The 57671-nt window shown below is 44.8% G+C and carries 46 protein-coding genes and 2 pseudogenes (1 of these 48 running past the window's edge); 27 read left to right on the top strand and 21 right to left on the bottom strand.

What is annotated here, in order from left to right; all coding sequences use genetic code 11:
* The 3 genes from sat to AAFP11_RS09435 form a co-directional block, all read left to right on the top strand.
* Positions 1–500, top strand: partial view of a sulfate adenylyltransferase gene (gene sat / locus AAFP11_RS09445; protein WP_341736818.1) — the end only. 682 nt of this gene lie to the left of the window's left edge; only the last 500 of its 1182 coding nucleotides appear in the window; its start codon lies off the left edge, out of view; it ends in the stop codon at positions 498–500.
* Between the two features lie 83 nt (positions 501–583).
* Positions 584–2755, top strand: coding sequence for a caspase family protein (locus AAFP11_RS09440; protein ID WP_341736817.1), 2172 nt, complete (start codon positions 584–586; stop codon positions 2753–2755).
* Between the two features lie 195 nt (positions 2756–2950).
* Positions 2951–4222: an FAD-dependent hydroxylase gene (locus AAFP11_RS09435; protein WP_341736816.1), complete on the top strand. Its 1272-nt coding sequence runs from the start codon at positions 2951–2953 to the stop codon at positions 4220–4222.
* Positions 4223–4558: 336 nt separating this feature from the next.
* On the opposite strand, the gene AAFP11_RS09430 is transcribed toward AAFP11_RS09435, so the two are convergent.
* Together AAFP11_RS09430 and AAFP11_RS09425 are read right to left on the bottom strand one after the other, a co-directional pair.
* The gene (locus AAFP11_RS09430; protein WP_341736815.1) at positions 4559–4714 is read right to left on the bottom strand and encodes a hypothetical protein; all 156 of its coding nucleotides are present in this window, start codon (positions 4712–4714) and stop codon (positions 4559–4561) included.
* 470 nt (positions 4715–5184) lie between these two features.
* Positions 5185–5973, bottom strand: a complete 789-nt coding sequence (locus AAFP11_RS09425; protein WP_341736814.1) for an SDR family oxidoreductase — start codon at positions 5971–5973, stop codon at positions 5185–5187.
* A 96-nt stretch (positions 5974–6069) separates the two neighbouring features.
* Between AAFP11_RS09425 and AAFP11_RS09420 the strand changes: the two genes are divergently transcribed.
* Positions 6070–7410 carry a hypothetical protein gene (locus AAFP11_RS09420; RefSeq protein ID WP_341736813.1) on the top strand — a complete coding sequence of 447 codons (1341 nt, stop codon included), beginning with the start codon at positions 6070–6072 and terminating at the stop codon, positions 7408–7410.
* A gap of 269 nt (positions 7411–7679) precedes the next feature.
* Positions 7680–8516: a dienelactone hydrolase family protein gene (locus AAFP11_RS09415; RefSeq protein WP_341736812.1), complete on the top strand. Its 837-nt coding sequence runs from the start codon at positions 7680–7682 to the stop codon at positions 8514–8516.
* 67 nt (positions 8517–8583) lie between these two features.
* On the opposite strand, the gene AAFP11_RS09410 is transcribed toward AAFP11_RS09415, so the two are convergent.
* Complete coding sequence (locus AAFP11_RS09410) at positions 8584–9789, bottom strand: glycosyltransferase family 87 protein (protein ID WP_341736811.1); 1206 nt, start codon at positions 9787–9789, stop codon at positions 8584–8586.
* Positions 9790–10071: 282 nt separating this feature from the next.
* Between AAFP11_RS09410 and AAFP11_RS09405 the strand changes: the two genes are divergently transcribed.
* Complete coding sequence (locus tag AAFP11_RS09405; RefSeq protein ID WP_340525592.1) at positions 10072–10554, top strand: flavin reductase family protein; 483 nt, start codon at positions 10072–10074, stop codon at positions 10552–10554.
* Between the two features lie 137 nt (positions 10555–10691).
* Here AAFP11_RS09405 and AAFP11_RS09400 read toward each other — a convergent pair whose 3' ends face one another.
* Positions 10692–11207 (bottom strand): peptidase C15, encoded by a 516-nt coding sequence (locus AAFP11_RS09400; RefSeq protein ID WP_341736810.1) that lies wholly within the window; start codon positions 11205–11207, stop codon positions 10692–10694.
* Between the two features lie 50 nt (positions 11208–11257).
* Between AAFP11_RS09400 and hisH the strand changes: the two genes are divergently transcribed.
* On the top strand, positions 11258–11890 hold the full coding sequence (gene hisH, locus AAFP11_RS09395) for an imidazole glycerol phosphate synthase subunit HisH (protein WP_341736809.1): 633 nt from the start codon (positions 11258–11260) through the stop codon (positions 11888–11890).
* A gap of 72 nt (positions 11891–11962) precedes the next feature.
* On the opposite strand, the gene glgX is transcribed toward hisH, so the two are convergent.
* Both glgX and AAFP11_RS09385 read right to left on the bottom strand, forming a co-directional pair.
* Positions 11963–14179 carry a glycogen debranching protein GlgX gene (gene glgX, locus AAFP11_RS09390; RefSeq protein ID WP_341736808.1) on the bottom strand — a complete coding sequence of 739 codons (2217 nt, stop codon included), beginning with the start codon at positions 14177–14179 and terminating at the stop codon, positions 11963–11965.
* Positions 14076–14291 (bottom strand): annotated as a pseudogene (locus AAFP11_RS09385) (hypothetical protein); the annotation flags it as partial. The pseudogene AAFP11_RS09385 and the gene glgX, both read right to left, overlap by 104 nt.
* A gap of 385 nt (positions 14292–14676) precedes the next feature.
* Between AAFP11_RS09385 and rsmD the strand changes: the two are divergent.
* The 4 genes from rsmD (at position 14677) to hpsO (ending at position 19251) form a co-directional block, all read left to right on the top strand.
* A complete protein-coding gene (gene rsmD, locus AAFP11_RS09380; protein WP_341736807.1) occupies positions 14677–15219 on the top strand; it encodes a 16S rRNA (guanine(966)-N(2))-methyltransferase RsmD in 543 nt (180 codons plus the stop codon).
* A gap of 256 nt (positions 15220–15475) precedes the next feature.
* Positions 15476–16939 (top strand): phosphoglucosamine mutase, encoded by a 1464-nt coding sequence (gene glmM / locus AAFP11_RS09375; protein ID WP_341736867.1) that lies wholly within the window; start codon positions 15476–15478, stop codon positions 16937–16939.
* Positions 16940–17066: 127 nt separating this feature from the next.
* Positions 17067–18041, top strand: a complete 975-nt coding sequence (gene hpsN, locus AAFP11_RS09370) for a hormogonium polysaccharide biosynthesis glycosyltransferase HpsN (protein ID WP_341736806.1) — start codon at positions 17067–17069, stop codon at positions 18039–18041.
* 31 nt (positions 18042–18072) lie between these two features.
* Positions 18073–19251 carry a hormogonium polysaccharide biosynthesis glycosyltransferase HpsO gene (hpsO, locus tag AAFP11_RS09365; RefSeq protein ID WP_341736805.1) on the top strand — a complete coding sequence of 393 codons (1179 nt, stop codon included), beginning with the start codon at positions 18073–18075 and terminating at the stop codon, positions 19249–19251.
* 28 nt (positions 19252–19279) lie between these two features.
* Here the strand turns inward: hpsO and AAFP11_RS09360 are convergent, their stop codons facing one another.
* The 9 genes and pseudogenes from AAFP11_RS09360 to AAFP11_RS09320 form a co-directional block, all read right to left on the bottom strand.
* The gene (locus AAFP11_RS09360; RefSeq protein WP_341736804.1) at positions 19280–22927 is read right to left on the bottom strand and encodes a PAS domain S-box protein; all 3648 of its coding nucleotides are present in this window, start codon (positions 22925–22927) and stop codon (positions 19280–19282) included.
* A 397-nt stretch (positions 22928–23324) separates the two neighbouring features.
* Positions 23325–25370 carry an ABC transporter ATP-binding protein gene (locus tag AAFP11_RS09355; RefSeq protein ID WP_341736803.1) on the bottom strand — a complete coding sequence of 682 codons (2046 nt, stop codon included), beginning with the start codon at positions 25368–25370 and terminating at the stop codon, positions 23325–23327.
* A 129-nt stretch (positions 25371–25499) separates the two neighbouring features.
* Positions 25500–25706, bottom strand: coding sequence for a hypothetical protein (locus AAFP11_RS09350; protein ID WP_341736802.1), 207 nt, complete (start codon positions 25704–25706; stop codon positions 25500–25502).
* Positions 25707–25873: 167 nt separating this feature from the next.
* Positions 25874–26500: pseudogene (locus AAFP11_RS09345) on the bottom strand (DUF3574 domain-containing protein); the annotation flags it as partial.
* A 102-nt stretch (positions 26501–26602) separates the two neighbouring features.
* Entirely contained in the window at positions 26603–27466 is an 864-nt protein-coding gene (locus AAFP11_RS09340) for a carbohydrate ABC transporter permease (RefSeq protein ID WP_341736801.1), read from the bottom strand.
* A 3-nt stretch (positions 27467–27469) separates the two neighbouring features.
* On the bottom strand, positions 27470–28378 hold the full coding sequence (locus AAFP11_RS09335; RefSeq protein WP_341736800.1) for a sugar ABC transporter permease: 909 nt from the start codon (positions 28376–28378) through the stop codon (positions 27470–27472).
* A 165-nt stretch (positions 28379–28543) separates the two neighbouring features.
* A complete protein-coding gene (locus tag AAFP11_RS09330; protein ID WP_341736799.1) occupies positions 28544–29857 on the bottom strand; it encodes an ABC transporter substrate-binding protein in 1314 nt (437 codons plus the stop codon).
* A 484-nt stretch (positions 29858–30341) separates the two neighbouring features.
* A complete protein-coding gene (locus AAFP11_RS09325) occupies positions 30342–31751 on the bottom strand; it encodes a DUF4912 domain-containing protein (RefSeq protein ID WP_341736798.1) in 1410 nt (469 codons plus the stop codon).
* A 156-nt stretch (positions 31752–31907) separates the two neighbouring features.
* Positions 31908–32114: a hypothetical protein gene (locus AAFP11_RS09320; protein WP_341736797.1), complete on the bottom strand. Its 207-nt coding sequence runs from the start codon at positions 32112–32114 to the stop codon at positions 31908–31910.
* A 351-nt stretch (positions 32115–32465) separates the two neighbouring features.
* Here AAFP11_RS09320 and AAFP11_RS09315 point away from each other — a divergent pair, with 351 nt between their 5' ends.
* The 5 genes from AAFP11_RS09315 to AAFP11_RS09295 all read left to right on the top strand — a co-directional run bounded on the left by AAFP11_RS09315 (position 32466) and on the right by AAFP11_RS09295 (position 37899).
* Positions 32466–32702 carry a hypothetical protein gene (locus AAFP11_RS09315; protein ID WP_341736796.1) on the top strand — a complete coding sequence of 79 codons (237 nt, stop codon included), beginning with the start codon at positions 32466–32468 and terminating at the stop codon, positions 32700–32702.
* The gene (locus tag AAFP11_RS09310; RefSeq protein WP_341736795.1) at positions 32692–32904 is read left to right on the top strand and encodes a hypothetical protein; all 213 of its coding nucleotides are present in this window, start codon (positions 32692–32694) and stop codon (positions 32902–32904) included. The genes AAFP11_RS09315 and AAFP11_RS09310 overlap by 11 nt, the downstream gene beginning before the upstream one ends.
* Entirely contained in the window at positions 32894–33271 is a 378-nt protein-coding gene (locus AAFP11_RS09305) for a hypothetical protein (protein WP_341736794.1), read from the top strand. The genes AAFP11_RS09310 and AAFP11_RS09305 overlap by 11 nt, the downstream gene beginning before the upstream one ends.
* Before the next feature lie 228 nt (positions 33272–33499).
* Positions 33500–33997, top strand: coding sequence for a hypothetical protein (locus AAFP11_RS09300; protein ID WP_341736793.1), 498 nt, complete (start codon positions 33500–33502; stop codon positions 33995–33997).
* Positions 33998–34029: 32 nt separating this feature from the next.
* Positions 34030–37899 (top strand): cytochrome D1 domain-containing protein, encoded by a 3870-nt coding sequence (locus AAFP11_RS09295; RefSeq protein ID WP_341736792.1) that lies wholly within the window; start codon positions 34030–34032, stop codon positions 37897–37899.
* Positions 37900–37990: 91 nt separating this feature from the next.
* Here AAFP11_RS09295 and AAFP11_RS09290 read toward each other — a convergent pair whose 3' ends face one another.
* Positions 37991–39064 carry a hypothetical protein gene (locus AAFP11_RS09290; protein ID WP_341736791.1) on the bottom strand — a complete coding sequence of 358 codons (1074 nt, stop codon included), beginning with the start codon at positions 39062–39064 and terminating at the stop codon, positions 37991–37993.
* Positions 39065–39082: 18 nt separating this feature from the next.
* Positions 39083–40294: a DUF4367 domain-containing protein gene (locus AAFP11_RS09285; protein ID WP_341736790.1), complete on the bottom strand. Its 1212-nt coding sequence runs from the start codon at positions 40292–40294 to the stop codon at positions 39083–39085.
* 152 nt (positions 40295–40446) lie between these two features.
* On the opposite strand from AAFP11_RS09285, the gene AAFP11_RS09280 reads away from it, so the two are divergent.
* The 3 genes from AAFP11_RS09280 (at position 40447) to cysS (ending at position 42913) form a co-directional block, all read left to right on the top strand.
* Positions 40447–40593 (top strand): element excision factor XisH family protein, encoded by a 147-nt coding sequence (locus tag AAFP11_RS09280; RefSeq protein ID WP_341736789.1) that lies wholly within the window; start codon positions 40447–40449, stop codon positions 40591–40593.
* Between the two features lie 7 nt (positions 40594–40600).
* Positions 40601–40942, top strand: coding sequence for a XisI protein (locus tag AAFP11_RS09275; protein ID WP_341736788.1), 342 nt, complete (start codon positions 40601–40603; stop codon positions 40940–40942).
* A 387-nt stretch (positions 40943–41329) separates the two neighbouring features.
* Positions 41330–42913 carry a cysteine--tRNA ligase gene (cysS, locus tag AAFP11_RS09270; protein WP_341736787.1) on the top strand — a complete coding sequence of 528 codons (1584 nt, stop codon included), beginning with the start codon at positions 41330–41332 and terminating at the stop codon, positions 42911–42913.
* 9 nt (positions 42914–42922) lie between these two features.
* Here cysS and AAFP11_RS09265 read toward each other — a convergent pair whose 3' ends face one another.
* From AAFP11_RS09265 to AAFP11_RS09255, 3 genes are read right to left on the bottom strand one after another with little or no spacing between them, the layout of a single operon-like run.
* On the bottom strand, positions 42923–43255 hold the full coding sequence (locus tag AAFP11_RS09265; protein WP_341736786.1) for a DUF5615 family PIN-like protein: 333 nt from the start codon (positions 43253–43255) through the stop codon (positions 42923–42925).
* 11 nt (positions 43256–43266) lie between these two features.
* Positions 43267–43497, bottom strand: a complete 231-nt coding sequence (locus tag AAFP11_RS09260; protein WP_341736785.1) for a DUF433 domain-containing protein — start codon at positions 43495–43497, stop codon at positions 43267–43269.
* Between the two features lie 34 nt (positions 43498–43531).
* Positions 43532–44491 (bottom strand): alpha/beta fold hydrolase, encoded by a 960-nt coding sequence (locus AAFP11_RS09255; protein ID WP_341736784.1) that lies wholly within the window; start codon positions 44489–44491, stop codon positions 43532–43534.
* A 126-nt stretch (positions 44492–44617) separates the two neighbouring features.
* Here AAFP11_RS09255 and AAFP11_RS09250 point away from each other — a divergent pair, with 126 nt between their 5' ends.
* The 6 genes from AAFP11_RS09250 (at position 44618) to AAFP11_RS09225 (ending at position 55353) form a co-directional block, all read left to right on the top strand.
* Positions 44618–45730, top strand: a complete 1113-nt coding sequence (locus AAFP11_RS09250) for an AI-2E family transporter (RefSeq protein WP_341736783.1) — start codon at positions 44618–44620, stop codon at positions 45728–45730.
* Between the two features lie 201 nt (positions 45731–45931).
* A complete protein-coding gene (locus tag AAFP11_RS09245; protein ID WP_341736782.1) occupies positions 45932–48427 on the top strand; it encodes an MASE1 domain-containing protein in 2496 nt (831 codons plus the stop codon).
* Between the two features lie 83 nt (positions 48428–48510).
* The gene (locus AAFP11_RS09240; RefSeq protein WP_341736781.1) at positions 48511–52218 is read left to right on the top strand and encodes a response regulator; all 3708 of its coding nucleotides are present in this window, start codon (positions 48511–48513) and stop codon (positions 52216–52218) included.
* Positions 52211–52585 (top strand): response regulator, encoded by a 375-nt coding sequence (locus AAFP11_RS09235; RefSeq protein WP_341736780.1) that lies wholly within the window; start codon positions 52211–52213, stop codon positions 52583–52585. The genes AAFP11_RS09240 and AAFP11_RS09235 overlap by 8 nt, the downstream gene beginning before the upstream one ends.
* Positions 52582–53640 carry an adenylate/guanylate cyclase domain-containing protein gene (locus AAFP11_RS09230; protein ID WP_341736779.1) on the top strand — a complete coding sequence of 353 codons (1059 nt, stop codon included), beginning with the start codon at positions 52582–52584 and terminating at the stop codon, positions 53638–53640. The genes AAFP11_RS09235 and AAFP11_RS09230 overlap by 4 nt, the downstream gene beginning before the upstream one ends.
* A 231-nt stretch (positions 53641–53871) precedes the next feature.
* On the top strand, positions 53872–55353 hold the full coding sequence (locus AAFP11_RS09225; protein WP_341736778.1) for a hypothetical protein: 1482 nt from the start codon (positions 53872–53874) through the stop codon (positions 55351–55353).
* Positions 55354–55433: 80 nt separating this feature from the next.
* Here the strand turns inward: AAFP11_RS09225 and AAFP11_RS09220 are convergent, their stop codons facing one another.
* Complete coding sequence (locus AAFP11_RS09220; RefSeq protein ID WP_340520374.1) at positions 55434–55679, bottom strand: hypothetical protein; 246 nt, start codon at positions 55677–55679, stop codon at positions 55434–55436.
* Positions 55680–55744: 65 nt separating this feature from the next.
* On the opposite strand from AAFP11_RS09220, the gene AAFP11_RS09215 reads away from it, so the two are divergent.
* Together AAFP11_RS09215 and AAFP11_RS09210 are read left to right on the top strand one after the other, a co-directional pair.
* Complete coding sequence (locus AAFP11_RS09215) at positions 55745–57127, top strand: transposase (RefSeq protein ID WP_341736777.1); 1383 nt, start codon at positions 55745–55747, stop codon at positions 57125–57127.
* 85 nt (positions 57128–57212) lie between these two features.
* Positions 57213–57671 (top strand): Ycf51 family protein (locus AAFP11_RS09210; RefSeq protein WP_341736776.1); only part of this gene is annotated, 459 nt, incomplete at its 3' end.

The following is a 57671-nucleotide window of genomic DNA, read 5'->3' as shown; positions in this document are numbered from 1 at the left end:
GGACGACTAAGGGCGATGATATTCCGGCGGATGTGCGGATGCGTTGCTACGAGATTCTGCTAGAAAAATACTATCCGCACGATCGCGTAATTTTAGCAATCAATCCGGCGGCGATGCGCTACGCCGGACCACGGGAAGCAATTTTTCACGCTTTGATTCGCAAAAACTATGGTTGTACTCACTTTATCGTGGGGCGCGATCATGCGGGCGTGGGCGATTACTATGGTACCTACGATGCTCAACACATTTTTGAGGAATTTGAGCCTGGAGAATTGGGAATTGTGCCGATGAAATTCGAGCACGCTTTCTATTGCAAAGTGACGGAACAAATGGCGACCACGAAAACCAGTCCTAGCACTCCCGAACAGCGGGTACATTTGTCGGGAACGAAAGTGCGGGAAATGTTGCGGGCTGGAAAATTACCACCACCCCAGTTTTCTCGGCCAGAAGTTGCTGCGGAATTGGCAAAGGCGATGAATATTTTCAGCTATGAAATTTAAATCTTAAACCTTGTTGTTGGCGACACTTAGTCTTCGGCAGAGGAGTGAGAATATTGTAAGAGCACGACGATGGGGAATCATTAATGGGACTCAAGCGGCGGGAATTTTTGCAGCAAGCAGGCTGGGTGTTAGCAGCGCTGGGTATCAGCGAGGCTGGATGGGAACGGTTGGGCGATCGCTACTACCAGGCCCTAGCCCAGCCGACAGCCCGCAAATTGGCATTGTTAGTGGGCGTTGACAAATATCCAGGGTCGGCGCTGCACGGCTGTGTTACCGATGTGGAATTGCAGCGGGAATTACTGGTATATCGGTTTGGGTTTGGGCCATCAGACATTCTGACTTTGACTGACTCTCAAGCTACCAGGGAAAATATCGAGACGGCTTTTGTCAGTCACTTGACTCAACAAGCTAAACCCGGAGACGTGGTGGTTTTTCACTTCAGTGGCTGCGGTAGCCGAGTCAGTTTGGGGGAGTCACCGACGGTAATCCAAAACAGTTTGGTGCCGGTAGATGATGTTGTGCCTGCTTTGGGAAACCGGGCGGTGAACGATATGTTAGAGGAAACATTGCTGCTGTTGATGCGATCGCTCCCAACAGAAAGTGCGATCGCCATTCTCGACACCAGCTACAGCTATCCGGGTGTAAATCCCACCGGCAACTTCCGGATTCGTTCCCGCCCCCGCCCCATAGTGGCGAGTCCAAGCATGGGCGAATTAGACTTACTCGATCGACTTAAATTAGTCAACAATCTCACTTCTAGCGGAGGCACCACACTCACCGCCGCCGCCCCTGGTCAACTCTCCGCCGAAATTCAGTGGAACGGGTTTACAGCCGGTTTATTTACTTACGCCCTCACCCAAACTTTGTGGTGGACAACTCCCGCCAGCAGCCTGCAAGTCAGTTTTAGCCGCGCCGCGGCCCAAGTCGAGCAAATCAGTGGCTTAACCCAGGAACCGCAAATTCGCCAGGACGATGCAAAAGCACCTGCGGGGATGCTTGCAACAGCAATGTTAAATACCCCTACTGCTGACGGGGCAGTGTCTGCGGTAGAAGAGGGTAGCAAAACTGTCCAATTGTGGCTGGCCGGGTTGCCCCCAGAAATTTTAGAGTCCTGTGGCGCTTCTGTATTCAGCCCCGTTTCCTCAGAGGGCGCGAGGCTGTTACTGCTGCGACGTAACGGTCTTTCTGCTAAAGCCCAAGTCTTACAAGCGCCCATCTCAAACCAGGTGCAACTGACTGCGGGCGAATTAGTCAGAGAAGAAATTCGGGTTCTGCCCCGAAACATCAGTTTAACTGTAGCTTTGGACTCTGGTTTAGAACGCATCGAGCGGGTGGACGCTACCAGCGCCTTTGCGACTGTGCCCCAAGTCTCGGCGGTAGCGGGAGACCAACCAGCGGACTATCGGTTTGGCAGAGTCCCAGAAACCACTGTAGCTCAAACTCCTGGGGTCTATGAGCCTGGTTTGTATCAAGGTCGTTACGGTTTGTTTTCTGTGGGTGAAACGCTGGTTCCGCATACTGAGGGTGATGGGGGAGAGGCCGTGAAAGTTGCGGTACAGCGATTGACTCCGCAGTTGAAAACCCTGTTGGCGATCAAGTTGCTGCGCCTGACAGTGAATGAGGGGTCTTCGCGTCTGAAGGTGCGGGCGATGCTATCAACTCTCGCGCCTCAAGCCATGACTGTGGCCGGGCGATCGCCTGTGCGAGGTGTCAGTGACGATGCACTATCATCGCTGAGGGGGGAAAGTGAGAAATCTGAAAGCTTAGGTATATTAAGTGTGAATTATGGGAGCCGGATTCAGTATCGATTGTATAACAATGGCGATCGCCCAGTTTACTTTATGGTATTTGGCTCGGATAGTTCAAGACGGCTGCTAGTATTCAATTCTGATGGGGAAACCAATGTGCCAAGACCGGTGCAGGCGATCGCCCCTGGTGCAAATTTGAGTGTACCCCAGGCAGGGGCGATCGGGTGGGAAGTATCTAGGGCGATCGGGCTTGCGGAAACCTTAATTATATTTAGTGAGAGTCCCTTCGATCGCACTTTGACCGCGTTGCAAGGAGGAATGCAGCAAGCCAGGGATGCCTCGCCAATTCGAGTGTTGTTAAATCCTTTAAATGTGGCCAGGGCTGTCTTGGAAGATTTGCACGCGGCCAGCATGGCTGGGGTGCAGCAGGTGGGGATATCCACCGATGATATAGCTTTGGATGTGAATGTGTGGGCAACTCTGAGTTTTGTTTATCGGGTAGTTTAATGATTGCTGTTGATGCCATCAATTCATGGCCATTCCCATGACTCTTCCTCTGCCTCCCTTTCTCAAGGCCGCCTAATTGCCCCAAACCGCAATAATTCTTTACAATTAAAAATAGCATAACGGTTCTCAAGGGTTTGGGCCTTAAGTTGACACCAATGCCCAATGCCCTTTAACTTAAAAAACATCCCTTAAAAAATGGCTGTAAACCAACTTTCTGCAACCCCATCCCCCCTCCAAACAGCGGAATTAGACTATGATATCGCCATCGTCGGAGGTGGCATAGTCGGTGCAACCTTAGCCTGCGCCCTCAAAGATTCCGGCTTAAAAATCGCCATCATCGAAACCCAAATCCCCGCAGCAGCAGCAGCCAAAAAACAAGCTTACGCAGTCACCTTGCTGTCAGGAATGATCTTAGAAGGCATGGGCGTGTGGGAGAAAATATTGCCGCAAATCACCACCTTCGAGCAAATTAGCCTCTGCGACGGCGACTATCCCGGAATTGTAGAATTCCACCGCCCAGACTTGGGAAATACAGGCAAATTACCCGTACCAAAAGCCGCTTTAGGCTATGTGGGCGAGCACCGAGTCATGCTGTCAGCTTTGCAGGAATCCTTGGCAAAAAATCCGAATTTCAGTTGGGTTTGTCCGGCGGAAGTATTGCAAGTAAAATATTTAACTAATTGCGCTGAAATTGAACTCAAACAAAACGGTGAAACTCGGACAATTCGCACCAAATTATTAGTTGCTGCTGACGGTTCGCGATCGCGCATTCGGACATCCGCCAACATCGGCACTCGCGGCTGGAAATACTGGCAATCCTGCGTTGCTATTACTATTAAAGCAGAAAAACCGCACAACGATATCGCCTTTGAGCGCTTTTGGCCCAGTGGCCCGATGGGAGTCTTACCATTACCAGGGAACCGTTGTCAAGTAGTTTGGACTGCACCCCATGGGGAGGCGAAAGCTTTGCAACAAATGGATGAAACAGAGTTTTTAGCTTTGTTGAAACAGCGCACGGGCGGAGTTTTGGGAAATTTGGAATTGGAGAGCGATCGCTTTTTGTTTCCGGTACAGTTAATGCAGAGCGATCGCTACGTATTGCCCAGATTAGCATTAATTGGCGATGCGGCGCACTGTTGCCATCCTGTGGGCGGCCAGGGACTAAATATGGGCATTCGAGATGCAGGGGCGATCGCCCAAATCTTGCAACAAGCCCACCAAAAAGGCGAAGACATCGGCGATTTGCGAGTATTGAAAAGGTATCACAACTGGCGCAAACAAGAAAATTTAATCGTGTTAGGATTTACCGATTTCTTAGATAGGTTATTTTCTAATACTTGGCTGCCAATTGTGGCATTTCGCCGCTTCGGATTGTGGTGTTTGCGAACAATTCCCCCAGTTAGGTTTTTAGCATTGCGCTTAATGACGGGCTTAATGGGGCGGCCGCCGGAATTATCGCAAAACTAAAATAAACCGGGTTTTTACGATTTTTTCCGACACTAACGAAATATTCTCAAAAAAACCCGGTTTCTGGGCACTGACTAACTTGTAGTAAAATTGGTTTGCAGGTTGTTTCACCCTCTAGAATCGATCGGTTTGTCCTCAAGCCCGCCGGGGATTTAAATCCCCGTCGAGAGAGCGCAAGTCGGTTGAAACCGACTGAATAAAATCATGAGAATTTTGATTAAAAAATAGATGCTTCAGTCCTCTTTTAGAGGACTTACGCTCTCTCGACGGGGGTTTTCAACCCCCGGCGGACTCGTGGGTGAGCGTGGAAATTGTGGCGCGGATAATAGCATTGAATTATTGCAGATTTAGCAACGATCGATCGCCATTGTGGGAAAATTGAAAAAACGGTCGATCGCACTTTTGCACAATCTCAGAAACCGGGTTTTTCCCCATCTCTTCACCTGTCACCAAATATGCTCGCAAAAACCCGGTTTCTGGCCACTCGCGCACAATCTTTAGAAACCGGGTTTTTTCCCATCTCTTCGCCTGTTACCAAATATGCTCGCAAAAACCCGGTTTCTTTGGGCTAGTTTGTTTGTCCGCGAGTTCAACAGGGGTTGAAACCCCTGTCTCATAGCTAAAGTCGGTTGAAACCGACTGAATAATGCTACAAAATACTCGCATATTTGTTGATTTCATCTGTTTTTCAGTCCTCTTTTAGAGCATCCCACGGGCGTCGCACGCCCGTTATGAATTAAAGAAACTCTCTCCCCCTCCCCCACTCTCCCCCTCTCTTGAGATGAGAGTTTTAAACTAGGATTTGGGATGAGTTTCTGAGGAGGACTTTCGCTCTCTCGACGGGGGTTGAAAACCCCCGGCGGACTGGTGGGATAGCGTCGGGGATTTTGGCGTCGGAAATTTTGGCGGCCTGAATGTGCGATCGCACTTGATCCAGTTAGATATCTCCAAAATATCCGCGATTATTCCCCTTTGCGCCCAAACAGCTTTGCTACCGACTTTACTAACAGTTCTCGTGGCATGAATCTGGGCATATTTACGATGATTTGATTCGGAACTCCCCCTGTCACAACGTTAGACTCATTCTTGTCTAAGGCTTTCAAAGCATCTCGCACTACTTCCTCGGCTGATACCAGTTTTTGCCCGCTGCTAGATGCTAGTGATTTTGGGAATTCAGCTACTGCAAAAAAGTCCGATTCTGTCGGTCCTGGACAAAGGCACAATACTCGTATTCCTAAATCTTTGTTTTCCGCCCACAGTGATTCAGTGAAACTCAGAACAAAGGCTTTGGTTGCTGCGTAAATTGATAGGTATGGCATCGGTTGAAATGCTGCTATTGATGCTACATTGATGATACTTCCTGATTTTTTTTGACGCATTTGCTGCAAAAATAAGTGCGAAAGCTCAACTAATGCTAGAATATTTAGTTGCACCATGGCTAGTTGTTTGTCAAGGGGGCGATCGGCAAAAACACCGTAATCTCCAAAACCCGCATTGTTGACTAACAAATCTACGGTCAAATCTGTTTGATTGACGGCCTCAAATACTTTGGTTCCAGCACCAGGTTCCGTCAAATCTTGCACGATTACTTCGGCTCGAATATGGAATTTTTCTTGGAGTGTAGCAGCGAGTTGGTGCAATTTGTCTGCGGAACGAGCCACTAAAATTAGATTGTGCTGGTCTTGGGCTAATTCGGTGGCAAAAGCTGCACCAATTCCGCTAGAAGCTCCGGTGATTAAAGCAGTTGGCATGAAATTATGTCTGATATTTGATGGGGAATTTATATATTTTAACAATTATTTTGAGTGGCCACCTGTAAAATACTTAAAAGGGAATAGGTGAGTTTTATGGCGCGTCTTACCGATCGAGCTTTTGAAATTTTAAAGTCAGAAGTTGACAAATGTGCAGCGGCTGACGCTATAGCTGGCAATGTCTACAGGAGTATGGTAATCAAGCAGTTGGAGAAAATGCGATCGGAAAATGGCAGTTTCGCATCCATAGAAGAAATCCGCGCTACTTTCAAAAATGAATTTCCCAACTTCAGCGAAAAAGCACTCAAAGCCGCCGTCAAAGCCAACAAGCCGCCCGGATTGTTTGGCAAAATTATCTGGGTGGGGGTTTTTTTGGGTGCGGGGGCGGGGATAATTTGGCTAGCAAACCTGCCTGTGCCCATCATTCGCAAGCCTATAGCAGATAAATTGCCCATATTGTTAATGCCGAGTTTTAGCAGCATGGATTACAATTATCGGCAGGCGATCGCCCTCGTGGAACAATCGGATCAATTGGTAAATAAGGCAACTGCTGTGGCTGATTTCGACTTGGGCGACACCAAAGCAAAACAAGCGCAAAAACACCTCGATGCCTTGCCGGTTTGGTTTTTAGGTTATTATCCAGAAACCTACTGCTCTTTTTTTGGCTGTACTTGGCGCTTTAGTGTTGATGAATTTCAAGCAGCCCGCAAAAGTATCGGGCGTATGGAAGCCCAGATTTTCCAACAAAAAAATGCTTTTACTCAGCTTGGGGAAGTGGAACAAAACCTGAATACGGCAAAACAGCAGTACCAGCAAGCCAAAAATGCGGCAGATAGACAAAAAGCTAGCATAAATTGGCAAAGTGCGATCGACCAACTCAATCAAATTCCCGCAGAAACCCTAGCCGGAGAAACTGCTAGGAAAAAACTGCAAGCAGCAGAGAGAGATTTTCAAGCAATGGGCGGTGTGGCTACCGGTTCAGTGCGCGCGGACAACTTAATCGAAGCAGCCAAAGAATTTGCCTTTAGTGCCGCCTCCGCATCGCAGAAACCGCCACATTCAGCCGAAACTTGGCAAAAAATAGCTGATTTGTGGCAACAATCTATTGAACGACTCAGCCAAATTCCCTTTGATAATCCGGGCTATCTTGATGCTCAAACAAAACTAGCTGAATATCAAAATAATTTAGGCACTACACAGATTCGACTTCAAGCTGAAAAAGAGTCAGTGGAAGCTTTAAATCAGGCTAAAAGCTTGTTTGCTAAGTTCCAAACTAACCTAAATTCTATTAATCAAAATCCTGGTTACGCCCTGGGTTACTTGCAGGAAATTATCAACACTTTAGAATCTGTAAAACCGGGAACGACTGTTTATCCAGAAGCCCAAAAATGGCTGCAATCAGCTCGCAAAAAACAGAAAGAATGGCAACAAAAATAAAGCTGGGGAATATTGACTTTTTTCAGAAATGGGATTAGAGTCAGCATATGTATTTTTGTTGAGAGATTGGGGCAACCACGGGGGGATTGCCCCTACAAAGAATGATATCGTTTCCGGCTGCATCGGAATGATTTAACCTTACTAGAACGCAGAGAACACAGAGGGAGAGAAGAGAGATGAATACAGGACGATGTTACCGGATTTGATATGAAACAGCCCTGGGGGCAGGGGGGGTTGCCCGACTCCCGATGTCCTATTACCTATTACCAATGAAAGACTTAACTCGTAGACAATTTATCGCTGTCACTGCCTTAAGCGCCGGATTTGCCCTAGCAGTTCATCCTATTGCAGCCGCAACTATTACCACTGATACTAACGGTTTAGTAGCAGGTGAAGTCAAGATTCCTGTCAAAGATGGACAAATTCCAGCCTACAGAGCAATGCCTGCTAATGGTAGCAATTTTCCCGTGGTAATCGTGATTCAGGAAATATTCGGAGTTCATGCTCATATTCAAGACATTTGTCGCCGTTTTGCTAAATTAGGTTATTTAGCGATCGCCCCAGAAATGTTTGCCCGTCAAGGTGATGTTTCTAAAATGACCGACATTCAAGAAATCATCAGCAAAGTAGTTTCTAAAGTCCCCGATGCTCAAGTTATGTCGGATTTGGATGCTACGGTAGATTGGGTACAAAAGTCAGGAAAAGGCAATATTAATAAGTTGGGAATTACAGGATTTTGCTGGGGAGGCAGAATAGTGTGGCTATACGCCGCCCACAACCCCAAAGTTAAAGCAGGAGTGGCTTGGTACGGGCGTGTGGTTGGCGATGCTACGGCTTTGACTCCAAAACAGCCGATCGACATTGCACCAACTTTGAAAGTGCCAGTATTGGGGCTTTACGGTGCCAAAGACGAGTCAATTCCCACCGATACAGTGGAGAAAATGCGCCAAGTTCTCAAAACAGGCAGTAGCGGTTCAGAAATTGTGATTTATCCCAATACACCCCACGGATTTAACGCCGACTATCGCCCCACTTACCGCGAAAAAGAAGCTAAGGATGGTTGGAAGCGGCTGCAAGATTGGTTTAAGAAGTCGGGGGCTGCATAAGAGTTTTTAGTAGTGAGTTGTGAGTGGCAGTTTAAAATTATCTTCGTCCCTCCCAACTCACTCCAAATCAAGCAATTTCTGGCTGAAACCTTTGATGGGATTTAGCTTTGATGCTGAAGAACAAAACACTAATCAAAAGTATCAAAACCACAATCGTTCTCCAGTGAACTAAAAAAGGCAGACCCGCAGCCAAAAATATTCGTCTCGGAAAAAACAGCAGAAATACTAGACCTATCATGCCGAGATAAGCTTTTTGATTGCCGTAGCAATACAGCCACAGAGATGTTAGTATTGGGAGCAAACCAACGTAATCGTAAACATGAGTATATCCTAAAAATGTAAACGATATACCCATCAGTACAGCAAAAATATCTTCTGTGTTGATTCTATTGCGGAATACCCACAACAAAGCAGTTAAAATCAACCCCAAAATTTTGATTCCTGGTAGATTCCAGCCAAAAAAAGCCAACAGACTTTCCATGCCGACTTTATCTTGAAACCCCGGCTTATTGAAAGTTACAACTAGGTAACTATCTTGAATTCCTTGATGCCATGCTTCCAGGGTGCCAATGGGCCCGCCGTAGAATACCAAGGGATAAGCACTCATAATTACCACGGTTGCCAGGGATACAGCTAATATTTTCCATTGGCGTTCTAACAAAAACCAAAAACCGAGCAATAAGCAGATTTGTGGCTTAAAGCTAGCTAAACCCAAACAGATCCCCGCTAATACATATTTTTGTCTTTGGCTGAAAAACCAAGCACCCATTGTAGCAGCAAAAGATATCAAAGAAGTTTGACCCATCCACACCACATGAGTGGTGAATGGGTTGCCAATAATGATGGCTGCCATTACCCAACGGCCGAGTTGATGTCCACGATGATTTGGGGATCTATTTATCGTCTCCAGTGTCATCACCACGATAGCTGCGATCGAGATCAAGTTGAGTCCTACCCAGACGAACTTGGCAACTGAGTAATCAAAAAGACCTACAAACAGACAAAATATTGCGGCTTGAGGAGGATAAAAGAAACCGCCATCCTCAAAGCCAGGAATTTCCTTGATTCCGGCTACACTTTTATTCAAAAGATCGAGCTTGTAGGGATTCAAACCCATCAACCAAGCACGTCCAGCAGCGTAAATGGTGGCACCGTCAAAATTGAGCGGGCTGTTGATATCTCTGCCAATCCCTATTATCCCAAAACAAATTAGAGATAATAGGCTTAATCCGACTATACCTAAACCAAAGTTCCGCTTAAATGATTCTGTCATCAGCATATCTCCGAATTGGTTTAAAGTTTGAAGATGGAAAAAAAGCTACAAATTTTAACTCGATAATCTTGCAATTAAGTATATACTTACATTCATCTACTATGCAAATTAATGAAAGTTAATCAAATAAATAGGGATGTAGCAGAAAATTTTGTATCAAAAAAAGCAATATTGGCAGTCTCAGCATTCGTGTCGCTTCGATCGCCCTTGAGACAGTTGGTTTGTTGGGTCTCCAAAAGTTAAACTTGGCGGTGTAGAGTTATCGATCGAACAGGTAAGCCCGTGCTAGACGAACAAGCGAAAAAGACCATCCTCCGCAAAATCCCTCATGGACTATACATCTGCGGTGTCAAAGACGGTGAAGAAGTCAACGGCTTCACCGCTAGCTGGGTGATGCAATCTTCCTTTACTCCTCCGTTAGTGGTGAACTGCGTCAAGCAAGACTCCAAATCCCACGCCATGATTAAAGCTAGCGGTGTCTTTGCTTTGAGTTTCCTCGAAGCAGGACAAAAAGAGTTAGCCCAAAAATTCTTTAAGCCCCAGCGCCGGGTAGGCAATAAATTTGAGGATGTAGAATTTTATGCCGGGGCTGAAACTGGTTGTCCGATTATTTCGGATTCTCTGGGTTATCTTGAGTGCAAGGTTGTGGGCGCTGTGGAACACGGCGATCATACGGTGTATGTGGGTGAAGTTGTGGCTGCGGGGGTTCACCGGGAGGGCGAACCGTTGCTGCTAGAAAGCACTGGCTGGAATTACGGCGGCTAGAAATTTGACAATTGGCAATTGACAATTGCCAGTTGTCAGTTGTTAGTTGTTAGTTGTTAGTTGTTAGTTGTTAGTTGTTAGTTGTTAGTTGTTATTTGTCAGTTGTTAGTTGTTAGTTGTTAGTTGGTTGTTTAGGGTCATTTGTCAGTTGTGAGGCGAGTTAAAATTAATGAAAAATCGGCGACAATTTTGTCGGTATTCTTTACTGTTAATATTGGGATGTGCACGAAAACACATTTGGTGCTGATTTGAGAATCAGCCAGGTGTTTTAATACTGCATAATAAAGGGCTTCACAAACAAATTTTCCGGCATTATGACTAATTTTGACTGTGGGTAAATCAGCTATTAAATAGTCTAGATTGACTGTTGTTTTGAGAATATTTTGGTCGCAGCAAGCGCAGGATTCTAGGGTTAATGTTTGGGAACTTTCTGCCATGCCACAGCAGACGATTAGATCTGGTTGGAGTTGGTTGATTTTGGCGATCGCCAAATTGGGCGCTTCCTGGAAATCTACTGGCAGTTTTCTCAAGAAACTCAGGGAGTAAGGCAAAGATTTAATCAGCGAAATTCTGCCTAATAAGTCGTCAGAAGAGTTGGATTTTTGATGAGGTTGCCAAGTGTCGAAGGATGTTAGCAAAATTTTGGTATTCATCAATAATTTTGGTAATATAGTTCCATTGATAATATAAGGCAAGTAAGTCAATGTCTGTCATTGCAGTAGTGGACTATGACATGGGCAATCTGCACTCGGTCTGTAAAGGCTTGGAAAATGTGGGTGCAGTGCCAAAAATTACGGACGATCCGGCTATGATTGACCAGGCTGATGCCGTAGTTTTACCGGGTGTGGGTTCCTTCGATCCGGCAATGCAGAATTTAAGAACCCGCGGATTGATAGAACCGATAATCAGTGCGATCGCATCGGGAAAACCTTTTTTAGGCATCTGTTTGGGTTTGCAAATCCTGTTTGAAAGTTCCGAAGAAGGTTTAGAACCGGGTTTGGGAGTGATTTCGGGAACTGTGCGACGGTTTAGTTCAGAGCCTGGGTTGACAATTCCGCACATGGGATGGAATCAATTGCAATTTGCTCAGGATTTGTCGCTGTGGCAAAATTTGCCTGCTGAACCTTGGGTTTATTTTGTGCATTCTTATTATGTCGATCCAGTCGATCCGAAAGTGCGATCGGCAATGGTGACTCACGGTAGTCAAAATGTGACGGCGGCGATCGCCAAAGATAATCTGATGGCTGTACAATTTCACCCGGAAAAGTCTTCGAGTACGGGATTGCAAATTTTGTCAAATTTTGTGATGCAGGTGAGGGAAAAAGTAGCTGCTTAAAGTCGATTAAAAACCCGGTTTCTTCAAGAAACCGGGTTTTTAGGAAAGCTGTACATTCTGAAGAATGGGAGTCTATAGTGACCGGGGGTGTCCATTTAGACATTTTAAAATCACTATCGATCGCGCTGTCACAGGAATATTTTTCCGCTTTGTATAAATGATCCCTTGAGATTCCACAAATTTCGGTTCGGCGGTGTCGAGAATGGCAATCCACTGCAAGCCCTGAAAGCGGGGAGGAATCACGAAATCGATCGCCTCCCAATAAGCATTGAAAAACAGCAAAAAACTATCATCAATAATCCGTTCGCCACGAGCATTTGGATAGGGAAGTTCTTCACCATTGAGGAAAATTCCGATCGCCTTGGCGTGCCCTACTTTCCACTGTTCATCAGTCATTTCCCCGCCGTCGGGGTTGAACCAGGTAATATCGCTAACTTGGGAACCGTGAATCGCACGTCCTTGGAACCACTTACGGCGACGAAATATGGGATGTTCGCGCCGCAAGCCGGTTAACTGGCGCGTAAATTCGAGCAAGTCAGCATTTTTGTGCTGCAATCCCCAATCCACCCAAGATATTTCGTTATCCTGACAATAGGCGTTGTTATTGCCGCCTTGACTTCGCCCCATTTCATCTCCAGCCACCAGCATGGGAACACCTTGAGACAACAGTAACGAAGTCAGGAAATTCCGCTGTTGGCGTTCTCGCAGCAACTGGACTTGGGGATCGTCGGTGTCGCCATCCCCAGCACAGGGGTCAAAACAGGGTGCAGATGCTCCTGCTTCTAGAGCTTGGGTGGCTGCAAATTCGATCGCCGTGCAGTTCCAGGCTCGATTGTAGTTTTCCCCATCCCGACTGTTTTCGCCATTGGCTTCGTTATGTTTCAGGTTGTAACTGACGAGATCCTTGAGCGTAAATCCATCGTGGGCGGTGATAAAGTTGATACTGGCATGGGGGCTTCGTCCGTTACTTTCGTAGAGGTCGGAACTCCCAGTAAAGCTATAAGCAAACTGAGACAGAGTTTCGTTGGTTCCCCGCCAAAAGTCCCGCATGGTATCGCGGTAGCGGCCGTTCCACTCGGACCACAGCAAGGGAAATTGACCAACTTGATAGCCACCTTCGCCGATATCCCAGGGTTCAGCGATTAACTTGACCTCGCACAAAACGGGGTCTTGGTGGATGATGTCAAAAAAGGCGGCAAAGGTATCGACGCGATCGGTTTCCCGCGCTAGAACCGTCGCCAAATCGAAGCGGAACCCATCGACGTGCATCTCCAACACCCAATAGCGCAAGCTGTCCATAATCAGCTTCAACACTTGGGGATGGCGGACATTCAGGGAGTTGCCACAGCCACTGTAATCCATATAGTAGCGGCGATCGCCTTCGACAAGGCGGTAGTAAGCGGCATTGTCAATGCCACGAAATGAGATGGTGGGGCCCATGTGGTTGCCCTCTCCCGTGTGGTTATACACCACATCGATAATCACCTCAATTCCAGCAGCGTGTAACGCTTTGACCATCTCCTTAAACTCATTCACCTGTTGACCGGTGTTGCCACTGGCGCTGTAGCCGGAGTAAGGCGCGAGATAGTTGATCGAATCGTAGCCCCAGTAGTTTCGCAATCCCTTGGCTTCGAGAAAGCCCGGACAGCCGATGAAGTGATGGACGGGGAGGAGTTCGACGGCGGTAATCCCCAAGGATTTGAGATGGTCGATGGCTGCGGGATGGGCGAGTCCGGCGTAGGTTCCCCGCAGGGCTTCAGGAATGTCGGGATGGAGTTTGGTAAAGCCTTTGACGTGCATCTCGTAGATGACTGTTTTGTGCCAAGGGAGTTGGGGGTGAGTGTCACCTTCCCAATCAAAGGATTCATCGATGACAACAGCTTTGGGGACTAAGTGAGAATCGTCTAAGGCAGTATAGGATAGGTCTTCCTTTTCGTCGTCCCAGTCATAGCCGAAGATTTCCCGTCCGTGAACCACGTCTCCTGCGATCGCTTTAGCGTAGGGGTCGATCAACAGTTTGGCAGGGTTGAAGCGATGTCCCGCTGAGGGGTTGTAGGGGCCGTGAACGCGAAACCCGTACAATTGACCGGGTTTGATGCCAGGAATGTAGCAGTGCCAGATGAAGTTGTAGACTTCAGTCAGTGGCAGTCGAGTTTCCCAACCTTGTTCATCGAACAAGCACAATTCAACCCCTGTGGCATTTTCTGAAAACAGGCCAAAATTTGTGCCTTCGCCATCCCATTTTGAACCCAAGGGATAGGGTTTTCCGGGCCAAAGTTTTAAATCCATAGAATCCAAATCGTAATCCTCTCATACCACAATTAGAGCAATCTTGAGATGTGTAGTTGGGCGCAACGGCTGCAACTGCCCGATCCCAGATTTGTGCGTAGTAGTCCAGCTCTAGATTGAATTTATACTTACGATCATATCACGGGCATTCTGTGTACCAACCTACCGACGTTTACCTCGATCGCTCAAGGGCACGACTGCATGAATCTCAGACTTGTGGCCAGTTCAGATGACACTGCCGAAATGTTTTGGGTGCGATCGAATCAATTGTGCCAACCAATCGGCCTGCAGGTTATCCAAAAATCTCTAGCCATATAATGCCATGAATTTATCCAGATTTTTCGCGGAGATTCTGGCTTAATGATTCTTATTTATTTCTAATAAAGGAGCCGAATATTGTTGACATTCAACGCTTATGTGCTATAATTAAACTTACATTCAAAATTCAGTTTTCCCCATCTAAAAAAACAGAATATACTTTAATATCGGAATTTTAAATGAGCTTGAGAATCTGTGGCAATCGCCAACTAAAAACCCTGCCCGGACTCGCAACTCGCCCCACACCAGCGCGAGTCAGAGAAGCTTTATTTAATATTTGGCAAGGGACGATCGCCGATTGCAGATGGCTTGATATTTGTACCGGTAGTGGCTCCATGGGTGCAGAAGCTTTGTGTCGCGGGGCTTTGAGTGTCACTGGGATTGAACAGTCGGCGAAAGCTTGTGCGATTATTCAGCAAAATTGGCAGCAAGTGGCAAAGTCATCCCAAGAATTTCACATCTTGCGGGGAAGTGCGACTGCGAAATTGGCGACTCTAGCCCGACAGCAGTTCGATCGCATTTACTTCGATCCGCCCTACGCCAGCAACTTGTACGAGCCTGTCTTGAATGCGATCGCCAGCCAAGAAATGTTAGCACCCCATGGTGAAATAGCGATCGAACACAGTCGCCAGCGCGAGGCTGTCCCCATTTCCGGCCTCGAAATTTGTCGCCAAAAATTCTACGGCAATACAGCCTTAACCTTCTACACTCACAGTTGTTGAGCCATGCCAATGGTGACTGTTAGTCCGGCGACACCGCCTCCTGCAACTAAACTGGTATCCTAGAACCGGCCGAGCAACCTGAAAGTTTAATTAGATGGCGTATATTCACAGATAATCAAACTTTTGTCAGGGTAGTCTTAAGTCTCAGGTTGCTGGAGCCATTCCAGAAATAAATCGACTTAACGCTGAAAAAAAAGACTTTCAGTTGTACCATAAACTGCAAAGTGTGAGTGTGAATATTCCTAAAGGAGTGAATATGGTTCAGACACCTTCGCGCCATCGCGGCAGCGAATTTCAGGCTGCTAACTCAGTACAGCCAGCCAAACGCCCAGAGACTATTTTGGTGGGAAACAACCTCCCCCTGCCAAATACCAAACTATTCGGCACAGACGGCATTCGTGGCAAAGTAGGAGAATTGCTGAATGCACCGCTAGCAATGCAAATTGGCTTCTGGGCAGGACAAGTTTTACGCCAAAATTCCCCCAACCAAGGCCCGGTGATTTTGGGCCAAGACAGCAGAAATTCCAGCGATATGCTGGCAATGGCACTGTCGGCGGGTTTGACAGCCGCTGGTTTAGAAGTCTGGAATTTGGGCCTGTGCCCTACTCCCTGCGTTGCCTATCTGGCAAGTGTTACCGAGTCCATGGGCGGAGTGATGATTTCCGCTTCCCACAATCCCCCAGAAGATAACGGTATTAAGTTTTTCGGTGCCAGTGGCACGAAGCTGTCTCAGCATTTGCAGGAACAAATCGAAGCGGGCATCCGAGGGGCCAAGGTTCCCATTGCTAGCTTGACTTCCGGCTATCACCACCACCGCCCAGAGTTAGTTAAAGATTATGCCACTTCCTTGGAAGGTTCACTGCAAGGAGTGAATTTGCGCGGAATGCGGATCGTGTTGGATTTGGCTTGGGGGGCCGCGGCGCGCTTGGGTGAGGCGGTGTTTGCGCAAATGGGGGCCGATGTTATCTGTTTACACAACTCTCCTGATGGCGATCGCATTAATGTTAACTGCGGTTCTACTCATCTCGACAGTTTGCAAGCTGCTGTTTTAGAGCACAATGCTGATTTGGGATTTGCTTTTGATGGCGATGCCGATCGAGTTTTGGGTGTTGACAACCAAGGTCGATCGATTGATGGCGATTACATTCTTTATCTGTGGGGCAAGAATTTGCGGCAGCGCGAACAATTGCCAGAAAATTTAATTATTTCTACTGTAATGGCTAACCTCGGCTTTGAGCGAGCTTGGGAAGAATTGGGGGGCAAATTAATTAGAACTGCGGTGGGAGATCAGCACGTTCATGCTGAAATGGAGCGCACCGGTGCGATGTTGGGCGGCGAACAGTCGGGACACATTCTTTGTCCTCATTACGGTATTGGCGGCGATGGTTTGTTAACTGCTTTGCATATGGCTTCCCTAGTGCGGGAGTCTGGGGAATCTTTGGCACAATTGGTGGATGGCAGCTTTGAAACTTATCCCCAATTGTTGCGAAATGTCCGTGTGGACGATCGGGAAAAACGCCTGAAATGGCAGGAATGCGAGGCTTTGCAAGGAGCGATCGCCCGTGCTAAAACTGCAATGGGAGAAGAAGGACGGGTGCTCGTCCGCGCTTCTGGCACTGAACCTTTGATCCGAGTCATGGTGGAAGCTTCCAGCGCAGAATTGGCTAATTTTTGGACTGAAAATTTAGTTTTAGCAGTTCAGAAATACCACACTATTTGATGAAAATTGGGCATGGGGAATAGGGCATGGGGAATTGGTAATTGCTAATAATGTTCCTCTTCCCAGTGTACTTTCCCCATTTCTGATTTACATCAAATCGGTTAAATGATTCATAAAAAAACTTAAAATGATCATTTCTGTTGCCATCCCCACCTACAACCGCGAGCAAAGCCTGCGAGAGACGCTGGCTGATTTGATGGGGCAAGATTATCACAGTTTTGAAGTCTTAGTAGTCGATCAAACTCCCATCCATGAATCGGAAACTCAAGTTTATTTAGAACAATTGGCTAATGCTGGTAGGATTCGCTGGTTTCGGGTAAATTGGGCTAATTTGCCTGGTGCTCGTAATTATGCGGTGCGGCGCGCCGTTGGAGATATTATTTTATTTATTGATGATGATGTACAGTTGCCGAAGGGTTTTTTGGCTGCTCATGCTAGTAACTATTTAGCCCAACCGGATATCGGATGTGTGGCGGGTAGGGTTTTTGACAGAATGAAATTGGGCGATTCTGGGGGCGATTTGGCGATCGAATATTTGCCACCAGAAGCGATGGATGCAGCGATTGGTTGGTATTTTATCGACTTGGTACATACTATACAACCACAGCAAGTGCTCTCGGCTAGAGGTTGCAATATGTCATTTCGCAGGGGGGTTTTTGCCGAGTGCGGTTTGAGCTTCGATGAACGGTTTGCAGGTAGTGCGGTGCGGGAAGAGTCGGATTTTTGCTTGAGATTGCGATCGACTGGTTTTAAAATTTGGTACGATCCCAATGCTTGTTTAGTTCATTTGGGAGAAGAAAGCGGCGGGTGTCACGACATAAGTACGCGATCGCTCGAATATCAAGTCACATTTTATCACAACCACTTCCTGATGGGATTGAAAAATTTAACAGTATTTCAATGCCTAAGATTTTTTGCCAAACTGTTTGACTGTCACGTTTTCGGCAATCCACCTTGCTATAAAAGTCGATCGCCCCTTAAAATCCTCAGCAGATTTGCATTTTACATTCTGGGTTTTCTCAGCGCTATCAACACGCTAATTCAGTCGATCGCCAGAGACGGACAAATCTACACCCATCAAGATAACATCAACGCTAAATAATTTTTATTCCCAATTCCCCAATTCCCAATAAATGAGAATCCTCGTTGCCAGCCACACCTATATTGTTGACATCAATCGGGCAAAATTCAAGATTTTAGCAAACCTTGAACCTGGCATTCAAGTAACAGTTATAGTACCTCAACGCTGGAAACCAGGAGGCGTACAAAATAAAACCATAGAAAGTGAATTTTATCAAGAAGGTTCATTTAAAGTAGTACCAATTTATAACTTTAGTCAAAACAATCAAGGCTTACTCACATTTGGCAAAGATTTAATTAAGGTTTTACAGGAATTTAAACCGCAGATTATCCAAGTCGAACAAGGTTCAAAATCCCTAGCCTATGCCCAGTTAATCTTACTAAATAATTTGCTCAATCTCAAAGCAAAAAATATCTTATTTACCTGGTGGAACTTATCCTATGAATTGAAATGGCCTATTTCCCTGTTAGAAAATTGCAATCTGCAAAACACCGATGGAATTATTGCCGGCAACCTAGACGGGGCTAAAATATTGCGCCAGCGGGGCTACACAGGTGCACTGCAAGTAATGCCACAACTAGGAGTAGATGAAACTTTTTTTTATCCCACTTCTAAAGATGCTGATTTATCGCGAAAATTAGGGATTCAACCTACAGATTTTGTTGTAGGCTATGTAGGGCGGTTTGTCGAAGAAAAAGGATTGTTAACGTTGGCGACAGCTTTAGCAGGCTTGAAAAAATACCCTTGGAAATGGCTGTTAGTAGGGCAAGGAAAATTGCGATCGCAAATTACCGAAAAATCTCTTGAATTGGGCATCAGCGACAAAATAATCTGGGTAGAAAGCGTTTCCCATGAAGCTGTACCCCCATACATTAACTTGATGGATTGTTTAGTATTGCCATCCCAAACCAGTTATAAATTCAAAACTTTAACAACAGTAGGTTGGAAAGAACAATTTGGCCATGTTTTAATCGAAGCCATGGCTTGTCAAGTTCCGGTAATCGGTTCCGACTGTGGCGAAATTCCCCACGTTATGGGAGATGCAGGCTTAGTATTTCCTGAAGGAAATGTTGAGAAATTGCAAGAGTGTTTGCATCAATTAATGGAGCAGCCGGAGTTGCTTGCAGATTTGGCTAAACGCGGTTACGATCGAGTCATTAATAGTTATACAAACAAAGCTTTAGCTCAACATTTATTAGATTTTTACCAAAAGTTAGTTACCTCAGATTAAAGAATAACTAACAACTAATAACCAATAACTAATGACTAACAATTGGAATTTTAATGATAAATTCAGTTCCTTTGCCGAGAGCGGAAATACAATTGATTTCACCTTGGTGTTTTTCCACAATAATTGAATGGGAAATCGCCAAACCCATCCCAGTCCCAGAACCGATCGCCTTTGTAGTATAGAATGGGTCAAATATCCGCTGCTTGACTCTATCTGTCATCCCTACACCGTTGTCAGCAATTGCGATCTCCACCAAATTACCTTCTACCTGTGTACAAATGTGGATGATTCCCGGATTTTGGCTCTGTTCTTCTACAGCATCGATCGCATTAGCTATTATATTCATAAACACCTGATTTAACAATCCGGCGTAGCAATCTACCAGCGGTAATTCTCCGTATTGTTTAATAACTTGAATTATAGGGCGATGGTACTCCCTACCCGCTACGCTAACGGGCTGAGCTTTCAGTCGGTGTTCCAAAATCATCAAAGTGCTGTCGATGCCTTCGTGCAGGTTGACACTTTTCATGTCAGATTCATCGAGACGAGAGAAATTCCGCAAGCTGCGCACAATATCCCGAATGCGAGTCGCTCCTACCTTCATCGAAGATAGCATTTTCGGCAAGTCTTCTAGCAAAAAATCTAGTTCTAAACTATCGATTTGATCCTGAATCGCTGGCGGTGGTTCAGGAAATTCCTCTCGATACATTTGCAGTAGTCTCATGAGATTTGTGGTGTATTCTTCTGTGTAGGTAAGATTGCCAAAAATAAAACTGATCGGGTTATTTATTTCGTGAGCAATGCCTGCTACCATTTGACCCAGACTTGACATTTTTTCGGCTTGAATGAGCTGAGTTTGAGCTTGCTGGAGTTTGTACAAAGCCCTTTCTATTTTAGTGGCTTGTTCTCGCGCAATTCGCGCTGAATCGAGACTTTGAGTGTAAAGTTCTGCTTGGTTAATCGCAATAGTTAATTGATTCCCGACTGCGACTAACAGTTCCACTTCCTCGTCACTCCAGCACCGCGTGATACCCGAAGTAGCGCAGCAAATTAGACCAATTCGACTCGAAGGTGTCTGAATCGGAATGTCTAACAGAGAATTGAATCCGATAGACAGGAAAAAATCCCGTTCTACCCCATCATTAACAGCCTCAAAATCGTCGATGCGAATAATTTCCAAATTGGCAATTAGTGCCGCGTGAGAACCTGTCATCGCAGTAGGATATAAACCTAACAGCGAGGGCAAATCAGGATTTTTGGCCTCGTATGTTACATTCCAAACAGGCTGTTCTGCGTCCGGCTGATACCAAATAAATAGACATCTATCGACTTGCAGCAAATCGCGAATCTGGTGTACTGTTGTTCCTAAAATAGTATCTAAATCCAGAGAAGCACGAATTTGACTCGCTAGTTGATTCACCAGTTTTTCCTGCTCAGCTAATTTGCGGAATCTCGCTTCTGACTCTTGCAATTTTCTTTGATATTCTTTTTGTTCCGTAACATCCAAACCCAAGCCAATCAACCCGATCGCACTGCCGGTGTCATCTTTTATTTTAGTTTTGATTATCTCTAAATGGTGTAATTCTCCATCAGCCAGTTGCAAAATTTCTTCACAATAAAATGAACAATCTTGACTCCATGCTTGCACATCAGATGCCATGCAGTTAGCCGATTCCTCTACTCCCAAAACTTCGGAATAGTGAGATGCAGCCAAAAATTTTGATTCAGGAATAGCCACATCTTCACAGAACGTTTTGTTAACTAACAACATCCGGCCGCTAGTATTCGTCATCCATACCCAGATGGGAGCATTATCAATAATTCCCCTCAAAGTTTGCTGTTGTTTCCCTAGAGCCACTTCGGTTTGTTTGCGTTTAATTCCCAGGGCGATGGTATCGGCTATGGATGGTAAAGCAATCTGCGTTGATTCCTTCAATTGTTGGCGACAAAACATCGCAATTACTCCTACTAATTGATTGTCAACAATCAGCGGATATCCGGCAAAAGCGACCAGTCCCTCTCGCGAAGCCCATTCTTTGTCCATGATATGGGGATGGGGATCTTCTAAAACAGCATTAGTCAGGTGGGGTTTTAGCTCTTGGGCTATTAAACCAATCTTAAATTCCCCCACAGGAATGCGACTGTGAGCGCCGTCTATGTGAGTATAAATCCCCCCACTTGCTTGTAGTTCCAATATATTGTCACCTGGATTTAAAGTCCAAATCCGAGCAAAAGCAGCATCCAAATGGTGCACAACTGCATCGCAGCACTTTTGCAAGGTTGCAGCCAAAGTGGGATTTTGAGTGAGAGCAATTCCTACCTCTGCTGTGAATACAGACAGTTTTAATTGTGCTTCTAAAGATTGTTCTGCTTTTTTGCGATCGCTAATATCGGTGCAACTACCGACAATGCGATAAATTTGCCCCGATTTGTCCCGCAGCGGAGTCAGGTTTGTCATCAAACACACTTCTTTACCCTCGAAATTAGCGATCGCTTCGTAGGAAATTGAACTCTGTTTTTGGAGACATTCTCTGAGTTTTGTCCGAAAAAACGTTCCTATAGCTGTTCCAAACAGTTCTTGTGGAGTTTTACCCCACGCTTCCTCGGTGCTGATTCCACCCAGTAACTCGGCTGCTGGATTTAATCCGACGTAGCGAAACTCTCCGTCTTCCCCGACATCTACTACGAAAATGATGTAGTCCACACCGTCGTAAATGCTACGCAAAAATTCTGCTTTCTGTCGTAGTTGTTCTTCTGCGGTTTTGCGATCGGTAATAGGGCGAGTAACTCCTAGGATACCAATTATATTTCCTTCTTGGTCTCGCCACGGACTTTTAGTTGCTAGATATGTCTCCAGGTTCCCGTGAATGTCTTCTACTACTTCTTCGACGGTTTCCTCAATACCAGATTGGATAACTCGTCGGTCTATCTCTAAAAGTTTAGTAACTATTTTTTCGGAAAATAAATCAGTATCTTTTTTGCCTAGAATCTCTGTTTTTGACTTGCCAAAAAAAGCAGCAGTTTTCGAGTTAATCGAGACATACTCACCCTGAGTATCCTTGACAAAAATCAAGTCTTCCGTCCTGTCAAGTATACTTTCTAAAATAGAATTTCCTAGGGATTGGCATCCGGTAATGTCACGACCGACAGCATAGATTAATTCCTCTTCTCTAACAGAATTAATAGTCCAGGATATCGACTTATAAGAACCATCTTTGCATCTATAGCGGTTTTCCAATTTCTGAGAACTATTACTATCAGCTAGACTAGCAATTTTTTGACAAGTAATTTTTAGTTCTTTTGGATGTACAAACTCAATGAATTCTTTAGCTAAAAGTTCTGATTCGGAATAGCCTAGTAAGTTGGTCGTTGTGGCATTAACGAGTTTAAAATAACCGTCGAAACCAATCACGCATAGCATATCTAACGAAAAGTTAAACAAGCGATTTTTGGCATTTATTTCGTTGAATACGCGCTTTTCTTGGAGATTCTCTGTAGGAGTTAGTCCCCCTGAATCCGCCGAAAAGAACATCTTAGCTGCGGCGGACACTGCTAAAAAATGAATTGCTAGTTTACTTTGATAGAAGTTATGCAGGTTGGCTGTTATGCTAAACAATTTTGATAATAATTGTAGAATTATCCCCATTGAAAATAAACTAGGAATGCTATTTTTCATACTATTCCTCTAAATTTAGGTTAGTTATTGTGGATTGATAAACGTTTAAATCTAGATCTAAAATTACAATTCGGCAATTACCTGTTATTTATTATCTCCACCCAAGGAGTACCTCATGTTACTGACAAAAGCTATCTATCAAAATTTAATTCCTTTTTTATAATGGCACTAACTCTAGGAGATCTGCATTAGACATTTGGCGTAATATTGGCGTAATGTTGGCCTAATTCTTGTAATCAGTGGGATTGAATTAGATTGAATTAATGCTATTCACAAAAAATGAAGAAAAAATGAAGGTGTGGTTATGATTTATGAAGAAACAATGAAGAAGGACAATCTCAGGCTTTTATATATTAAGACTTGTCACAAATCTGCTGTGCAACTCCCATGTTATAAATCAGGGGTTTTGAGAATCATCGGTTGACGAGAAAGAGGAAGAAGCAGTAGCAGACAAAGCAGCCTTGCGCCCTAATTGCTGTTCCCGAATTCGCTCCAAATTTCCCGTCGGAATAGCAGCAATCAGTTGGCGGGTGTAAGCTTGCTGCGGCTGGCGGTAAATGCGCTCTGCTGTGCCAATTTCTTCGATTTTACCCTTGTTCATGACGATCGCCCGATCGCTCATAAACTTTACAACACTTAAATCATGAGAAATAAAAATATAAGTTAATCCAAACTCTGTCTGTAACTCCTTCAATAAATTTAAAACTTGGGCTTGTACCGAAACATCCAAGGCCGAAACCGACTCATCACAAATAATAAATTTAGGATTTAAAGCCAAAGCCCTAGCAATACAAATACGCTGGCGTTGACCCCCAGAAAACTCGTGGGGATAGCGCCCCATGAAATTAGGATTCAAACCAACTCTCTCTAATAAATAAGCGGCGCGATCGCGCTGTTCCTGCTGATTTTTACCAACGCTATGAATCACCATCGGTTCCATCACCGCCGCCCCAACATTCAGCCGCGGATCGAGAGAACTAAAAGGGTCTTGAAAAATAATTTGCAAATCCCTGCGCAACCAGCGCAACTTGCGGGCATACTCTTTCTGTATCCGATAATTAGCCATCCATCGCCATTGAGAAATATTGTAAGCAGGAGGCGTAATTTCTTGACCTTCAAAAAAAACTTGACCGCTAGAAATCGGAATTAATTGTAACAAAGCTCTAGCCAAAGTAGATTTTCCACAACCAGATTCGCCTACTAAACCCAAAGTTTCCCCTGGATAAACCTCAAAAGAAATATCATTCACCGCCATAAACAAGCGCTTAGTTTCCCCAAATATACCAGGCACGGGGAAACCCACTTTCAAGTTATTTACAGTCAATAAAGGAGCGCTAAGATTAGGTAGCCGTGGTGCTTTTCCCGTGGCAAAAGCGGACAATCCGCCGCTGCTATCACCATCTAAATCGATATTTTTTTCCACAATTACTAACTCACCGCTAGCGTTAGTGGTGACATCCATAAAATCCGAAACTGTGGGTAAACGGCGCAATTGCTTTTCCAGAGTTGGGCGACAAGCTAATAGACCTTTTGTGTAAGGATGTTGGGGATTGCTAAAAATTTGTTCGATCGCCTCGCATTCCACAATTTTACCTCGATACATCACCGCCACCACATCAGCAATTTCAGCAATGACGCTCAAGTCGTGGGTAATAAAAATCATGGCCATACCTCTAGAGTCGCGCAACTCCCGCAGCAAAGCCAAGATAGTTGCTTGTACTGTGACATCTAAAGCGGTGGTAGGTTCATCTGCAATTAATAAAGTGGGATTGCAAGAAATCCCCATTGCAATCATCACCCGCTGGATTTGGCCTCCCGATAGTTCGTGGGGATAGCGATCGAGCATAGCCTGTTTTTGAGCGTTGATGAGCTGCATCAAATCGCGGCCTCCAGTCATTCCCTCTGGCCCCTCTGGGGAGGAATCCTGCTGTCTCCTGGCCAAACATTGCTGCTTGAGTTCCCCATCATCGGGTAGTAGCTTCACCTCTTGCAGCAGAGAAGCGGCCTTGCGTCGTGCGACGATTGGAGATAGCTGTTGGTGCAGACAAATCGCTTCCGTCAGTTGAAACCCGATGGTGTAAACGGGGTTGAGCGAACTCATTGGTTCTTGAAAAATGGTCGCAATTTGGCTGCCGCGGTATATTTGTTTTTCCTGGGAGTGCATTTCCAGTAGATTCACTGGCTGTTTCTGAGTGCCGTCTGTGCTTGAAGAGAACCAAATTTCCCCCGAAATTTGAGTTGATACATTGGGCAGTAAACCCATAATAGCTAGGGAAGTGACGGATTTTCCTGACCCGGATTCTCCCACGATTCCCAGGGTTTGGCCTCGCTTCACGTCAAAGGAAATGCCGTCAACTGCTTTGACTGTTGCAGGCCCATCGCCTGCATCGGCAGAGTCAAATTCAACCCGCAGGTTGCGAACTTCTAGGACGGTTTCACTCATGGGTGTATGGCAAGAGTTCAGGGGATGTTAGGTGGATTGTAGCAGAATCTTAGGTTTGTTAAATCTCGATCGCAGGTTTTCGGGCCTGTTCGACAAACAAGGAATTTAGGCGATCGCCTTAACTATGTGTCATTTATTACTTTCAGTATCGCGATCTACTTGTTCTTTCTGAGATTCCGGCGCTGGTTTTTGTTGATTTTGCGATTTTTTAGTTTTCTCTAAGGCCTCGGCGTAGGACCAAGCCATGCTTACCAAAAAAGCTTTGGCCATACCGTCCACATTGTTTAAATCCCGGTTTTCCGGCGATTCAGCTTTATCATTGCCATCCTTGGTCATATTTTTGTCAGCTCCTGGGAAAGTTTTGCTAGGGACTTTTTGCTGCGTGCGATCGAACCAAACAACTTGTAATTTTTATTACTTTTGCTGGCTAATTATCTTTAAAAGTAATACCGTAACTCATCATATCATAAACTGGTTTAGCGATCGATAAATTAGAAAGAAACTTGAACTTGGCTAGTTACCCGTAGCACGGACTCCTGTTGAAAATTGTCCTTATAGGTTTTAATGATTTTCTGGATATAACGCTCTTTTTCAGGAATATTTTCATACCTGACTTTTTCGCGCAATAAAGCATCGAGATTGCTTAAAGGTTCGTCTAGCAAAAACACCGCCGGCTGGCGGACTAAAGCGCGTCCCAGGGCGACTCGCTGTCGCTGTCCTCCCGATAGTTTACCTGGTTTGCGATCGAGTAATTCTGTCAATCCCAGGGATGCTGCAACTTCCGTCACTAATCTGTGGATTTCGGCAGAGGAGGTTTTACGAATTTTGAGGCTCGATGCCATATTTTCGTATACTGTCATGTGCGGGTACAGCGCGTAACTTTGAAATACCATGGCAATATCGCGATCGCCTGGTCTAAGATAAGTGACATTGCGATCGCCAATTCTAATCTCGCCCCTAGTCGGCTGTTCCAATCCTGCAATTAACCGCAAAGTCGTGGATTTTCCGCACCCCGAAGGCCCAAGTAATGTCAGAAATTCTCCTTCGCTGACATCTAAACTAATGTCTTTGACGGGAACAACTTGAGGGCTGTAGGTTTTATTGAGGTTTTTTAGTTGGAGTTTTGCCATCATTTTTAATTGATATACGAACCGCGAAGGCGCGAAGGACGCGAAGGAAGAAGGAAGAAGTAAGAGTTGATAAGTGATTTGAGCCTAATTCAAAGTTCAAAACTATCCTTTTACTGCACCGGCTGTTAAACCTTGAACGATGCGCCTCTGGAAGACTAAAACTAGGATAACTAAGGGTAAAGTACCCAAAACAGTAGCGGCGGCGATCGGACCATAGGGAATCTCAAATACCGAGACACCACTGAGTTGAGCCGTTGCTACAGGAATAGTTTTCAGAGATTCGCGAGTCATAAATGTTAGTGCAAAAATAAACTCATTCCAAGCAGAAATAAACGTCAAAATTCCCGTGGTTACTAAAGCGGGAAAAGTCATCGGCAGCACAATCTGCCACAGCATTTCAACGGTATTGTATCCATCCACCTTAGCTGCATCTTCCAAATCTTTTGGTAACTGCTGAAAAAAACTTCGCATCACTAAAATAGTCAGGGGTAAATTGAGCGCCGTGTAAGGAATAATTAATGCTAAATAATTATTTCCCAAATTTAACGCTTTCACAATTTCCAACAGTCCCAAAAATAGCAAAACCGCAGGAAATAGCGTCACTATCGTAATAGTCGCCAGCATAATTCTCTCGCCCCACAGTCGCAATCTTGCCAAAGCATAAGCGGCAGGTGCTCCTACAGCCAAGCACAAGAGTGTAGAAGTAATGGACACAAAAGCGCTATTTAAAATGTAAAGTCCAAAAGGGCGGCGGCGGAATAAAGACAGGTAATGCTCGAAGGTAATTCGCTTGGGAATGTAGACATTGGGAATAGCAGAAATATCTGCATTTACCTTGAAAGAAGTCAGCACCTGCCAGATAATCGGTGCGAGAAAATATGCCGCAATTAACAGCGCTGATATGGGGACAATTAATTGCTGGATGTGAAAAGGTTTTTGGGTAGGTTGTTCGCGGGCTATGGACATAATTTAATTTCCTCCGGCTGCATTGACACGGGATCTCGATAACCAGTAAACTGCGATCGCAACTGCTGCTACTAACAACAAAAAAGTACACACCACCAACGCCGCCCCATAACCAAAGTCTAAATACCTCATTACCGTGCTGTAAATGTAGATAGAAACGGTTTCAGTTCCCCCGGCTGGCCCTCCTCCCGTCATCACCTGAATCAAGTCAAAAATGCCGAAAGACTGAGCAAATCGAAACAACAAAGCAATCACAATTTGGGGCATCAGCAGCGGCAAGGTAACTTGACGAAAACTCTGCCAGCTACTAGCACCATCAATGGCATGAGCTTCATACAAATCCGCCGGAATTGATTGCAATCCAGCTAATAAAAGCAAACTGACAAACGGCGTAGTTTTCCAGACATCTGCTGTAATCACTGCCATCATTGCTAAAGTTGGATCTCCCAGCCAACTAATGCTTGTTTGAATCAATCCCAAACGGATCAAAAAGTCGTTAACTACGCCGTATTGATCGTTAAAAACCCATGCCCAAGCTACTCCCATTAACGCCGTAGGCAGTGCCCAAGGTAGCAGAGAAATTGTGCGCACAATTCCGCGCCCAGGGAAAGATTGATTTAATACTAAGGCAATGCCCATACCCAGAATTAATTCCACCACTACAGAAACAACAGTAAATACTGTGGTGTTGCTCAAAGTTTGCCAAAAACGTCCATCGCCTAACATACGATGGTAATTAGCAAAACCGGAAAAAACCAGTTTGAGTTCAGTACCGAGGTTTTGGGTGAATAAACTTAACCAAAAAGCGCGTAATATTGGGTAAGCAAATACTAGCAGCAAAATTATTAAAGCTGGTGCTACTAATATCCATCCGCTTCTTTGTTCGCGCTGTCGCATTATGTCTGATTTCATGTTGTTTATTTTTAATTGATTTTTGGGCCAGTGGATGAGGAGGGTAGGCACGCACCATCCACTACCCCTACAAAACGATGATTTGTTTGAGAATGAAACAGCCCTGGGGTAGGGGGGGGTAGGGGTCTAGGGCCCGCTATCGGCCAGGGAAGTAACTTCTTCCTTCTACTGAGCTTGTTTAAAACTGCCTAATAAATTGCGAGTTTCACTAGCAGCAGTTGTCATCGCTTTTTCTGAAGTCATTTTTCCGGTAAAAGCTGCACTCAAATATCTTTGCAAAATATCTGAAGCTTGAGCATATTGAGCGATAGCAGGACGCAAAGCTGATTTTTCTACTACTTTTAAAAGCTGTGGGTAGTGGGGATATTGGGTGACAATTTTTGGATCTAAAAACAGAGATTTGTAACTGGGAACTAACCCGGTTTCTAAAATAAATTTTCGCTGGGTTTCCTCGCTAGTAAGGTATTGAATGGCTCTCCATGCTTGCTGTGGATGTTTTGAGGTTTTGGCTATTCCCCAGCCCCAGCCACCCAAACAGGAACCGCCTTGTTTACCGACACTGCTGAGCATTGGTGCGATCGCAATTTTGTCTTTAACTTTCGATCCTGCCGTATTCGCTAGCCTCCAAACATAGGGCCAGTTTCGCAAGAAAAGCGATTTACCGCTTTGAAACAATAGCCTGGTTTCTTCTTCGCCGTAGGTGCTGACACCAGCAGGAGAAATCCCAGAGGCGATCGTACTTTTGAGAAATTCAACAGCTTTAATTGCCTCCGGTTTATCTAGCCCCACTTCAAAGGTGTCAGGGTTGGCCCAGAAGCCGCCAAAGCCAGCGAGTACCTCGACAAACATCGCAGATACTCCCTCATATTGTTTGCCTTGCCACAGATAACCCCAGGTGGTTTTTCCCTGTTTTTGCAAGTTTTGAGAGATACTAAACATCTCTTCAAAAGTTTGGGGCGGTTTAATTCCAGCGTGTTCTAAAATGTCTTTGCGGTAATAGAACATTCCGGCATCGGAAGCGTGGGGAATCCGGTAAAGTTTGCCTCGATACCGCCCGCCTTCGACGTTACCTTTGATAAATTTTGAAAGTTGTTGGGGAGAAATTTTGTTTGTTAAATCGAGCATCCATCCGGCGGCGGCAAATTTGGGAACCCAGACAATATCCATGTTGATGATGTCGTAGGGCGAATCGCCTAACAAAAAGGCAGATGTGTAAAGATTTTCTAGGAGGTTGCTATCAAATGGCCCTTCGATGAGGTTGATGCGAATGTCGGGGTTTTTTTGTTCAAATTCTTGGATGAAGGGTTTCCAGTTCACAATGTCTTGGCCCTGCATTAACATTGTCAAGACTACTGGCTGCTGGGTGCGGGCTGGGAGGATAAATAGGAACAAGAAGGTGACTAGGGTGAGGGTGAATAGGGCTAATAAAGTGGGTGGCTTTTGCCACCCCCATGAAGGTGGGGAGTTGATTTTGTGCATGATGTTGTCAGAAATAGAATTGTGCGATCGCTATTTCTCTCATAACTCGCTTTCTGTTGTTTCACGGGATTTAGCCAGTTTGTGCAATAAAAATTTAAGTTAACTTAAGCTTACTTAATAATACGGGAGTGCAGAGTATCAAAGGGGGCTGATATAAAATCCTCTCTTCATCGTCCTGTATTAAACTCTCTCTTCTCTTGCTTCGCGTCCTACCCTACGGGAACGGCTTCGCCGAACGCGCCTTCGCGGTTAAATCACCTGACGATACAACCGGAATTGATATGACGGATGACTTCTTCCTTGTTGCTTCTACTTATTTCTAAATACAAAAAACACCGCTCCTCGAAATAGGAGAACGGTGCATAGGGGGTGTTATGGGTTGTTGTCTGGGATTAACCCTAACAAATCAGTTTTGTCCTCTGGCAAGGCCTTGTGATGGTTCAGAAATTGGCACAAACCTGTGCGATCGCCCCATCGATCGTGGTTATTGACCCAACCACTCAACCACAGCATCTTCCTTGGTATTGGTGTTCCGTTGAGGGGTTTCGCGCTCGAATTTCATGTGGACGGCGCGGTTTTGTTCGCCATCGGCGGCTACTGCAAAAATCGGATAGTCGATCGAGCCATCTTGGAAAGACATCTGGAAGCGGAAAGTGCCATCAGCATTCAGCTTGATCTGTTGTCCGCCAATGTATACAGTCGCGTCAGGTTCCGTAGCACCATAGACGATCAGTTCCGCATCAGCAACCAACCAGAACTGACGGGGGCGCATCGGTGCTGCGAAGCCAACTCCAGACATACCAGCACCGGACATGGTGAGGCCAGACATACCCACACCGGACATGGTGAGGCCAGACATACCCACACCGGACATGGTGAGGCCAGACATACCAGCACCGGACATGGTGAGGCCAGACATACCAGCACCGGACATGGTGAGAGCGGACATACCTACGCCGGACATGGTGAGAGCGGACATGGCCGGGGCTGCCCACATACCCACACCGGAGGGGAAAACGTAGGAACTTAAAGCTTGTTCGTGGATGCCCACTTGCTGAACCGAACCTGCGACGTGCTGCATCGATCCGAAGACAGAACCTGCGACGCGCAAGGATTCCGCCGATTCTGCCATACCAAATATTTGCTGGTAAATGCCGTTACCGTTGCTGTAAGCGGCGGCTGTTGCTGTGGCCATTTTCTTGGCCGGAGGAACCAGTTCGGCGAAGGTTTTGCCACGCAAGTCTTCTTGCCAGTCCAGGGTGATGAATTGGTCTTCGATCCAGTCACTCGGATAGACTGGCGGGACGCGGACTTGGGCCGATCGCGCTAATACCAACCAACGGCCGTCGGCGCAGCGGTAGCCGATGTCGATCGCATAATCGCGATCGCTAACGGGGATTGGGACGTACCATTCGCGGGCTAGTTCGTCGCAAGGATATTCTTGAATGCTGTGGGGACTTTGGATTTCGAGGTTAACATCTGTGACGTCGTAGATCCGCAGGGCCAGTTGCTGTCCACCTAGGCGCCGCATTTCTTGTTTGCGATCGTTGGAAATATCCCAGTAGGTATAAGCCCATTCGGGGTCTCGTGGCATCAAAACAACCCGACTTTCGCCATACCCGTTGGGCAAATCTGCTAAACCTTCATCGACAGAGGAAAGAGAACCACCTGTCCGATCTTCTTGACCTAGTTCAAATTTTGTTGCTTCCACTGCTTCTTGCGCCTCTAATTTACGAGATGGACTGTATGAAAATTTGGTACGCTGAATTTCTTGAATTGATGCCAGAAGTTGCGATTTCCGCATCCGGCTGTAGCGGGAGACTCCACATTCGCTAGCTACTTTGCGTAGTTGCCGCAAAGTCATCTCTTCTAATGGTGGGCGTTCTTTTGCCATAAATTTTTTCTCCACTAATTTTGGATGGCGGGTTAGGTTTTCCGGTAACATACAATAAATATGTTGACTTTTTGAGGTAGAAACTCTTGATAACAGCAAATATGCTTGAGCTTCCAAACCTCTCCAACCTTTGAAGCCTTGCTTGTTTTCACTTAGTTAAGTCGCCCATATGGAGGCTATAACTTGTTGGCTTCCGCGCGCTACATCCGGTCTAGCTAAAGGTTTTCCCTCGATTTTTACTCGACAAAATCGATGAGAGTGAGTGCGATCGATGCTACTACCAATGCTATTGATCGCAGCTCGGACGCTCTTTGACTCGCAGAAATGGTTATTCACAGCATTTCTTTGGGATCGCTTTGTCATGGTTTAATAATGCAGACAATTTACGGTCTGGTCAAGGGGTTGTTCGCTTCAATCATGGGTACTTATACGCATTTTCGTGATTTTGGGGATCAATATGTCAGGAAATCCTGACATACTTTAGTTTAGGGGATCGGTCTTGAGGTAAATGTTAGGATTTGACGACATATTTGTGGTTGGGGGCGATCGGGTGGCCAGAAACCGGGTTTTTTTCCAGAACATTTCGTTAGAGTCCACAAAAACCGCAAAAACCCGGTTTCTTTAGTAACGATTATTGAGTTTTGTCAGCGTTGGCAAATTCTTGAATTATTCGTTCGCTGGCTCATACTATATGCTACTATAGCAGATAGTAGCATGATTAAATCAAAGGTAGAAGATACAATGTCTATAGAATTAAAAGAAAAAGACATCGTGGGTGGAAAACGCAAGCGGGAGTTGATAGCGGTATACATCCCCAAAGAAAAGAAAGTCGCTTTAGAGGCGTGGGCCACCTCAGAAGAGCGATCGGTTTCTTGGATAGTCGCCAAGCTGATCGATCGAGCACTTGACTCCCGTCAACAGCAGCAGGAAGGTTCGGACAATGACAAATAACCCACTTAACTATCTCGAAGATCCTGAAGATGAAATCCAGCGTATGGGGAACCCTCAAACCGAATCCGTTATAGCAGGAACCAGAAAAAAAGCAGTTGAACGTTGCTTAGAAGAAGCAAAAGGACGGAATTTACTCGCAGTTCAACACTTTCAGAAAAACATTTGGCAGTGTATTTTCCCAGGAGGCGAAGATGAAAACTAAAGGTACAATTGTTTGGGACTATAAACAGGGTTGGAATTCTCCAGAACTAGAAGTTCCAGCAACAGGTAAAATTGCTATTTTTGTCGATTACCCAGATGACGACTTAAGTATGCCCATCATCGAACTCGAAGTAGAAGAACTTTTGTCAAGTTTAGGCTATGTTGGTGAGGGTCGCTACATTGGAGAAAACGATCGCCTCAAACCCTGCGATACAAAAACTGTTACTTATGTAGAAACATTCTCCATTGAAGAGTTGAGCCATCATCTCAGAATACTGAATCAAACCATCATTCCGAGGGAATGGTTTTATATCTTAAATTCAGAGGGAAATATTATTCATCTTCAAAAGGCGATCGTTCCAGCATAACCGCTCCGCTTGGGATTTACGCACGAGTGGCCAGAAACCTGGTTTTTGCGAGAAAACTTCGTCATAACACGCAGAAACGCATAAAAACCCGGTTTCTTTGGTCTGAGTGGGTAAGTCCTGAGAATGAATATGTCTTTGGGAAGATGATAAACTGGAAAACATCCGGCTGAGGCTGTCGGAGGAGTGAAGGTGAGAAGCAGTAATTCAATTTACAGGAGTTAGACTCAAATGCCCCCAAGCCGCCAATTAGCTGATTTAGAAGAAACTTTAGATTCGTTGTATGAAACTATCGGCGAAGCACAGAAGCGTCTTGCCTACGCTAACGATATCTTTGAAAAGAACGCTATAAAACAACGAATTAGGAAAGAAGTTTCCCCAGAAATTCGCAAGTATGAGGCTGAGTATTGGGCTTTGCTCGCGAAAGAGACATATTCTTATGCAGTTGAAGAAGATGAGGCAAGTAGTGCGATTGTAGAGGTTCAGGCGCAAGTTGTACGAGTAATTGAAAGCCAACCTAATCTGAATGATGAGTTAATGCAGAAGTTACAAGCAATTCTAGAGAAGCTGAATGAACCGGAGACACCTGTAGCAGCTAAAGCGATGTTAGCTTTGCCTCTGATACCTGGGATTTTGTCCTATGAAGTCGAACTGGATACAGAAAACTTGTTGAGAAGGGCATTTGATCCAATCAAAAACCTCTGCAAAAGGGCTTTACAAAAAAAGTAATTAACCCCGATACCTCTTGCCCGTATCGGGGCTTGTCAGCATTTACAGAACAAGATAAAGACTTATTTTTTGGGCGGGAGGAGTTTACACAGCAATTAGTAGAGGCTGTGAAAAAACATCCTTTAGTACCTGTAATTGGTGCGTCTGGAAGTGGAAAATCTTCTGTTGTGTTTGCTGGACTCATTCCTCGGTTGCGGGCAGAGGGAACTTGGCTAATTGAGTCTTTTCGTCCTGGTTCTCCCAATAAAAATGCTTTTAGTAACTTGGCATCAGCACTTCTTCGCCAGTTGGAAACTCAAATGACTGAGACTGAAAAACTGATAGAGAGTAACAAGTTGTCAAAAGCACTTGAGCAATCACATATCCCTTTGTCGGAGGCGCTCACTCGCACTTTAACAAAATATTCAAAAAAACGTTTTTTATTGGTAATCGATCAGTTTGAAGAACTGTATAAGCCAGATGTTAAAGAAGAAGATCGACACAATTTTTTAAACCAAATTCTGAATGCTATTAAAGAACAGCATAATTGTAATTATACTCTTCTCCTGACTTTGAGGGCTGATTTTATACCATTTGTACTGTCATATCAACCTTTTGCGGAAGCTTGGTCAAAATCAGACCACAAATGGCTGCTACCGATGAATCGTCAGGAGTTGAAAGCTGTCATTGAAGAACCTGTAAAGCATAAGGTAAAAATTGCAGCTAAATTAACTGAACGTATTCTCAATGCGGTAGAAGGTAAAGCAGGTAATTTACCTCTACTAGAGTTTGCTTTGACGGAGTTATGGACAGAAAAAAAACAGGTTGATGGTGAGTTTGAGTTAACCTATCAGGCTTATGAGGACATTGGTGGAGTAGAAAATGCCTTAGCTAAGCACGCACAAAAGCAGTATAATGATCTGAATCCGGCAGAACAGCTAAAAGCACAACAGATTTTTATTCAATTAGTCTATCCAGGACAAGGAACAGAAGATACACGAAGATTGGCAACTCGTTCAGAAGTGGGAACTGATAATTGGGATGTCGTTGCCAAGCTAGCCGATGCACGTCTGGTTGTGACAGGAAGTAGAACATTAGAGGCAACTCCCACCGGTAATCTTCAAGAATCTAATTCTGCTTCTGAAGAAACAGTTGAAGTTATCCATGAAACGTTAATCACAAAATGGAAAATTTTAAAAGATTGGATAGATGGCGATCGCGAATTCCGTACCTGGCAAGAACGGTTACGGGCAAATATAAATCAGTGGAAAATTAGCCAAAAAGATAATGGTGCATTGTTGCGAGGATTTTCTTTAAATGAAGCTCGAAACTTCCTCAAAAAGTATCGAAATTATATAACAGATCCTGACGAGCGTCAATACATTAAGATCAGCTTACAAGTTTTTAGAAATGAGGAAGCTATACGTAAAAAGAAAGAATTTGAACTTCGTACAATCTATGAAAAGAACAAGACATTAGCGGAGGCGAAACAACAAGCTGAAGCTCAATTAACTGAAGCGCAACAGGAAAAGAAATATATTATTACTCAAGCTGAGCAAGAAAAAACGCAGATCCTTACTCAAGCTGAACAAGAAAAGACACAGCTCATCGCTCAAGCTGAGCAAGAAAAGACGCAGATCCTTACTCAAGCTGAACAAGAAAAAACACAGCTTATCGCTCAAGCCGGACAGGAAAAGACTCAGATTGTTACTGAAGGCAAGCAGGAAAAAAAACAAATAATTCGCAGTGGGCTTTCTGGACTAGCTGTAATCGTGGTTGTCGCGTTAACAGTAGTAGGTGCAGCATGGAAAGGACTGACAGAAACTCAAAAAGGTACACAGCTAGAACAGCAAAGTAATAGCATTGTCAGACAATTTGCCAATAACCAAATACAAGGTTTACTCTCGGCAATACAAGCAGGAAAAGAGTTAAAAGAACAAGTAAAAGACAATCGTCCGCTTGAAAAGTATCCCACAATTAGACCAATATCAGTTTTACGAGAAATCCTAGACAAAATTCACGAAAAAAATACATTTAATACGAATCAAGAAATAATAAAAAGTCTTAGCTTCAGTCTCGACAGCAAGTACATCGCCACCGCAGGACAAGATGGGACACTCCGACTCTGGAATTTATCAGGAAAACAAATTATTAAACCAATAAAAGCACATGACGGTAGGGTTAATGGTGTAAATAGTGTCAGCTTTAGCTCTGATGGTAAAACGATTGCTACATCCGGTGAGGATGGTAAAATCAAAATTTGGGACTTATTCGGCAACTTAAAAATTACTTTGTTAGAGAAAGAGGGCGGAGTTAAAAGTGTCAGTTTTAGTCCCGATAATAAAAAACTAGCCACAGCAGGCGATTATGGGATTGCTCGCATCTGGGACTTATCCACTAAAAGTTCGGTTCAATTAGAAGGATACAAAGTAATAAAAATTAATAGTATAACTTTTAGTCCTGATGGGAAGAAAATTGCTACGGCTGGATATGATGGCACGGTCAGATTCTCAGACTTATCAGGAAAACCAGTAGGTTCCATAATAACACCACATAATGGGAAACCAGTTTATCATGTCAGTTTCAGTCCAAATGGACAACTTTTAGCTACAGCAGGGGAAGACAATGTAGCACGTATTTGGAACTTATCTGGACAAGAACAGAAAAAGCTAGAAGGGCATCAGGGTTTAGTGAGTTTTGTAAGTTTTAGTCCTGATGGCAAGCGTCTCGTTACAACTTCAGAAGATGGAACAGTTAGAGTATGGGACTTCTTGTCTGGACAGGAAATCTATCGGTTTAAAGGGCATGAGCGCAAGGTTTTAAGTGCTAGTTTTAGTCCAGACGGTCAGTATCTAGCTTCTGCGGGAAAAGATGGTAAAACTAGAATTTGGAATTTATCAGATCGACAAAAGACTCAAACGACTCAATTTAAAGGTCATCAAAGCGATGTCAATACTCTGAGTATCAGTCCTGATGGAACGCGAATGGCTTCTGGAGACAATAATGGTTTTGTCAGATTGTGGGACTTGTCTACTAATAAGCAGATAAACAAAGAATTTAAGGCTGATAATAGAGGTCGTATTTTGAGTATAACGTTTAGTCCAGATAGCAAGTTTTTGATTTCAGGTGGAGAAGAGGGAATTGCTAAAATTTGGGATTTATCGGGACAGTTAATCAGACAATTGAAAGAAAAGCAAGGCAATTCTTTTATTTCTAGTCTTAGTTTCAGTTCAAATGGAAAGTATATTGCTACAACAGGCGCAAATCAAACGCCTAAAATTTGGAGTTGGGATGGTGAAAAAATTGCCAAAAAAATTGCAACGTTAGAAGGTCATAAAGATTTAGTGTATCAAGTTAGCTTTCATCCCAAACAAGAGCTTATAGCTACTGCTGCATGGGACGACACGATTGGACTGTGGAAGTTGTCTGATAATAAAGTGAACAAAATTAAAATCTGGTCTGGAGATCAAGGAAAAATTCGGAGTTTGAGTTTTAGCTCTGATGGAAAATACCTGGCTACAGCAGATGACAATAGTGAACTTAAAGTCTGGGATTTATCAGGTCAAGAAAAACTTAAGTTATTTACTTATCAAAGAGAAATTCAAGCTGTAACTTTTAGCTCGGATGGCAAGTATATTGCGACAGGAGGAAAGGATGGAACGGTTAAACTTTGGGACTGGCTGGGACGGCAAGTTTTTGAGTTTAAAATCGAAAAAGGTTCAGTTTGGGATATCAGTTTTAGCTCTGATGGACGCTCAATTGTTGCCGGTGGTGATAGCGGTGAGTTGCAGTCATGGCCGGTTAAGGATCTAGATCGATTGTTGGCTGAAGGCTGTGACTGGCTGAAAGGATATCTTGAAAATTCTAGACAAGCAAAAGATAGATTGGAAGTCTGCCGTAATAAAGATAGCAATCCTAAATGAATTATCAACATCTTGTAGGTTGGCTTGAACGAATTGAAACCCAAAGCTTGCCGAAACAAGAATGTTGGGTTTCTTTCCTTAAGTCAACCTACTATTGCGGTGCCCACTGCGGATCGTTGCTAAGGTCATTGCTCAACGTTATATTACGTGGCTCATCTGGATAGAGATACGAGAGAGACTCAACAATTTTTGTGGCTTCTGCAAGACTTAGAGTATCGGAATGTAAATGATAATTCCACGCAGAACTATCACCATCTGATGGACTATTTTCTGATGTATTATTAGGTAATGGTGGACGAGCACTTATAATAACGTCTATAGAAGACTTATCAGAAGTTTTATCAAATTCTTTGTATCCAATAATCACTTCACCAAAAGCAGGTGAATTAACTGCTTTAAGTTTTGGGGCATAAGGAGGTCCCCCTGCACCAGGGCCTTCTGCGTAAGCAGTGATTGTAAAACTATTATTACTCGCATTCTTATAAGAAATTTGATACTTTACGTCATAGCCGTATGGATCTTTAGGAGGAACTTCAGGTTTAAAGCTATGAAGTTTAAATCCTGGGGGAAGATAAGTTGGTAAAACTGCATCAACTTTGTGTAGTTTACCCAGACTGTCTTTGAATACAATATTTTTCAACTGTTCTACTTGCTGTGGTATTAGTTGTGAAGCTTTAGCTACAGCATCTTTTGTCGGCTGAGGTTTCCGCTTAGTAGCCGTGATTATAGCTTCTCCTACTTCAACACCATCCAACTTAGGAACTAGAACTTGTTGAAATTGATATGCGCGTTCCTGACTAGAAAATTGCGCTACTAGGATAAATGTCCCTTCTTTGTCTATCCTAGTTTTGTTGTAATCAGCATCTCCACAAAATTTAGATTGTACAGTTTCTACATCAACATTCATACTGTTGTAAAAAGGCATCCAAACAGGATAAGTCTTGAAATTATCTGCTTTGGCGTCCTTGGGTAGTTTATCGCTACAACTTGCTTGCGGGAACGAAATGCTGTCAAAAGGATTCGTGGGTTGACTGGTTTTCGTCTCTGGCAATCGATCGACTTTTTGCGGTTGTGGTGTTGACTGTACTTTAGAGTTAGTCTGAGTTCGATCGCAGGCCACTAGAAAGCCAATCAGGAGTCCAATCATCAATGTATTTAGTTTCATATTGTTTTTTAGATCGGGTTAAGGATTCAGGTATTGGAGCGATTCAACGATTTTGATTGCTTCTCTAATATTAATAGTTTCGGTAGAAAAAGAGTATTCACGATTTGTGTTTTTGTTGTATAAAATGCCAGTAGCACATACTAGATGTGATTTATTTATGTCATTATCAAAATATGTATATGCAACAATGATTTTTCCTAATTCTTTTGAATTTACTTCAATCTCCTTGTATCCTAAAGGTTCATCACCACAAAAACAACAAGCACTGGCAATTTCAAACCTAGAATCGCTTGAATTACTATATTCAATACGATAGTAACTATTATTTGAATCTTTCCAAGCGTATAATTTTTTAACTTTAAATCCAGGAGGAATATAAGTTGGAACAATAGCTTTGAGTTTTAATCTTTCCATCTTTAATTTATCCTTTAGCACTAAGTCGCTTTTTTCTAAAGACACCAACTTCTCGACTTCTTGAGTAGTTAGTTTTGCAGCTTTTCCGATCGCATATGGTGAATTATCAGCACCAACTACATTATCAGCTTTTTTATCTTGACTTTGTTGATCACCTGTGGGTTGTGCGGCTTTAGCTGCATTTTTAGTAGATTTTGGTATTGGCTTACCACCTATGACGGTAGCCTCACCTACCTCTACACTGGTATTCCCTAACTTACGTGCCAGAAATTCCTTAAATTGATTAACACGTTTTTCGTCAGTGAAAGATGCGACTTGTATAACGTATTTGCCCTTATCTTTTGTGGTTATTTTTAAAGCATCTCCACAATAATTAGCCTTAATAGTTTGTAAATTGCTGTCGCTGTAATCGACGAATACTGGATATAACTTAATTGTATCTGTTTTCTTGTCAGTTGGCATTCGATCGCCACAACCTGCTTTAGGGAATGAATCGCTATCAAAAGGATTAGGTAAATTTGTGGCTGTGGGTATGGATGTTGGTGTTTTTTCAGATACTACTGGAGTGGTTGTTGCTTTTGGTGTTGATGTTTTTTCAGATACTACTGGAGTGGTTGTTGCTTTTGGTGTTGATGCTTTTTTAGATACTACCGGAGTGATTGTTGGTTTGGGTGTTGATGTTTTTTCAGATACTACCGGAGTGGGTGTCGGGCTGGGTGTGGCGCTTGGTGATACTGTTGGTGCAACTGTCGTAGTGTCGTTACAGCCAACTAACAGTGCGATCAATAATCCAGGGATTGCCAAATTTAGTTTCATGTTTAAGATTTATTTGTATGTATAGCATCAATTCCGACTCTCAGGCAGAGTCATCAGGATGTTTTACGCAGATAAATCTAACTAAATAAGTCGGCTTCTCAGCCCGATCGCAAAATTTCTACTTTTACCAGTCTTGACAAAAAAGTAAATTTGTGAATACAGCAGATATTTTACGTCAATCCTGTATAATCGGTAGTGAAGCTCGATCGCCCAAACCGAATATGCCTGCCAAGGATCTCTACCACGATACTGTCAAACAAGGGCTCATCAAAGAAGGGTGGAAATTCAATCTGAGGTAATTAGCCAATGGATAAGATAGAGAACTATCGCACTCTAATCAAAAAGATTTTGAGCGAGTACGATCGCCTAATCGCAAACCAAACCACAGCCAATACAGAGATGCTTCTAGCCTTTGACGAAAAACACGATCAATATCTTTGGTTTCAGGTAGGATGGCAACAAAATAAAAGAATCAGAGGAATTACAGTTCACATCCAGATTAAAAATGATAAAATTTGGATAGAAGAAGATTGGACAGAAGAAGGAATCGCCAACGAACTCTTAAAAGAAGGAGTTCCTCAAATCGATATAGTGCTGGCTTTTCACCATCCAGACGATCGCCCTTTGACAGATTTTGCTGTTGCCTAAAAACCTCCTTACCTAGCAAACTCTAATTTTGCCTCCCGCTTGTTCAAATGCTAACTAGCACTTTCTTCCAGCAATTGACGAACAAAATTAGTCCTTGTAGGGTGCGTCGGTATCAGATTTTTCAGGTTCCCAAATAGATGACTGATGGCGACGCACCTACGATATCTACTGAGATGATATATTGTCGGTAACGAGAGTCCTTGTAGGGTGCGTCGCTATCAGATTTTTCAGGTTCCCAAATAGATGACTGATGGCGACGCACCCTACGATATCTTCGTTTATGTAGCGGCGGTTTCAACCGCCGAGGATTTCGCAACAACATCGAAACATTCACCAACCGTAATATAATAAATTACAGCAGTACATCAATCCCATATCTCAAATCCCATGCCCCTAACGCTTTACAACAGCTTGACCCGTCGCGAATCACCTTTTGAGCCGATCGAACCAAAAAAGGTACGGATGTACTGCTGCGGCGTTACGGTGTACGATTACTGCCACGTCGGCCACGCCCGCGCTTACATTGTATGGGACATGGTGCGCCGCTATCTGATGTGGCGCGGATACGATGTTCGCTACGTCCAGAATTTTACCGATATTGATGACAAAATACTCGATCGCGCCCGCGAAACAAATTCCACAATGGAAGCCGTAGCCCAACGCTTCATCGACGAATATTTTGCAGACATGGACAAGCTGAATATTCTCAGGGCCGATGAATATCCCCGCGCCACTCACTCGATGGATGGCATAAAACGGCTGATTCACGAATTAGAAAATAAAGGTTATGCCTACGCTTCTGGCGGCGATGTTTACTACAATGTGAGGCAGTTTGCCGATTACGGAAAACTTTCCGGCCGCAAGTTGGAAGAAATGCAGGCTGGGGCTAGCGGCAGATTGGAAATCGCAGAAATAGAGGCTCAAAAAAAGCGAGATTCGTCTGATTTTGCTCTATGGAAAAGCGCTAAACCCGGTGAACCTGCATGGGATTCATCTTGGGGAAAAGGCCGCCCCGGATGGCACATTGAATGTTCGGCGATGGTGCGCGATTGCTTGGGTGAAACTATTGACATTCACTGCGGTGGTTCCGATTTAACTTTTCCGCACCACGAGAACGAAATCGCTCAATCTGAAGCGGCGACGGGGAAATCTCTTGCTAATTATTGGATGCACAATGCTTTTGTGACTGTCAATGGCAAAAAGATGTCTAAGTCGTTGCACAATTTTATTACAATTCGCGATTTGTTGGAGGGGAATTGGTCGGGTGATTTGGAATCTAACTCCCCCCAGCCCCCCCTTGGTAAGGGGGGGAGTAAGAATGATGCGAAAGCGGTTGAGCCGATGGCGGTGAGGCTGTTTGTGTTGATGGCGCAGTACCGCAGTCAGATTGATTTTACTGAAGAGGCGATCGCCTCTGCAAAAAATGGCTGGCATACTCTTCAAGAAAGTCTACTTTTTGGTGATGTGCACGGTTCCCAATTGGGCTGGGATGCAGATAAAATTCTGGACTTGCCCATAGTGGAGAGTGAGGCTGTACAGCAATTTAGAGCTGCGATGGATGATGATTTCAATACTCCGAATGCTTTAGCTGTTCTGTTTGAATTGGCGAAGGAATTGCGGCGCGAAAGGAATATAATTGTACATGGGGGAAAAACGGAAATACCTTCGGAAGTGTTGCAACAAAAGTGGCAGAATCTTGTTAAGTTAACCGAAATTTTAGGATTTAAAAAACCCAGTCACCACGTGCTAAGTGGGAATATCAATCTCACTTTACAAATTTCTGGTATTGGTAGAGGTACAATCATAAGGGGATTAACTGATGAGGATATTGAGGCGATGATTCAGCAGCGGAAGGATGCGCGGAAGGCTAAGAATTTTGCTGAGGGCGATCGCCTTCGTGATGAACTTAAGGATAAAGGCATTACTTTGATAGACCAAAAGGATGGTACAACAATCTGGCACCGCGGTTAAAAAATCCCATTAGTACAGTTCAAGACAATCTAATGCGCTGTTTTCCATAAATTCTTGAATTGTTTCAACTCCACACCGAAAGATTGCTTCCACGCTACTTGTCGGTGCATTACCGCATCGCAGCCAAATCACTTTTGGAGGTGATCCGTAAAGACGACTTCGTTCAGCAAAGTCCGCGTCCTGCGTTACAATACAAAAGCCTTCAGACTTTGCAAACTCCCAAATCTCGCTATCATCTATTTCGGTTAGATTATGGAACTGAACATGACTAGATTCAGGAAAAATATCAGCAAGTAGAGTTACGAGTTTCCGGCTTAAGTTTTGGTCAAATAGAAGTTTCATAAACAGCAGTTTCAGACGCCACCTACCACAGCAATCAGACAACGTTCTCTGTCAGCAGCAAATTCTAAACACGCTCGAATGTCGAGCTCCGTCAACTCTGGAAAGTCGTCGATAATCTCTCCATGAGACATTCCCGCAGCCAGCCAACCCAACACATCATATACCGTAATTCGCATTCGCCTGATGCAAGGCTTTCCACCGCGTTTACCTGGTTCAATCGTAATGATGTTCCGATAACTCATAACAAAACCGAGTTGAGTACACTTTTATTTAAGTTTAGCCTAGATTATTTAACTTCTTCACAAACTTCGCCACAGCACCCACAAATTCTGCGGTAGACTCATAAGGCAAAACATTGCGCCCCGGCATTAATAAACCTTCCGCACTGGGAAAATTAGCTAAATATTGCGCTAATCTTTCCTCTGGTTTTTCTTCCTTACCAGCTTGACTAATACTGGAAGCTTGTTCTCCCATGATGACGAGTGTAGACCGATCGCACTTTTGGATAGTGCTACTATAATCCTGCCGCCAAAAACCCGCTAAAAACGAGAAAACCGCATGACGGCTGTCAGGATTAGCCGCCCCAGCCTGCAAAGCATCCAGCCATTCGCTGTCAACTTTTGCCGCATCCCCAAACAGTTGTTTAATGGAAAAAGAGCGCAGAAATTCGGTGCGTCTGGCGTAGCGGTAAAACGCATTTCCCAAGGGAGAATCTAACAAATTCCACACAATTCTTTGCTGCTGTGCGGTAGAATGTTTGTTCATCACCCCCCAAGCCGGAGGTCCAGCCAGCACTAGCCCCTGCATTAAATTCAAACTGCTTTCCTGCTCAATTTTTGCTAAAGCTAAGGCTACTGATAATAAAGCACCTTGCACCAGGACGATCGCAGGTTTTTTGACTACAGTCTCCAAGAAAAACTGCAACTGTGCCGCCCAATCGTCGGGATAGCAGGCTACAGCAGGCATTTCGCATTCCCCACAACCCAAAAGATCGGGATTGTAAATCGGATTGCTCTGGCCTGCTTGGTTCCAACTTTCGCAAAATCTATGCCAAAAGACCCTTGACAAACCAACTCCTATAGGATGAATTAATAACAAAGGAATGCTATCTTCAGTGGCAGTAGTTGGGCGGTAAACTTCATAAGCACAGCGATAATTTTGCCACTCATAAAACAGCGTTGGTGATTTTATCGACAAAATGGCTGACACATCTTGAGTTGAAGATTGCGGTTGCATATTATTTTTTTGTGCAGAAGTTAGTTTTTATTATAGTATAAGTAGGGGCGGCTTTCACCCTAACAATTTTGGGTAAAAGAAGAGATAGATAAACCCACCCTCTTAGACTACATTTATTATTTAATTATGTCAGAACAGCGGATAACTATTTCTTTACCTAACTTGCTGCTCATCATAGCATCTTCCTTGCTGTTATTGCTGCTGTGGCAATTGCGGAGCCTGTTAGTAATTATCATGATCTCAGTCGTGCTTGCGGCTTCCATCGTACCCATAGTCAATTGGGCCGAAACCAGGCGGATTCCCCGCTGGCTGGCAGTGATTATGGTTTATTTAGCTCTCATCGGCGGATTTAGTGGCACTGTAGTATTAATTGGCCCCACAGTCATCGAACAAATAGAATTACTGCTGCGACAGTTACCAGTTTATGCCGAAAGTCTAGAAACCGCCGCCACGAGCTTAGCAAGTCGCTTGACTGACGATGCACCAAGCTTGGTGGGACAATTGTTGGATACTCAATCTTTGACTAATTGGCTGATTCGATCGAGTCAACAACTGGTTTTGCGATCCTATAGTTTAACCAGAGGCATTCTGGGCGGTTTCTTCAGTTTAGTTTTAGCCTTATTTATTTCAGGTTACATGGTAGCCGACAGCGAAACCTTAATTAACAGTTTAGTACAATTTTTCCCCAAACCTTGGGATGAAAGATTAGCAGCCCAAGCTACACCGATTGGTCAAAGAATGGGAAGTTACATTCGCGGGCGATTTTTAGTTTCCGGGATTTTAGGCCTATTCATTACCACAGGTTTGAGCATTTTGGGAATGCCGGAATTTTCTTTAGGCTTAGGTGCGATCGCAGGCGTGACCAACCTAATTCCCTTCATCGGCCCGGTATTGGGAGCAGTGCCAGCATTAATCGTAGCATTAGCTAAAGGTGGTTGGGTACTTTTATGGGTATTGCTATTATTTGCGATCGTCCAAAACTTAGAAACTTACGTCCTCGATCCTTTATTGGTCGGTTCCTCCGTAGGAGTTCATCCTTTGTATCAATTATTATCGGTTTTAGGAGGGGTTCAAGTATTGGGAATTATCGGGGCGGTGATTGTGCCACCTTGGTTTGCAGGAGTTGCTGCTTTGATTGAAAACTTGTATTTAAAACCCAAGCTTAGGGGCGAACATAGGTCAGCATTAACTCAGGCTAAAAAAAATTCGGACTTACCACCTGTGACACCTTCGATGTGACAGCAATTAACCACAATAGGTCTAGGGTCAAGGGTTAGAATTTGGAGAATACACTCTTGCTGAAGGATGCCAAACAGCCTGGGCTTTGGGAATAAGTCAGCGTAGCTACAAAAATAGACTACCCAGATACCTGACAAATTCTGCGAACTCGAGTATCCGAAGTGATACCCCAACGACTCTCCACCTGTTCCCCCAACGACAATGCAGAAAAAGTTCCTTCACACAATCAAAGGACATTCCTGGCGGTACTTCCTCTCAGTAGGGGCGATCGCCCTCATCTACTTTTTGGCGTCCAAATTCGCCATTTCCACACTCACACTGAGTTCAGAAGTATCCCCCATGTGGCCAGCAGCAGGAATTGCCCAAGTTGCACTCCTGCTATTCGGGCGTCAACTGTGGCCAGGCGTCGCCATCGGCGGCTTCCTGTTTAGCATGAGCGACCCTTCAACTAACATCGCCAGCGCCTTCATCTCCGCCAGCGGCAGAGCTTTGCAAGCATGGACAGGAACTTACCTGCTGCAACGGCTTCACTTCAGCGCCGGACTCGATCGACTCAAAGACATCTTAGGAATAGTCGGACTAGCAGCCTTCGGCTCTACCCTGATCAACTCCACCATCGGCAGCCTCGTCCAATGTCTCACAGGCTTATCTAGCTGGAGCAATTTTGGCAGAATTTGGGCGACTTGGTGGGTGGGAGACGCCATGGGAATTTTGCTCATCGCCCCCCTGATCCTGACTTGGCGTGAATTACCCTCCATCAAAGCCGATCGCCAGCAGATTGTCGAACGCGCTATTTGGCTGCTGCTACTGCTAGCCGTTGGCTGGCTAGTCTTCTGCTCCCGCACCCGTGCCGCCTACGCCCGCTATCCCCTCGAATACCTACCCTTTCCCCTAGTAGTTTGGGCCGCCTTTCGATTTGGTCAGCGCTACACCGCCCTCTCCAACTTCATCCTGTGCGGCTTCGCCATCTGGGGCATAGCCAGAGGTAGCGGCCCTTTTCTCAAACACGCTAGCAGTATCCCCCAAGCACTTTTATCCCTGCAAGCATTCATTGCAGTCATCGCCGTTACAGGCTTAGTCTTAGCCGCCACCGTAGCCGAACGTCGCCAAGCAGAAACCTTCCTGCGAGCTAGCGAAGCCAGCCTCGCCAATGCGCAGCGCATCGCCCAGTTGGGCAACTGGGACCTAGACCGCATTACCACACAACTGCGCTGGTCTGATGAAATTTACCGCATCCTGGGACAACCGCCCAGAAGCTTTGAACCCAGCCTAGAAGCTTTCTGGGAATATGTACATCCAGACGATCGACAATTAGTCAAGACATCCATTGAAGCTGCTTTATTTCAAAAACAGCCCTATAGCATCGACTACCGACTATTACTCCCCGACGGCTGCCAGCGTACCGTCTGCGAACAAGCCGCCGTCAACTCTACCTATATCAGCAGCACTGTCCAAGACATCACAGACCGCAAGCGAGCCGAAGCAGCCCTCCGTTCCTCCGAAGAGAGATTTTCCAAGGCTTTTCACGCATCACCAGTCGGCATCAGCATCTGCACCCTCACAGACGGCTGTTTTCTAGATGCCAATGAAAGCTTTTTGCGCCAGCTAGGCTGGGAACGCAGCGACTTCCTCGGCCACAATGCCGACGAGTTGAAAATGTGGGTCAACCCAGAAGACGGACCGCGACTGGCCCAGACTTTGCAATCGCAAAATTCCATCAGCAATGAAGAAGTATTAATTCGCACCAAAACAGGCGAAGAACGCGACTGGCTGCTGTCGGTGGAACTGATTTACCTGGGCAGCACCCAGTGCGTTTTAATCATGACCAGCGACATCACCGAACGCAAACGAGCCGAAGAATTCCGCCGCGACAAAGAAGCAGCCGAAGCGGCAAATCGCTCCAAAAGTGAATTTCTCGCCAACATGAGCCACGAACTGAGAACCCCGCTGAATGCGATTATTGGCTACAGCGAACTTCTACAAGAAGATGCCCAAGACCTTGGTGCCGAAGAGTTTGTCGATGACCTCAAGAGAATTAGCACCGCAGGTCAACACTTGCTAGCAATTATTAAAGATATTCTTGACTTTTCTAAGATTGAAGCTGGTCGCATGAAACTAGACCTGGAAAATTTCAGTATCTTAAGTTTGGTTGAGGATGTGGCTGCTATGATTGCCCTGCAAGCAGACAAAAATTCTAATATTTTAGACATACAATGTGATGACGATATTGGCGATATGTATACAGATTTGACTAAACTCCGCGAGTGCTTGCTGAATCTTCTGAGCAATGCCTCTAAATTTACTTTCTCTGGGGTGGTGACTTTCGCCATTACCCGCCAACAAGTCCAAACTACCGAAGAGTCTACAGTATCAGAGCCTGTTGATGGAGGACAAGAAAATAATGCACCTGGGATATCTCTCCAGTCTACATTTCAAGACTGGATCATTTTCACTGTCAAAGATACTGGCATCGGTATGACTCACGAGCAATTAGCCAGAGTGTTCGAGCCATTTACCCAAGGCGATTCTTCCAGCACCAAAAAGTATGGTGGAACAGGTTTGGGACTGACAATTACAAAAAAATACTGCAAAATGATGGGCGGAGATGTTACAGCTATCAGCGAGTTGAATCAAGGCTCTATTTTTACAATTAGGCTTCCAGCCAAGTTCAGCGAAACTTCGACAATTGATTTTTAATGTTAGATTTGGGCTGAAAATTTAGAGTAATTGACACTCGACTACCTATACTTAAGAAAGTTGCTTACAAAGCACGATAAATTATGCATCCTCACCTCCAGCGCCAACTCGCACAACTTAATTTAACCGACCATTCTACCCTTCCGACTGCCGAGCAGTGGGAGCGATTTTTAGAAGAGATCGGTCAAAGCTATCACAGCAATGACCAGCGGGTGTTGGTGAAACCAGCTTCAGAAAACTCGGAGCCAGAAGCGCTACAGTCTGCTCTCGATGCTCCACAGGTTTCAGAAATCCATCGACTGCGGGCCACTGTCAACAACTTAGGTGCAGGACTTTTTATCCTGGATGCTGAGGGAATTGTGATTGGTGTTAACCCAGAAGCCGAACGCCTGTTGGGATGGCGAGAGTCGGAACTCGCAGGGGTGGTGCTGGCTTCGCGCATCGCCTCCAAACAGAGGAAAGGCAAAAAATCAAAGGTTGTAAGTTCCCAGCCACAGGAAGCAAACAAGAGCCAACAGTCACCGATCGCCACTAAACTATCTTTACAAGAGGCGATCGCCTCTGGTCAACCTTACAGTAATTCAGAGGACGAATTTCTCTGCCGCGATGGGAAAATTTTACCCGTTTCCTATTTTTTCAATCCCGCCGATGGTGGCGCTAACATCTCCGTCGTAGTATTTTTTGACATCGGCGAACAAAAGCGAGTTGCTAGAGAAAAAGAGCGATCGCTCTCTATGCTACAATCAGTTTTAGAATCCACGGATGCGGGTATTATTGCTGTTGACAATAATGGTAACGTGTGTAACTACAATCAAAATTTTCTCGAAATGTGGGGTTTGTCGGAAGCACAGCAATTAAGTCGATCGACTGTCGGCACTCTGCAAAAACCCACTAAAACCAGCTTTCCCTTTGCCCTGCGCCAATTAAAATACCCCCAAGGATTTCTCAAAAATGTGATGAAAGTGTCGGCTCATCCAGATACTCAAATAGACGACTTATTAGAATTTAAAGATGGGAAAATTCTAGAATTACATTCCCTGCCCTCAAAAGTCGGCTCAAAAATAGTAGGCAGAGTCTGGAGTTTTCGAGATGTTACCGAACGTAAAAGAGTAGAAAAAGCGTTGCAAGAGCGAGTTGAGTTCGACCAATTAATTACCAGTTTATCAACACATTTTATCAGCCAGTCAGTATCAGAAATAGAGGGAGGTATCGTTCAAGCCCTAGAAGCGATCGCCATAAAAACCAGCTTCGATCGCAGTTACATCTACCTGTTATCCCCAGACAAAAATAAATTTAAAAACAGCTACGAATGGTGTCAAACAGGGAGACAGTCCCTGAGAGAAAAAAGACCAGAAATATCAGTTGAACAAATCCCTTGGCTAGGGGGAAAAATAGCAAAATTTGAAAGCTTATACATTCCAGAAATAAACGAAATAGAGGAAATAAAAATATTAGAAGTAGCATATTTTGACGAAAATGAAGCAGCGGAATCAAGCCACAAATACCAATTTAAAAATCCTAATAATAACTCCCTGAAATCCTTGGCATCCCTGGGAGAATCCCTGCAAAAATTTCCAATTAAAGAAGCTATCAAAAGCCTGCGGTCATTGATAATTATTCCCCTAGTTTGCAGTAAAGAATTAATCGGATTTATAGGATTCGATAGCCAAAAAGAAACAACAAGTCGATCGCCTGAAATATGCACCCAGCTCAAAATAGTAGGAGAAATGCTCGCCAATGCCCTAGAGCGCCAGCGAGCAGAATCCGCCCTGAGACAAGCCGAAACAAAATACCGCAGCATCTTTGAAAACGCAGTGGAAGGCATATTCCAAATCACCCCAGACGGGCGTTACATTAGTGCCAACACCGCACTAGCCCGCATCTACGGTTACGATTCCTGCACCCAAATGCAAAACGAACTGGCAGATGCCAACAGCCAATTTTACAGCGCCCCCCACCGACGAGCAGACTTGATTGCAGTCATGGCTGATGTCGGTGAAATCTCCAAATTTGAGTCGCAAGTATACCGCCGAGATGGTACCCAAATCTGGATTGCTGAAAACGCCCGCAGCATCTGCGACGACAACGGCAACGTTCTATACTACGAAGGTACTGTAGAAGACATCACCGATCGCAAACAAGCTGAATCAGCCCTCCACCAGGCTCTAGAAGCAGCAGAATCAGCAAACCGTGCCAAAAGTACATTTCTGGCCAACATGAGCCACGAACTCCGTACACCCCTCAACGCGATCATCGGCTACAGCGAAATGCTTCAAGAAGAAGCCGAAGACTCTGGGAACGAGGCCTCAGTCCCGGATCTAGAAAAAATCCGCACCGCCGGCAAACACCTGCTATCCCTGATCGACGACATCTTAGATATCTCTAAAATTGAAGCCGGGAGAATGGAACTGTACCTAGAAACCTTTGACATCCCATCCCTCATACAGAGTGCGGTGGCTACCGCACTCCCACTGATCGAAAAAAACGGCAACATCCTAGAAATTTACTGCCCTGACAATCTCGACACCATGCACGCAGACATGACAAAAGTGCGACAGGTACTACTGAACCTGCTGAGTAATGCCGCTAAATTTACCCAAAATGGAAAGATTGCGATCGGAGTCGAAAAAATTAAAAATGAAGAGTTAAGAATCAAAAATCAAGAGGAATCTGGTCAAATTTTAATTTCCAATTCGGAATTTTTAAGTTTCCGTGTCGCCGACACCGGAATCGGCATGAGTCCAGAACAATTGCAGCGAGTTTTCCTACCTTTCACCCAAGCTGATGCTTCAACAACCCGTAAGTACGGGGGCACAGGTTTAGGATTGGCTATCAGCCAGCGCTTCTGTCAGATGATGGGTGGCACCATAGAAGCCAACAGCAAATTGGGTATCGGCAGCGCTTTCACCGTCATCCTACCCAGCCAAATCAAACTGCCGGAAATACCAGAAAACACCGTCCCAGACAGCAGCAGCCCCCTGGGTTCAAATACGATAGGGACTATTCTAGTCGTTGACGATGACGCGATTTCGCGGGATTTGATCCAACGCGCTCTGACTCGCCAAGGACTACACATAGAACTCGCCACCAACGGGGAGCAAGCCTTAGCCCTCGCCAAGGAACTGCACCCGGATGCCATTACTCTCGACGTGATGATGCCGGGAATGGACGGCTGGGCAGTGCTCTCAGCCCTGAAGGCAGATCCAGACCTTGCAGAAATTCCCGTAATCCTGCTATCCTTTGTTGGCAACAAAAGCCTCGGCTTTGCATTGGGTGCATCGGACTATCTCACCAAGCCAGTGGACGGCAAAAGGCTGGCTACTTTGTTGAGGAAGTACCGACGCCACCAAGACAACCGGGCAAATAACAATTTGAGCTGTCAGATCCTAATTGTGGAAGATGATGTTGCCACCCGCAGAATACTGCGACGCATACTAGAAAAACAGGGCTGGGCAGTAACCGAAGCCGATAGTGGGCGCGCTGCTCTCGATCGCCTAGACGTTTCCCGACCCAACCTGATCCTACTGGATTTGATGTTGCCAGAAATGGATGGCTTTGAGTTGATTACCGAAGTTCGCAAATTGAACTCTGGAGATCCAATACCGATTATTGTGATCACGGGTAAAGATTTGACACCAGCCGAAAGCCAACAGCTAAATGGTTGTGTCGATCGCGTGCTATTTAAGGGAGTCTACAGTTGCGATACTTTGCTGCGCGACGTTCGTTCTATAGTGAATGACAGATTCGATCGCAGGTACGGCTCGAAAGACAAGGAGGGAACCAATGGCTAAAATCCTGTTGGTCGAAGATAACGAAATGAACAGAGATATGCTGTCAAGACGCCTAGCTCGCAAGGGACACGAGGTGTTTATTGCAGTGGACGGTGCCGAGGGAGTGTCCATGGCGATTGCCAAAGTACCGGATTTGATTCTCATGGATATGAGTTTGCCAGTGCTCGATGGATGGCAAGCAACCAGGCAAATTAAGGCGGCTCCAGAAACTAGCAGGATTCCGGTGATTGCCCTGACGGCTCATGCTATGGCAGGCGATCGAGAAAAGTGTTTAGATGCTGGTTGTGACGACTACGACACCAAACCTGTGGAATTTCCGCGACTTTTGGGTAAGATTGAACTGCTTCTGAAAGAGGCTATGACATGAAAGGTGATGAGAGCAGAGTTCTAGTTGTTGACGACAATGAAGTAAACCGCGATTTACTGGCCCGCAGACTTCAGCGTCAAGGCCACGCGGTGACAGTTGCTGAAGATGGTGTCCAAGCTCTAGAATTGATGCGCTCTGCGCCTTTTGATTTGGTTCTGCTTGACATTATGATGCCCCAAATGAACGGGTATCAAGTCCTGGAAAACCTGAAGGCGGATGAGAGATTGCGCTACATCCCAGTGATTATGATTTCGGCGGTGGACGATATTGACAGTATCGTCCGTTGTATCGAGTTGGGGGCGGAAGATTATCTTTCTAAACCCTTTAATCCGGTGCTATTGAAGGCCAGGATTAGTGCTTGTCTGGAAAAAAAACGGCTGCGCGATCATGAGCAAGCTTATTTACAGGAGTTAGCCGAGGAACAGGGGAAGTCCGAGCGTTTGCTGCTGAATATCTTACCCCAGGCGATCGCCGAACGCCTCAAACAGGGAGAAATTACGATCGCCGACAGTTTCTCTGACGTGACTGTGATGTTTGCAGATTTGGTTGGTTTTACTAAGCTTTCGACTCACTTATCCCCCGCGGAGTTGGTGGAATTGCTCAACCAGATTTTCTCGAAATTTGATGAGTTGGCCGATCGCTACGGACTTGAGAAAATTAAGACCATCGGCGATGCTTATATGGTAGTTGGTGGTTTGCCCACACCCAGTGACAATCATGCTGAGGCGATCGCCTCTATGGCGATCGACATTCTAGCAGCCATTAGCAAGATGCGAACCAAAGGCGATCGACCACTCAGCATCCGCATCGGTATCAATACAGGCCCAGTGGAAGCTGGGGTAATTGGTACTAAAAAGTTTACCTATGATTTATGGGGAGATACAGTAAATATCGCTTCTCGGATGGAATCTCAAGGTGTACCCGGAGGGATTCAGGTGACAGTTGCTACCTACGAACGGCTACGGGATAAGTACATTTTCCAGAATCAAGGCGTGCTTCATGTGAAGGGCAAAGGAGATATGATTACTTATCTGCTGTTGGGTCCAAAGGGTTAACAGCAGTTGACATTTTACCTAGATTTACCTAGGTTTTAGTTACTAAATTCTCGGTAAATTGACGAACAGACTAATTAGCGTTGATGATTTCGATCAAAAGAGAAGGTGTAACCTTTGAAAAAGACCTCGCCAGCGACGTTTCGGAAATAAAAGAAACTCATTGAAAAACTTGCAAATCCTGCGCGAAGCGATTAATATACTAGGATGCAACCACATTGAGAGGTCGAATCAATGGCTACCTTAACTTATTGTAAAGGCTTGCTCACGCCAGCAGATGAACTCAACGAACTTGGATTTACAGATTTCGAGATGTTCTTAGAAGCTTACGCCCCAATTTTCAGGGCGGCAAGTATTGAAACAGTCAACCACTTACTTTTAAATACAGAATGCAACAAGTCCGACTGGAACACACACTTACAGCAAACCTACAGCATCAATAAGCGCCATGCAAATGGCGTAATTAGTGCGGCCTCATGTCGTGTAGCCGGCGCTAAAGAACACAGAGTTTTACACATAAAGACTCTTGAAATCAAGATTAAATCCATTAGTGCATGGCTCAAGAAAGCCGAACGTAAGTTGGCATTAGCCCGTAAATTTTATGCCAATAAAAAATGGCATAATTCAAAGACAGGTTGTAATTTTCCCATAGCTTGCTCGCTCCAATACAAATCTACCAATTGGCAGAGTTTACGCTTTCAAATACACAATAAAAAGCGTAGACTGACCCTGTTAACGAATAGGATCGAACACTTAAGAGTCAAGCCAATCAAAGTCGTCGTCCCTCACGGTGATATTTTTGTCGTCGGCTCTAAAGACGAGTCTTTTGGCAATCAAGTCTCCCAGTGGAATGGGAGCGAAATAACTTTTAGAGTCCCCAAATGCTTAGAGTCACGATTCGGGAAAGCTGTATCTTCCGAGGTTGGTGATTTCAATCGCAACATAAATAGACTACCAGAATGCGGGGCTAAGACCTGGCACTTCTACCGTAAAAACGGAAAGTGGGTGATTGCCGTGCAATTTACTCCCAAGCCTGTGAATCAAGTTTCTAGAAATAGGATGTACGGTTGCATTGGTATCGATATGAATCCTGGTTCTATTGGGTGGGCGTATGTTGATACTGAAGGAAATCTCAAAGCCAAAGGGCAGATTCCCTTGCAGATGGGCTTACCAAATGGCAAACAGCAGGCTCAGATTGTTAATGCCTGCCTGCAACTAGCAGTAAGAGCCACGGAATTGGAATGTCCCGTAGTTTGCGAAGAACTAGATTTCTCAACAAAAAAGCAATCTCTAGGGGAGGAAAGTAGAAAGTATGCGCGGATGTTATCGGGCTGGGCATATAGTGAGTTCTACAAACAACTCAGTTCTATTTTGTCGAATCGCGGAATTGAGCTAATTGCAGTCAACCCAGCTTACTCAAGCATTATCGGCTTGGTGAAATACTTAAAAATGTATGGCTTAGCCAGCGACGAATCGGCTGCACTGGTGATTGCTCGCAGGGCCATGAATAAGAGTGAAAAAATACCTCGCTCCTTAACCGCCTATTCCGAGATGAACCCGGAAAAGCACGTTTGGAGCGAGTGGAACCAACTGAATAAAAAGATCAAACGTTCGGCTGTAATATCACGTCGCTGTGATTATTATAGCGTTTCTAACTGGAGTTTCTTGGTCAACCTCGACACCGAGGAAGCGCAAGCACTAAGAAAGAACGTTTAAAGCTTATACCGCAGAGCTTACCCTGGTTTACCTAGGTTTTTATAAGCGGTTAATTAGCTAAACAGACGGGAATCCCCACACTATACCGCCTCGGTTAGTGTGGGATGAAAGGCGTGTGAGGCGAGGATTCCGCCCACTTGCAATCTAACAATCAAAGATGTTAGCAGTAAGCGGGCGGATGACGAGACGAGCAAATCTTTAAATATCACTTCAAGTCCGATCGGCATTGTATCTGCGAGAACTTTGTGACAATACTTAGTCGTTAACACTAAGCGAAATTTGAGGTCGGAAACCCATCTAGCCTTAGGAATAAAATATGAGCTCATTTGCTTGACACTAAATGTACATCCTGATAGGCTAGCTTTAAGTAAAGCGTAAAGGTCGTAACGCGATGAAAGTAACGTATCAGTATCAATTCTATCCAGACACTAATCAAAAACAGAAGCTCAATCACTGGCTGAGGATTTGCCGTTATTGGTATAATCGCCAGTTAGGCGACAGATTCGATTGGTGGGATATGAATCGGACTGGTATTGATGCTTGTCCACTAATCAGCAGTATTTCTAATCCTAGGGAAAAGCCTAATTACTACAACCAAAAAGCTTTACTACCAGTTATCAAAAAAGACTTGGTAAAAGTTGGTCATAGTGGTGAATTGTTGGATTTTAAGCAAGTAGATTCTACGGTCTTGCAAGATGTTTCCAAACGAGTAGACAAAACATTTGAGCGATTTATCATCGGCGATAGTAAAGGTGGGAAATCAGGTAGACCTCGCTTTAAAACTGAAGCGGACTACCGGACAATGGCTTTTGCAACTGCTAGCGATGATTGGATTAAGCTAGTCCGCAATGACTGGCTTTATATTCGACTACCAAAACTAGGGGTTGTCAAAGTTCGGATGCACCGCTCCATCCCAGATGGATTTACTCTCAAGCAAGCTAGTGTCACTAGAAAAGCTGATGGTTGGTTCATTCAATTAATGCTTGAAGACACATCAGTGCCTGAGTTCACCCCCGATGGGGTTATGCCAACTTGGGACAACTCAATTGGTTTGGACGCGGTACTTCATGAGAATGTTTATCTAGCAACATCTGAGGGTAAAAAGCTATCTTCACTCAAGCCACTACGCAAGAACCAAGCTAAGCTAGACCGGATTTCGACCAAACGGAACAAGCGTAAAAGAGGAAGCAAGGCTAGGCGAAAGTTGGCTAAAAAAGAGGCGCGTCTGCATCAACGAATTGCTCGTTCTCGCCAAGACTTTCAGTACAAAGTTGCTCACAAGCTTGTACGAACAGGTGCTAAATTCTTTTTCCATGAAGACCTAAATCTGAAGGGTTTAACCAAGCGGAACAAGGTAAAACAAGATGATGATGGGACTTACCTCCCCAATGGTCAATCAGTTAAGTCAGGACTGAACAAGTCTTGGCTGGATGCTGGATTCGGTCAATTTTTCAAGACACTGGACTACATAGCCGCAAAAGCTGGAGCAGTTGTCATTTCAAAAAAACCTGCTTATACCTCAATGGTACTCAGTTATCGGAATGAAATTATTTTCACCCATTGCAGTATTCGAGATTATTGGGATGAGCAAAACTCTCTGATGGTTGACCGCGATATTAATGCCGCGATTAATTTAAAGAGACTGGGGTTGGACATTTTCCCCAGTATAAAAAGCCGTGGTGGGAATCTTTCTATAGTAGGAACTATGGATGAAGCGTACCAGAAGGAAATTTTGTATACCCTTAGTAGGGCTGCAAAGATGCCCACGTCATAGCTGTACTCGGCTTGACGTGGGAGTATGTCACTCTTTTAACCAATAACAAATAACAAATAACAGTCAACAAATACAGAAATATCGAATGAACGTAAATTCTAACCTTTTAATGTACGCCCAATGGGCAGGAATTCTCACAGTGGCTTTCGCTGTTTTCACGGTGATTGCCTTTATCTTGCAGTGGGGTTTTCGCTTCCGCTTGGTAGGAGTTACTAGCTTTATGGCAGTAATTGCTGCTAGTATATTTGGCCTCGGTTTAGGATTGTTTACTCGCACAGAAATTCCCGGTGCTGTGCGCTATTCTCTAGTTTACGATACAGGCGGCGCTCAAACTGTAATTACCGTGCCACCGACTATCGCCCCATCAGAGTTGGAAGCGACGATGCAGCAAGCTGCTGCGGATTTGTACTCCCCAGGCCGCTCTGGACGTGGCAGAGACTACATGACTATTAAGGTACGGACAATTATACATCCAGAGCCAGGAGTCTCCCAGCCACTGTTTTTGGGAGAGGTGAGGCGATCGCTCGCTACTCGATATGATGAC

The sequence above is a fragment of the Microcoleus sp. CAWBG640 genome (assembly GCF_020883015.1).
Taxonomy (GTDB): Bacteria; Cyanobacteriota; Cyanobacteriia; order Cyanobacteriales; family Microcoleaceae; genus Microcoleus; species Microcoleus anatoxicus.
This window is presented reverse-complemented; position numbering and strand designations above follow the sequence as displayed.

Coding starts and splice junctions, on each gene's coding strand:
- AAFP11_RS09440 (WP_341736817.1), top strand. CDS start 584: ATGGGACTCAAGCGGCGGGAATTTTTGCAGCAAGCAGGCTGGGTGTTA.
- AAFP11_RS09435 (WP_341736816.1), top strand. CDS start 2,951: ATGGCTGTAAACCAACTTTCTGCAACCCCATCCCCCCTCCAAACAGCG.
- AAFP11_RS09425 (WP_341736814.1), bottom strand. CDS start 5,973: ATGCCAACTGCTTTAATCACCGGAGCTTCTAGCGGAATTGGTGCAGCT.
- AAFP11_RS09420 (WP_341736813.1), top strand. CDS start 6,070: ATGGCGCGTCTTACCGATCGAGCTTTTGAAATTTTAAAGTCAGAAGTT.
- AAFP11_RS09415 (WP_341736812.1), top strand. CDS start 7,680: ATGAAAGACTTAACTCGTAGACAATTTATCGCTGTCACTGCCTTAAGC.
- AAFP11_RS09410 (WP_341736811.1), bottom strand. CDS start 9,789: ATGACAGAATCATTTAAGCGGAACTTTGGTTTAGGTATAGTCGGATTA.
- AAFP11_RS09400 (WP_341736810.1), bottom strand. CDS start 11,207: ATGAATACCAAAATTTTGCTAACATCCTTCGACACTTGGCAACCTCAT.
- hisH (WP_341736809.1), top strand. CDS start 11,258: ATGTCTGTCATTGCAGTAGTGGACTATGACATGGGCAATCTGCACTCG.
- glgX (WP_341736808.1), bottom strand. CDS start 14,179: ATGGATTTAAAACTTTGGCCCGGAAAACCCTATCCCTTGGGTTCAAAA.
- rsmD (WP_341736807.1), top strand. CDS start 14,677: ATGAGCTTGAGAATCTGTGGCAATCGCCAACTAAAAACCCTGCCCGGA.
- glmM (WP_341736867.1), top strand. CDS start 15,476: ATGGTTCAGACACCTTCGCGCCATCGCGGCAGCGAATTTCAGGCTGCT.
- hpsN (WP_341736806.1), top strand. CDS start 17,067: ATGATCATTTCTGTTGCCATCCCCACCTACAACCGCGAGCAAAGCCTG.
- hpsO (WP_341736805.1), top strand. CDS start 18,073: ATGAGAATCCTCGTTGCCAGCCACACCTATATTGTTGACATCAATCGG.
- AAFP11_RS09360 (WP_341736804.1), bottom strand. CDS start 22,927: ATGAAAAATAGCATTCCTAGTTTATTTTCAATGGGGATAATTCTACAA.
- AAFP11_RS09355 (WP_341736803.1), bottom strand. CDS start 25,370: ATGAGTGAAACCGTCCTAGAAGTTCGCAACCTGCGGGTTGAATTTGAC.
- AAFP11_RS09350 (WP_341736802.1), bottom strand. CDS start 25,706: ATGACCAAGGATGGCAATGATAAAGCTGAATCGCCGGAAAACCGGGAT.
- AAFP11_RS09340 (WP_341736801.1), bottom strand. CDS start 27,466: ATGTCCATAGCCCGCGAACAACCTACCCAAAAACCTTTTCACATCCAG.
- AAFP11_RS09335 (WP_341736800.1), bottom strand. CDS start 28,378: ATGAAATCAGACATAATGCGACAGCGCGAACAAAGAAGCGGATGGATA.
- AAFP11_RS09330 (WP_341736799.1), bottom strand. CDS start 29,857: ATGCACAAAATCAACTCCCCACCTTCATGGGGGTGGCAAAAGCCACCC.
- AAFP11_RS09325 (WP_341736798.1), bottom strand. CDS start 31,751: ATGGCAAAAGAACGCCCACCATTAGAAGAGATGACTTTGCGGCAACTA.
- AAFP11_RS09320 (WP_341736797.1), bottom strand. CDS start 32,114: ATGACAAAGCGATCCCAAAGAAATGCTGTGAATAACCATTTCTGCGAG.
- AAFP11_RS09315 (WP_341736796.1), top strand. CDS start 32,466: ATGATTAAATCAAAGGTAGAAGATACAATGTCTATAGAATTAAAAGAA.
- AAFP11_RS09310 (WP_341736795.1), top strand. CDS start 32,692: ATGACAAATAACCCACTTAACTATCTCGAAGATCCTGAAGATGAAATC.
- AAFP11_RS09305 (WP_341736794.1), top strand. CDS start 32,894: ATGAAAACTAAAGGTACAATTGTTTGGGACTATAAACAGGGTTGGAAT.
- AAFP11_RS09300 (WP_341736793.1), top strand. CDS start 33,500: ATGCCCCCAAGCCGCCAATTAGCTGATTTAGAAGAAACTTTAGATTCG.
- AAFP11_RS09290 (WP_341736791.1), bottom strand. CDS start 39,064: ATGAAACTAAATACATTGATGATTGGACTCCTGATTGGCTTTCTAGTG.
- AAFP11_RS09285 (WP_341736790.1), bottom strand. CDS start 40,294: ATGAAACTAAATTTGGCAATCCCTGGATTATTGATCGCACTGTTAGTT.
- AAFP11_RS09275 (WP_341736788.1), top strand. CDS start 40,601: ATGGATAAGATAGAGAACTATCGCACTCTAATCAAAAAGATTTTGAGC.
- cysS (WP_341736787.1), top strand. CDS start 41,330: ATGCCCCTAACGCTTTACAACAGCTTGACCCGTCGCGAATCACCTTTT.
- AAFP11_RS09265 (WP_341736786.1), bottom strand. CDS start 43,255: ATGAAACTTCTATTTGACCAAAACTTAAGCCGGAAACTCGTAACTCTA.
- AAFP11_RS09260 (WP_341736785.1), bottom strand. CDS start 43,497: ATGAGTTATCGGAACATCATTACGATTGAACCAGGTAAACGCGGTGGA.
- AAFP11_RS09255 (WP_341736784.1), bottom strand. CDS start 44,491: ATGCAACCGCAATCTTCAACTCAAGATGTGTCAGCCATTTTGTCGATA.
- AAFP11_RS09250 (WP_341736783.1), top strand. CDS start 44,618: ATGTCAGAACAGCGGATAACTATTTCTTTACCTAACTTGCTGCTCATC.
- AAFP11_RS09245 (WP_341736782.1), top strand. CDS start 45,932: ATGCAGAAAAAGTTCCTTCACACAATCAAAGGACATTCCTGGCGGTAC.
- AAFP11_RS09240 (WP_341736781.1), top strand. CDS start 48,511: ATGCATCCTCACCTCCAGCGCCAACTCGCACAACTTAATTTAACCGAC.
- AAFP11_RS09235 (WP_341736780.1), top strand. CDS start 52,211: ATGGCTAAAATCCTGTTGGTCGAAGATAACGAAATGAACAGAGATATG.
- AAFP11_RS09230 (WP_341736779.1), top strand. CDS start 52,582: ATGAAAGGTGATGAGAGCAGAGTTCTAGTTGTTGACGACAATGAAGTA.
- AAFP11_RS09225 (WP_341736778.1), top strand. CDS start 53,872: ATGGCTACCTTAACTTATTGTAAAGGCTTGCTCACGCCAGCAGATGAA.
- AAFP11_RS09220 (WP_340520374.1), bottom strand. CDS start 55,679: ATGAGCTCATATTTTATTCCTAAGGCTAGATGGGTTTCCGACCTCAAA.
- AAFP11_RS09215 (WP_341736777.1), top strand. CDS start 55,745: ATGAAAGTAACGTATCAGTATCAATTCTATCCAGACACTAATCAAAAA.